54 protein-coding genes, 1 tRNA gene and 1 riboswitch (1 of these 56 only partly in view) are annotated in these 56130 nt (G+C 64.6%); of the genes, 26 read left to right on the forward strand and 29 right to left on the reverse strand.

The features are described 5' to 3' along the window. Positions 1-223: 223 nt before the first annotated feature. Together AC3WS4_RS16435 and sciP are read left to right on the forward strand one after the other, a co-directional pair. A complete protein-coding gene (locus tag AC3WS4_RS16435; protein WP_492736650.1) occupies positions 224-1783 on the forward strand; it encodes a sensor domain-containing phosphodiesterase in 1560 nt (519 codons plus the stop codon). Between the two features lie 853 nt (positions 1784-2636). Beyond that, positions 2637-2939, forward strand: coding sequence for a CtrA inhibitor SciP (gene sciP / locus AC3WS4_RS16440; protein ID WP_492736652.1), 303 nt, complete (start codon positions 2637-2639; stop codon positions 2937-2939). Between the two features lie 1632 nt (positions 2940-4571). Here the strand turns inward: sciP and AC3WS4_RS16445 are convergent. Further along, a complete protein-coding gene (locus AC3WS4_RS16445; RefSeq protein WP_492736654.1) occupies positions 4572-4826 on the reverse strand; it encodes a hypothetical protein in 255 nt (84 codons plus the stop codon). A gap of 73 nt (positions 4827-4899) precedes the next feature. Further along, positions 4900-5340, reverse strand: coding sequence for a hypothetical protein (locus tag AC3WS4_RS16450; protein WP_492736655.1), 441 nt, complete (start codon positions 5338-5340; stop codon positions 4900-4902). A 431-nt stretch (positions 5341-5771) separates the two neighbouring features. Here AC3WS4_RS16450 and AC3WS4_RS16455 point away from each other — a divergent pair, with 431 nt between their 5' ends. Both AC3WS4_RS16455 and AC3WS4_RS16460 read left to right on the forward strand, forming a co-directional pair. Continuing rightward, entirely contained in the window at positions 5772-6686 is a 915-nt protein-coding gene (locus AC3WS4_RS16455) for an SHOCT domain-containing protein (protein ID WP_492736657.1), read from the forward strand. Between the two features lie 967 nt (positions 6687-7653). Further along, on the forward strand, positions 7654-8040 hold the full coding sequence (locus AC3WS4_RS16460; protein ID WP_492736659.1) for a hypothetical protein: 387 nt from the start codon (positions 7654-7656) through the stop codon (positions 8038-8040). A 242-nt stretch (positions 8041-8282) separates the two neighbouring features. Here AC3WS4_RS16460 and AC3WS4_RS16465 read toward each other — a convergent pair. Next, positions 8283-8357: transfer RNA gene (locus tag AC3WS4_RS16465), tRNA-Gln, on the reverse strand. A gap of 55 nt (positions 8358-8412) precedes the next feature. Continuing rightward, a complete protein-coding gene (locus AC3WS4_RS16470) occupies positions 8413-9498 on the reverse strand; it encodes a branched-chain amino acid aminotransferase (protein ID WP_492736661.1) in 1086 nt (361 codons plus the stop codon). A 77-nt stretch (positions 9499-9575) separates the two neighbouring features. Here AC3WS4_RS16470 and AC3WS4_RS16475 point away from each other — a divergent pair, with 77 nt between their 5' ends. Beyond that, complete coding sequence (locus AC3WS4_RS16475; RefSeq protein ID WP_187140871.1) at positions 9576-10085, forward strand: MarR family winged helix-turn-helix transcriptional regulator; 510 nt, start codon at positions 9576-9578, stop codon at positions 10083-10085. A 92-nt stretch (positions 10086-10177) separates the two neighbouring features. On the opposite strand, the gene proC is transcribed toward AC3WS4_RS16475, so the two are convergent. Both proC and AC3WS4_RS16485 read right to left on the reverse strand, forming a co-directional pair. Continuing rightward, complete coding sequence (gene proC / locus AC3WS4_RS16480; protein ID WP_492736663.1) at positions 10178-11008, reverse strand: pyrroline-5-carboxylate reductase; 831 nt, start codon at positions 11006-11008, stop codon at positions 10178-10180. Positions 11009-11026: 18 nt separating this feature from the next. Then, positions 11027-12694, reverse strand: coding sequence for an alkaline phosphatase family protein (locus AC3WS4_RS16485; RefSeq protein WP_492738045.1), 1668 nt, complete (start codon positions 12692-12694; stop codon positions 11027-11029). Between the two features lie 106 nt (positions 12695-12800). On the opposite strand from AC3WS4_RS16485, the gene AC3WS4_RS16490 reads away from it, so the two are divergent. From AC3WS4_RS16490 to AC3WS4_RS16510, 5 genes are all read left to right on the forward strand, one after another. Continuing rightward, positions 12801-14870, forward strand: coding sequence for a protein-disulfide reductase DsbD family protein (locus AC3WS4_RS16490; RefSeq protein WP_492736665.1), 2070 nt, complete (start codon positions 12801-12803; stop codon positions 14868-14870). Further along, a complete protein-coding gene (locus AC3WS4_RS16495; RefSeq protein ID WP_492736667.1) occupies positions 14870-15610 on the forward strand; it encodes a TlyA family RNA methyltransferase in 741 nt (246 codons plus the stop codon). Before AC3WS4_RS16490 ends, AC3WS4_RS16495 begins: the two co-directional genes overlap by 1 nt. A 61-nt stretch (positions 15611-15671) precedes the next feature. Further along, complete coding sequence (locus tag AC3WS4_RS16500; protein ID WP_492736669.1) at positions 15672-16220, forward strand: TspO/MBR family protein; 549 nt, start codon at positions 15672-15674, stop codon at positions 16218-16220. 39 nt (positions 16221-16259) lie between these two features. Further along, complete coding sequence (locus AC3WS4_RS16505; RefSeq protein WP_187140876.1) at positions 16260-16574, forward strand: accessory factor UbiK family protein; 315 nt, start codon at positions 16260-16262, stop codon at positions 16572-16574. Positions 16575-16619: 45 nt separating this feature from the next. Further along, positions 16620-17126 carry a type III secretion system chaperone family protein gene (locus AC3WS4_RS16510; protein ID WP_056346382.1) on the forward strand — a complete coding sequence of 169 codons (507 nt, stop codon included), beginning with the start codon at positions 16620-16622 and terminating at the stop codon, positions 17124-17126. Positions 17127-17233: 107 nt separating this feature from the next. Here AC3WS4_RS16510 and AC3WS4_RS16515 read toward each other — a convergent pair whose 3' ends face one another. From AC3WS4_RS16515 to AC3WS4_RS16545, 7 genes are all read right to left on the reverse strand, one after another. Continuing rightward, the gene (locus AC3WS4_RS16515) at positions 17234-18184 is read right to left on the reverse strand and encodes a right-handed parallel beta-helix repeat-containing protein (protein ID WP_187140877.1); all 951 of its coding nucleotides are present in this window, start codon (positions 18182-18184) and stop codon (positions 17234-17236) included. A gap of 114 nt (positions 18185-18298) precedes the next feature. Further along, positions 18299-18742: a hypothetical protein gene (locus tag AC3WS4_RS16520; protein ID WP_492736671.1), complete on the reverse strand. Its 444-nt coding sequence runs from the start codon at positions 18740-18742 to the stop codon at positions 18299-18301. Between the two features lie 54 nt (positions 18743-18796). Beyond that, the gene (locus AC3WS4_RS16525) at positions 18797-19765 is read right to left on the reverse strand and encodes a phytanoyl-CoA dioxygenase family protein (protein ID WP_492736673.1); all 969 of its coding nucleotides are present in this window, start codon (positions 19763-19765) and stop codon (positions 18797-18799) included. Positions 19766-19777: 12 nt separating this feature from the next. Then, positions 19778-22405, reverse strand: coding sequence for a methionine synthase (gene metH / locus AC3WS4_RS16530; protein WP_492738047.1), 2628 nt, complete (start codon positions 22403-22405; stop codon positions 19778-19780). Positions 22406-22526: 121 nt separating this feature from the next. Continuing rightward, the gene (locus AC3WS4_RS16535) at positions 22527-23576 is read right to left on the reverse strand and encodes a homocysteine S-methyltransferase family protein (protein WP_492736675.1); all 1050 of its coding nucleotides are present in this window, start codon (positions 23574-23576) and stop codon (positions 22527-22529) included. Further along, positions 23573-24514: a methylenetetrahydrofolate reductase [NAD(P)H] gene (gene metF, locus AC3WS4_RS16540; protein WP_492736677.1), complete on the reverse strand. Its 942-nt coding sequence runs from the start codon at positions 24512-24514 to the stop codon at positions 23573-23575. The genes AC3WS4_RS16535 and metF overlap by 4 nt, the downstream gene beginning before the upstream one ends. After that, the gene (locus tag AC3WS4_RS16545) at positions 24511-25497 is read right to left on the reverse strand and encodes an ArsR/SmtB family transcription factor (RefSeq protein WP_056347243.1); all 987 of its coding nucleotides are present in this window, start codon (positions 25495-25497) and stop codon (positions 24511-24513) included. Before AC3WS4_RS16545 ends, metF begins: the two co-directional genes overlap by 4 nt. Before the next feature lie 236 nt (positions 25498-25733). Here AC3WS4_RS16545 and AC3WS4_RS16550 point away from each other — a divergent pair, with 236 nt between their 5' ends. The 4 genes from AC3WS4_RS16550 to AC3WS4_RS16565 all read left to right on the forward strand — a co-directional run bounded on the left by AC3WS4_RS16550 (position 25734) and on the right by AC3WS4_RS16565 (position 27658). Continuing rightward, a complete protein-coding gene (locus tag AC3WS4_RS16550) occupies positions 25734-26051 on the forward strand; it encodes a hypothetical protein (protein WP_056346370.1) in 318 nt (105 codons plus the stop codon). A 187-nt stretch (positions 26052-26238) separates the two neighbouring features. Next, complete coding sequence (locus AC3WS4_RS16555; protein WP_056346368.1) at positions 26239-26535, forward strand: hypothetical protein; 297 nt, start codon at positions 26239-26241, stop codon at positions 26533-26535. Between the two features lie 81 nt (positions 26536-26616). Then, positions 26617-26829 carry a hypothetical protein gene (locus tag AC3WS4_RS16560; RefSeq protein WP_187140883.1) on the forward strand — a complete coding sequence of 71 codons (213 nt, stop codon included), beginning with the start codon at positions 26617-26619 and terminating at the stop codon, positions 26827-26829. A 35-nt stretch (positions 26830-26864) separates the two neighbouring features. Further along, positions 26865-26956: riboswitch (ZMP/ZTP riboswitch) on the forward strand. Positions 26957-26977: 21 nt separating this feature from the next. After that, positions 26978-27658 (forward strand): DJ-1/PfpI family protein, encoded by a 681-nt coding sequence (locus AC3WS4_RS16565; protein ID WP_492736680.1) that lies wholly within the window; start codon positions 26978-26980, stop codon positions 27656-27658. Here the strand turns inward: AC3WS4_RS16565 and AC3WS4_RS16570 are convergent. From AC3WS4_RS16570 to AC3WS4_RS16600, 7 genes are all read right to left on the reverse strand, one after another. After that, positions 27655-28467 carry a glutaminyl-peptide cyclotransferase gene (locus AC3WS4_RS16570; protein WP_492736682.1) on the reverse strand — a complete coding sequence of 271 codons (813 nt, stop codon included), beginning with the start codon at positions 28465-28467 and terminating at the stop codon, positions 27655-27657. The two genes, AC3WS4_RS16565 and AC3WS4_RS16570, sit on opposite strands and share 4 nt — an antisense overlap. Continuing rightward, positions 28464-29648, reverse strand: coding sequence for a hypothetical protein (locus AC3WS4_RS16575; RefSeq protein WP_492736684.1), 1185 nt, complete (start codon positions 29646-29648; stop codon positions 28464-28466). The genes AC3WS4_RS16570 and AC3WS4_RS16575 overlap by 4 nt, the downstream gene beginning before the upstream one ends. A 122-nt stretch (positions 29649-29770) precedes the next feature. Continuing rightward, complete coding sequence (gene groL / locus AC3WS4_RS16580) at positions 29771-31414, reverse strand: chaperonin GroEL (protein WP_056346359.1); 1644 nt, start codon at positions 31412-31414, stop codon at positions 29771-29773. Between the two features lie 78 nt (positions 31415-31492). Next, the gene (gene groES, locus AC3WS4_RS16585) at positions 31493-31783 is read right to left on the reverse strand and encodes a co-chaperone GroES (protein ID WP_056346358.1); all 291 of its coding nucleotides are present in this window, start codon (positions 31781-31783) and stop codon (positions 31493-31495) included. 133 nt (positions 31784-31916) lie between these two features. Further along, on the reverse strand, positions 31917-33314 hold the full coding sequence (locus tag AC3WS4_RS16590) for an MATE family efflux transporter (RefSeq protein ID WP_492736686.1): 1398 nt from the start codon (positions 33312-33314) through the stop codon (positions 31917-31919). A gap of 99 nt (positions 33315-33413) precedes the next feature. Continuing rightward, a complete protein-coding gene (locus AC3WS4_RS16595) occupies positions 33414-34607 on the reverse strand; it encodes a TIR domain-containing protein (RefSeq protein ID WP_492736688.1) in 1194 nt (397 codons plus the stop codon). 23 nt (positions 34608-34630) lie between these two features. Then, entirely contained in the window at positions 34631-35221 is a 591-nt protein-coding gene (locus AC3WS4_RS16600; protein ID WP_056346354.1) for a Pycsar system effector family protein, read from the reverse strand. A gap of 163 nt (positions 35222-35384) precedes the next feature. Between AC3WS4_RS16600 and AC3WS4_RS16605 the strand changes: the two genes are divergently transcribed. The 3 genes from AC3WS4_RS16605 (at position 35385) to AC3WS4_RS16615 (ending at position 38993) form a co-directional block, all read left to right on the forward strand. Beyond that, a complete protein-coding gene (locus tag AC3WS4_RS16605; RefSeq protein ID WP_492736690.1) occupies positions 35385-35621 on the forward strand; it encodes an acyl carrier protein in 237 nt (78 codons plus the stop codon). Between the two features lie 94 nt (positions 35622-35715). Further along, complete coding sequence (gene spt, locus AC3WS4_RS16610) at positions 35716-36918, forward strand: serine palmitoyltransferase (protein WP_187140890.1); 1203 nt, start codon at positions 35716-35718, stop codon at positions 36916-36918. Positions 36919-37031: 113 nt separating this feature from the next. After that, the gene (locus AC3WS4_RS16615; protein WP_492736692.1) at positions 37032-38993 is read left to right on the forward strand and encodes a response regulator; all 1962 of its coding nucleotides are present in this window, start codon (positions 37032-37034) and stop codon (positions 38991-38993) included. Positions 38994-39200: 207 nt separating this feature from the next. Here AC3WS4_RS16615 and AC3WS4_RS16620 read toward each other — a convergent pair whose 3' ends face one another. From AC3WS4_RS16620 to AC3WS4_RS16630, 3 genes are read right to left on the reverse strand one after another with little or no spacing between them, the layout of a single operon-like run. Beyond that, positions 39201-40064, reverse strand: a complete 864-nt coding sequence (locus AC3WS4_RS16620; protein WP_492736694.1) for a hypothetical protein — start codon at positions 40062-40064, stop codon at positions 39201-39203. An 8-nt stretch (positions 40065-40072) separates the two neighbouring features. After that, the gene (locus AC3WS4_RS16625; protein ID WP_056346343.1) at positions 40073-41047 is read right to left on the reverse strand and encodes a diacylglycerol/lipid kinase family protein; all 975 of its coding nucleotides are present in this window, start codon (positions 41045-41047) and stop codon (positions 40073-40075) included. A gap of 6 nt (positions 41048-41053) precedes the next feature. After that, complete coding sequence (locus tag AC3WS4_RS16630; RefSeq protein ID WP_056346341.1) at positions 41054-41527, reverse strand: DUF2141 domain-containing protein; 474 nt, start codon at positions 41525-41527, stop codon at positions 41054-41056. A gap of 121 nt (positions 41528-41648) precedes the next feature. Between AC3WS4_RS16630 and lptF the strand changes: the two genes are divergently transcribed. The 3 genes from lptF to AC3WS4_RS16645 are packed head-to-tail and all read left to right on the forward strand — an operon-like array spanning position 41649 to position 44270. Next, a complete protein-coding gene (gene lptF / locus AC3WS4_RS16635; protein WP_082544936.1) occupies positions 41649-42869 on the forward strand; it encodes an LPS export ABC transporter permease LptF in 1221 nt (406 codons plus the stop codon). Continuing rightward, the gene (gene lptG / locus AC3WS4_RS16640) at positions 42869-43966 is read left to right on the forward strand and encodes an LPS export ABC transporter permease LptG (RefSeq protein ID WP_056346338.1); all 1098 of its coding nucleotides are present in this window, start codon (positions 42869-42871) and stop codon (positions 43964-43966) included. The genes lptF and lptG overlap by 1 nt, the downstream gene beginning before the upstream one ends. A gap of 1 nt (position 43967) precedes the next feature. Further along, complete coding sequence (locus AC3WS4_RS16645; RefSeq protein ID WP_492736697.1) at positions 43968-44270, forward strand: hypothetical protein; 303 nt, start codon at positions 43968-43970, stop codon at positions 44268-44270. 10 nt (positions 44271-44280) lie between these two features. Here the strand turns inward: AC3WS4_RS16645 and AC3WS4_RS16650 are convergent, their stop codons facing one another. Further along, positions 44281-45390: a fatty acid desaturase family protein gene (locus tag AC3WS4_RS16650; protein WP_492736699.1), complete on the reverse strand. Its 1110-nt coding sequence runs from the start codon at positions 45388-45390 to the stop codon at positions 44281-44283. Between the two features lie 118 nt (positions 45391-45508). On the opposite strand from AC3WS4_RS16650, the gene AC3WS4_RS16655 reads away from it, so the two are divergent. From AC3WS4_RS16655 to AC3WS4_RS16675, 5 genes are all read left to right on the forward strand, one after another. Next, entirely contained in the window at positions 45509-46678 is a 1170-nt protein-coding gene (locus tag AC3WS4_RS16655) for an N-acetyltransferase (RefSeq protein ID WP_492736701.1), read from the forward strand. A gap of 93 nt (positions 46679-46771) precedes the next feature. Then, positions 46772-48202, forward strand: a complete 1431-nt coding sequence (locus AC3WS4_RS16660; RefSeq protein ID WP_492736703.1) for a DUF1800 domain-containing protein — start codon at positions 46772-46774, stop codon at positions 48200-48202. Between the two features lie 3 nt (positions 48203-48205). Continuing rightward, positions 48206-49324, forward strand: a complete 1119-nt coding sequence (locus AC3WS4_RS16665; protein WP_492736705.1) for a DUF1501 domain-containing protein — start codon at positions 48206-48208, stop codon at positions 49322-49324. A 68-nt stretch (positions 49325-49392) separates the two neighbouring features. Beyond that, positions 49393-50319: a class II glutamine amidotransferase gene (locus tag AC3WS4_RS16670; RefSeq protein ID WP_492736707.1), complete on the forward strand. Its 927-nt coding sequence runs from the start codon at positions 49393-49395 to the stop codon at positions 50317-50319. Positions 50320-50405: 86 nt separating this feature from the next. Continuing rightward, entirely contained in the window at positions 50406-51044 is a 639-nt protein-coding gene (locus AC3WS4_RS16675) for an immunity protein Imm33 domain-containing protein (protein ID WP_492736709.1), read from the forward strand. Positions 51045-51094: 50 nt separating this feature from the next. On the opposite strand, the gene AC3WS4_RS16680 is transcribed toward AC3WS4_RS16675, so the two are convergent. The 5 genes from AC3WS4_RS16680 to AC3WS4_RS16700 all read right to left on the reverse strand — a co-directional run bounded on the left by AC3WS4_RS16680 (position 51095) and on the right by AC3WS4_RS16700 (position 55923). After that, entirely contained in the window at positions 51095-51826 is a 732-nt protein-coding gene (locus tag AC3WS4_RS16680) for a proteasome-type protease (RefSeq protein WP_056346325.1), read from the reverse strand. Between the two features lie 37 nt (positions 51827-51863). Further along, positions 51864-52667, reverse strand: coding sequence for a transglutaminase family protein (locus AC3WS4_RS16685; RefSeq protein WP_492736711.1), 804 nt, complete (start codon positions 52665-52667; stop codon positions 51864-51866). Positions 52668-52675: 8 nt separating this feature from the next. Then, positions 52676-53617, reverse strand: coding sequence for an alpha-E domain-containing protein (locus AC3WS4_RS16690; protein ID WP_492736713.1), 942 nt, complete (start codon positions 53615-53617; stop codon positions 52676-52678). Continuing rightward, positions 53617-55014: a circularly permuted type 2 ATP-grasp protein gene (locus AC3WS4_RS16695; RefSeq protein ID WP_187140957.1), complete on the reverse strand. Its 1398-nt coding sequence runs from the start codon at positions 55012-55014 to the stop codon at positions 53617-53619. The genes AC3WS4_RS16690 and AC3WS4_RS16695 overlap by 1 nt, the downstream gene beginning before the upstream one ends. A 174-nt stretch (positions 55015-55188) precedes the next feature. Beyond that, positions 55189-55923 (reverse strand): sulfite exporter TauE/SafE family protein, encoded by a 735-nt coding sequence (locus AC3WS4_RS16700; protein WP_492736717.1) that lies wholly within the window; start codon positions 55921-55923, stop codon positions 55189-55191. 75 nt (positions 55924-55998) lie between these two features. Between AC3WS4_RS16700 and AC3WS4_RS16705 the strand changes: the two genes are divergently transcribed. Beyond that, on the forward strand, positions 55999-56130 hold the 5' portion of the coding sequence (locus AC3WS4_RS16705; RefSeq protein ID WP_492736719.1) for a hypothetical protein. It continues 297 nt past the right edge of the window; only the first 132 of its 429 coding nucleotides appear in the window; the start codon lies at positions 55999-56001; its stop codon lies beyond the right edge, outside the window.

A 56130-nucleotide genomic window follows, 5' to 3' on the forward strand; every position in this document is an offset into this window, starting at 1 on the left:
AAACCAGCATCATATTATCCGAAAAGGGGGTCCCTCTTCGACGCCGATCGGGGGTCCCTTTTGAACGCCGTTTGACATCCACATCGTCTCAATCCGACTGTGGATGCGCCAATTTGTTAACGCCTCCTAGGCATCAGCGGATGGTAGGTCTAGCGTCGATCCCGCCGCTTTCAGAAACAGTGCATGCGGAAAGGCAGGCCGTTACGGCCATGCGGAGGGTGCGGTGTCGATTGAGCAAGAAGAAATCGTCCGAGCTTTCATCGATGGAGAGTTCCAGCCGCACTTTCAGCCGCTGGTCGATCTTCGAACGGGCAACCTTCAGGGTTTTGAGCTTCTAGCCAGATGGAAACACCCTGACCGAGGATGGATTTCACCAAGCGAGTTCATTCCTTTGGCCGAGAAGGACGAATGGATCGATCGATTATTCAGAGAATTATTCCATCGGTCTCTCTCTGTCATGGCGAAACTACCAAGCCCTATAACTCTCTCTGTCAATATATCTCCAGTCCAGCTGAGAGACCTCAGTATATCAAATAATATCCAGAAGATTGCTGAAGAAACTGCCTTCGACCTGAATCGTTTGACAATCGAAATTACCGAAAGCGCTCTGCCGGAGGACCTAGGCCAGGCGCGAGCAATTCTAGAGGCTTTGAAGCTTAACGGTTGTAAACTGGCACTCGATGATTTTGGAACAGGATACTCGAGTTTAACGCATCTCCGATCCCTCCCGTTCGATGAAATCAAAGTTGACTGTAGTTTTGTGAGTTCCATGGCGGAAAGCCGCGACAGTCGCAAAATTGTCGCTGCGGTCGTGGGCTTAGGTCAAAGCTTAGGGCTGATAACGGTGGCTGAAGGGGTCGAAACACTCGAACAGGTCCAGATGCTTCAGTGGCTCGGTTGCGATCTGGCACAAGGCTGGTTCTATGGAAAGGCGCTGCCTGCCAAAGATCTCCCATATGCGGTGTCGAATTTTCCGCAGAACGAATCGTCAGCCATGTCGATTGGCGCTGTGGGGCGCGTTTCCCGCGGCAGCTTCGACCTACTTCCCTCAGTAAGGCTGGCGCAACTGCAGGCCATATATGACGGCGCGCCGGTCGGACTGGCCTTTGTGGATAGAGACCTTCGCTACAAGATGCTAAATCGCAAGCTGGCGCAGATGAACGGACGGCCGATGGAGGACCATATCGGCAGGACCGTCTCGCAAATGATCCCCGAACTCTTCCCGGTAGTCGAGGGGTATATCCGCCGGGCGCTCAACGGTGAAGCTATTCAAGGGGTCGAAGTCACGAAACCTCCTTCCGACGTGAACGCCGGCCAGACGGTTCTCTTGTCATATGAACCGGCGCGCGACGAAGCGGGAGAAGTGGTGGGCGTGTCGGTCGCGGTTATGGATTTATCGCCCACCAGGCGCGCCGAGGAAGCGCTGCGCGAGACCGAAGAACATTTTCGGCACATGATTGAATTGTTGCCACAAGTTCCTTGGATCATCGATTCGGAAGGACGAGCTTTTGATGTCAGCCAACGATGGCTGGAAATGACCGGAATGCAAGGGGATCAATGGCGAGGTTTTGGCTGGCTCGACGCATTGCACCCGGATGACCTCCAGCCAACGCGGGACACAATGAACAAATCATTCGAAAGCGGAAACCCGATCGACGTAGTATATCGCGTCCGTTGTTCGCAAACAGATCCTTGGAGAAGGCTGCGCTCCAGAGGGTCAGCTCGTGTCGGAGCGGACGGAGAAATCATCTGCTGGTATGGCTGCCTAGAGGACGCTGGATAAAATTCTCCAAGTTTCCGATGCCGCCCCTCGGCGATTTGCTCGCGCCGCCACTATGGAGCCACTATTGTCACACTGCACGTTGACAGGCTGACACGCCATCAACGCAGGATGAGGCAGCCAAGGTTGTAAGAGCGGACGATGTGGGACTGTGGCGCGTGCGCAATATGTCGGGTCGCGGCATGCTCCTCGAAACCGACGCAGCGATCGATCCGAACGAGAAGCTCGAGATCGCACTTTCCGATGGCATAATTTGTGCGGTCGCTTCGTGTGGTCGGGCGACGGGCGGTGCAGCGTCGCATTCAACCAGCCCATATGTGTTGGCGAGGGTTTGCGGCAGCTTGTCGCAGCGCGGGAATCGGAGAGCTATCGGCCGCTTCGGCTGCGGGTCCGCTGCCCTGCCCGACTGATGATCGAAGAGAAACAAATCGATATTATGGTGACCTCCATATCCCAATTCGGGATTGGCTTCGAACACTAAAGCGAGCTTCCTGAGGCAGCGACGGTTGACCTGGTTCTGGCCGACGGCGTGTGGCGCGCTGGGAATATTCGCTGGCTCCGCGACGACACAGCGGGGCTGCGCCTCATATTGCCGATTGCCCTGTCGGAACTCAAAAGCGTTCGCCGGCTTTCTTGCGTCTTTCGCGCGTAAGCGCTCCGCCCATGTCGCCGCGAGCGACGGTTTTCCGGGGTCGTCCGCAGTGCGCGCAAAACGCCGATTCGAGAGACGGCGTCTAACCGCTCGCCGCAATTAACCATGTGCGACGTGGTTCTGTTAACTCAACTTCGCCCATGTTGGTTCGTTGCAAGAGTGGGGGGGCACAATGCGGAGAAAACCGCGAGCGGGAGTAACGAAATGCTCGAAAATCAGAATATTCGGCCAGCATCGATCATAGGCCCAATGGGCGAAGAGCTGACGATGGACAGCCTGCCACCGCCGAATACGACGCGGTGGGTCAGCCGGCGTAAGGCGCAAGTGGTAGCGGCCATCGAAGGCGGGCTGATCACACCCGAGGAAGCGTGCATGCGCTACCGCATGAGCCTGGAGGAACTGGCGAACTGGCAACGCCTGATCGATCGGGCGGGAGTTCCCGGACTACGGACGACGCGTATCCAGCATTATCGCGAGAGGTTCCCTAATCGACTTTTTTCTTCATAGCGAAGGACGCCGGGAACCGGCGCCCCTTCGACGCGTTGCCTCCAGCGATCACATCTCCGGTTGTCCATGTGGTCCCTTGCCAAGCCGCACACGCGCCATTGACAGGGTGCCACATGGAGCGTTGAAAACCGCTCGAGATGACCTCGCCCCAATCCCCCCCGCGGGCGAGGTCGAAGGGCCCCGTAGAGGGGGCGGGGCCCTTCATTTCTCACGGCAATCAAGCAAACCGGGCGGCACGAATAAGGGACCAGCTATATCGCGCCACCCGTCGCGATGCCGCCTTGTGGGGAAAAAGGCGAGGCGCATTGCCCCCCAACGCTGCCCTCGTATCAGGCTCGCATCACAATATCAGCTATCGGAAGCTAGGCGATCATGCCCTAGGGAGCAAGCAGGCCGAAACGATATATTGGAGCAATTACGACCGCATAGCTACTCGTCGACACTCTCGATTTTTTGGGTGAAAAAGCCAAACTTGGCACGCGATTTTAACGTAATCGTCACGGCTACAGAGCCGCTAATTCCCCTGTGTGCGGGCGGACCGGCGATGTTCTTGGGGGAAAACAACCGGCCCGCCCGCCGCCCGCCCATGCTTGGGACGCAAACGGGCCAGCGGAGGTGAGTCCACCGCGACCGAGTATATTCTATTCTTCTTGTGCGAGGGACGATTCGCAGGCGGAGGGACTTCTCGATCTTCCCCACCATCGCATTCGCGCTTGACCAGAAATCAAGGCGATCTACACACCCTAACAACTTCCACCTGTTTCAGCGACCCGGGGCGGGTGTAGGGGCCAGCATGAGAATGCCGCTAAGGTCACGCTCCGGGGGGAACGTGGCCTTATTGCCTTGGTGCCCGACGCATCGCCGGGCGATCGCGCTCTCAAGCTATTGTGACGGATTGTGCCAGAGCAGCTGTGGATGCGGACCGCGGTGCCGAACATTGGGTTGGGCGCAGCGCCGACATATGGGTGAGTTTGCATATATACCGATAGAAGAAGTCCTAGATCTGATCCGATCTACTTACCCGGATAGTGCCGATTAGCCGGTTGAACGAACGATCGCGCCATCCACAGCCGCCTGGCCGGAGCTTGAGAAAATGAGCACCTAGAGTGTGTGGCTGGGCGCGGAAGGTTCGCGATCGTGCGGCTCAGGAGCAAAATTACTGGCGTCGCTGTAATTATGCTCGCGCGGATGCCACTGCGCCGCCACATCAAGGAGAGGCCGGTTACTTGAGTCAGAAACCTTCACGGGGTAGCAGGCCAGTGGGTATCAGAAGATTCAACCGGGGTATGCGACGGGCGGCCGGCTCGCCGATCATGTCGCGGCAGCACCCGGCGCAGACCCGTTGCGTCATCCCGATGCGACGCGACGCTTCCGCACGGTAGACGGCGTCGAAGAACTGCGCGCCGCGCTGGCCAATGGCATAGGATCTAGCGCCATCGCCGCTGAGTCGGGCATTGGTCGCGCCAGGGTCTATCGCGCATTGCAAAGCTAGCGTCAAAAACTTCTCAAGGTCCCGAAAAAGCGCGTCGTTCCTGACGCGCTAGCATAGCAGGTCAGCTGCATGACCTCAATCTGAGCCAAAGGTTCGACGCGGCCCCCTCCGCCTCGGAATTGGTCTGCGCTCCACCAAGATCAGGCAATGATCGTCTGATCGCCAGCCCTATCAACGATGCCCACTACAGCGGGCGGCTCCAAATCGCTGTAGTGCACCGGCACCTCTCGATAGCTCGCCGCACCAATCGCAGAAGGGTCCGGCACGTCACCGTCCCGAAAGCGCCTGCCGATTTCAAGCCAGTCTGATTGACGAATTAACCAGTGCTGCGGCTCGCGCCCGGCTTCCTCAACCGAAACGAGGAGGTCATCCATCGTTGCCAAAATGTCCCGCATGCTTGACCCTCTTTCCTCACAAGTCAAACATTCTCGCGGCGATCCATAGGTGCATAAGCGACCTGAGCGCAATTCAGTCTGACGATTTGCTACCTGTCTTGAGCCACGTTCCATATCGACGGGCGATATTCGTTATCAGCCCACCGAAGCCCACCAAAATCACGACAAGGCCAGCAGGAAGCACACCGTTTTCCACGAACTGTTCGATCGCTAGCATTTCGACGAAATGACGATCGGACCAAGATCTCTCGGCGTCGTATGAAATGGCGTCCTGATGACACTGTCTTTCTTCATCGAAAGTTGGCAACCGCCATCCGGCTTCGATGTTATCTACGTCGGCGAGAACCGCTCGTGAGCAGTCCTCGGCACGAGATTCCGCCACATATGCTGCTCTGGCTTGCTCAGCTTCTTTGTAGTCGGCGAACGCCTTATAGCCAGCATAGAGCAGCCACACAGCAGCGAAGCTGAGCGCGAGGCGAAACCAGATCGTGTCGGTGTGCCAGTGCTGTTTCATAGGGCAGCGATATAGGCGCATAAAACGGGTGCCTGTCAAACGACGCGCAAGGCAGTCTCTGCAAATTCAGCGCTAGGCATGCGAATCTTCGCGGACTTGCGTCGGGGAAAATTAGTCTCGCGATCAAAGACAAATTCAATCCCGAGCGTCAGCCTTATCTCGCTATCGGCGACGAGCAGCTTTTTGGGCAACGGCGCTACGCTCTTCTGCGGATAGTTTCGGGCCCGATCTGCTCGAATCCCGCGAGCCAGCTGGATGAGGTGTCGAGAAGACCTGACGGGGTGAGTGACTACCATGTTGAACGGTCCAGGGGCGAAACCTCGCTACCCGTTGCGATCCTGTCTGCGGACCGTTCTCCACGCACTCTGGGGCTAACAACTTATTGAAACTTCCGAGCGAATGTGCTCGTTAAAAGGGGGGGAGATTCAGTGATGATTCAGAGACTTCTTGCGCTGGCCGTATTACTTAATGTTGCAACGCCAGCTTTCGCTGACGAGTTTTTCGCAGTCACCCCATCTGGCGCCGCGGAAATGTTGTTTCCCAGCCGCGCGCAGGAGGTTGTGGGGATGCTCTCCAATAAATGCATCGACGCTCGCTGGACTGTTATCTCATCATCTTCGACAGATCTAGTTTGCGAGGCACCTCTGAACATGGGGCAGTCGGTGCTTGGGCAGATGCTAATGGGCAACAGCTATTCCACTCCGCCCCGCCGTTTTTTCCGTTTCAACGTAGCTGAGATAGCAGGTGTTGCTCGCGTCCAAGCATCTGGCTGGATGGAACTTCAAATGGCGTTCGGCCAGATGAAACGAACGGATTTTTCGGGCCCAGAGTTCCACAACAGTATTTTGTCCTTCATGGGCTCGGCAGGTGGCAAGTTTCCCGTCGGCACGCGATTTCCGAACCATGTCCTGATGGGCTTCAAGTCCGACGATCAGCGGCTCGGCAAAAACGCAGCGCTTCGCGTGACTGAGGTGGATTCTGGGAGTCCCGCCGACGCGGCCGGTATTAGGCCGAACGATGTCGTTTTCGCTGTTGCTGGCAAGAAGTTCAAGCAGTTCGACGACTATCTGGACGCGACCGCAAAGGCGGCAGCGACTCCAACATATTCGGTGGAATTCATGCGCGACGGGAAGCCGATGAAAGTCACCGTGACGCGCGCGTTTCGACCTGATTGGTCGGAGCTGGTTGTTGCGAAGCCCTCGGAAGAAGCGCCAGACACGATAGTCGGCGGCTCGGGGGCACTATCGGTGGCTGACGAACTTGCAAAGCTGGCGAAGCTTCGTGACGACGGTGTGATTACAAACGACGAGTTCGACGCGCAGAAGAAGAAGCTTCTCGGTATGTGAGAGAACGCCCCTCTCGGCCGCAATACTCTTTTGAGCGCACGCAAAACATTAAGCGACGGAGGACTAGCCAGTCAGATGTCCCCACGCACGCCCCATCGCGGGAATTATCGAAGTCGAGCCCGTCGATCGCTGACGCTAAATCTGCTCGGTGAGGGCTTCGTCATCTTCTGGGTGAAGTTGACGTTGTCGCAAAGTCGCAACAACGGGATCATCCTACGCTTGCCCTAATAAATTCGCAATAAGGGCCGACGCGCAGTCAGGCGTATCTGCCACCCAAGGAGCAGAGATGCCGGCTGTTCCTTGGAATGGGCGGTCTAAAGGGGAATCTTGAAAAGCGCCCACGGCGAACTGATCGTTCTTGCACACACCGGAGCGTAGTCGTTTCCTGTGCGTTAGAGTTCAAACATTGTCGCGACCCAATGGACGCCCATCCCAATGAGGCCAGGCGCCGGTCTCCTCAAGCACGGCAATGTTTCGCATTGCGACATAAACCATAGGTCGAACAGAAGCCGTTCGATAATCGCCGATTTGATCTCTCGCGATCAGATAGTTCGCAATCTTCGTGGGACTATTCCCCGATGGTCCCAACTGTGCCGTCAAGATTTGGCGGGCAGCCCAAACCGACGCAGCGAAACGGGTTGGCCAACCTGAAATTGCCCGCACCCTATCATCCCGAAAGCACCACAAGCGATGGGCATTGGCCGCTCGCGTTTCACGCTCAAGCTCGACGGCGGCGGCGAACTCCTCATTGATGGGCAGCCGGTGTTTCAGACGCTTACTGCGCCACGAAGCCTTAGCGGCCCGCCATCGTTCCCGTTGGGCAGATCTCGATAATTCATCCATCTGATAGCGTCGTGCCACGAAATTAGGACAAAAACTGTAAAAATTTGCCATTGGACTTTGAACCGAATTGCCCACAATTGGGCCTCCTTCAACACCCATTCCGGGAAGTGAGAAGGAGAATATTGTGATTGATTTGAATCTTGATAAAATAGTTATGAAAATTGAGAAGAGAGATTCTGAATTGAGAGCCGATTTCGATCTTGCATTAGATGGGTCTCTAGGATGCATGGGCGGAGTTCTATTTAGAGGAATTGAAAGCGCTTTTGAATTTTCATATGGGCGCGGAGGTCCCAATCTATTTGAATGGCTATCGCAACTCTCTGATGCAGACGCTCGGCTCAACGCATTGGACGCAATAATGCAATACCGCGAGGAACTAGATGACGACTTTGAGCCTGATGACCGCGCGCGACACAAGGTCACGCTGGAAATCATTGCGGCCGTCACCAGCCTTTGCCGCCGGCCTAAAGATTCGCTAAAAGTTAGAATTGACGAGTTTGCGCCAGCTTAAGGCATAGCTCAACCATGCCGACAAGAGATCGGCGTTGGCCGATGGTATCCTACAAGCGGTGCCATCGGCCATTTTACAACTTAGTCAGCAGCTCGATCCTAGCGGCAGCCGTCCATGACACCTGCGCCATTTTAGGTCCGAGGGCCGCATACCGGAATGAAGCGGCACAACTGTCAATTCGACTGTCAATCGCCATCTCAAGAAAATTCTTATATATTTGAATTACAAGAAAAAAAACCGGCTGGCTGGGGCGGCAGGATTCGAACCTGCGAATGGCGGCATCAAAAGCCGCTGCCTTACCACTTGGCGACGCCCCAACGGGCCGGTGCGAGGGCGCTCTATAGCGCCGGGTGCATGAATGGCAAGGCGGGCTTAGAGCCGCGTCACCCAGCCATGCGGGTCGGCCGAACGGCCGCGCTGGATGTCGACGAGCTTGTCCTTGAGCATCGCGGTCACCTGTCCGGGGCCGCCGGCGCCGATCGTGAAGGCGGTGTCGCCGCGCGTGACCTTGCCGACCGGGGTGACCACCGCGGCGGTGCCGCAGGCAAAGCTTTCGGTCAGCTTGCCGCTTTCCGCATCGGCCTGCCACTGGTCGATCGCATAGGGCTCCTCGCGCACCGTCAGCCCGGCGTCGCGGGCGAGCGTGATGATCGCGTCGCGGGTGATGCCGGGCAGGATCGTGCCGGTCAGTGGCGGGGTGACGATGCTACCGTCGTCGAAAACGAAGAACATGTTCATGCCGCCCAGTTCCTCGATCCAGCGATGCTCGGCGGCGTCGAGGAAGACGACCTGGTCGTGACCCTTGGCGATCGCCTCGCGCTGCGCGACAAGGCTCGATGCATAATTGCCGCCGCATTTGGCGGCGCCGGTACCGCCGGGGGCAGCGCGGGTGTAATCTTCCGACACCCAGAGCGAGATCGCGGGAGCGCCCGAGCGGAAATAATTGCCGACCGGCGAGATGATGACGAGGAATTGATATTCGGCGGCCGGCTTGACGCCGAGGAACACCTCGCTCGCGAACATGAAGGGGCGCAGGTACAGCGCGCCGCCGTCGACCGGCGGAAACCAGTGGGCGTCGGCGGCCACGGCTTCCTTGACCGCGGCGATGAACAGTTCCTCGGGCAGTTCGGCCATCGCCATGCGCCGCGCACTGGCATTGAAGCGCGCGGCATTGGCCTCGACGCGGAACAGCGCCATCGACCCGTCGTCGAGCCGATAGGCTTTCAGCCCCTCGAAGATTTCCTGCGCATAATGGAGCACCGCGGTCGCGGGGTCGAGCGTCAGCGGGCCGCGCGGCATCACCTGCGCGTCGTGCCAGCCCTGCCCCTCGGTATAACGAATCGACACCATATGATCGGTGAAGACACGCCCGAACACCGGATCGGCGATCGCCGCCGCGCGATCGTCGTCCGCGACGGGATTGGGGTGCGGCAGACGGGCGAAGGCGGGAGCGGACATGGATCAACCTTGAAGCTAGGGGGTCAATGGAGCGCGCCTCTTGCCAAAGCGCGGCCCTTCGCGCAACGCTAGTGACTATGCCCGACGACAATTTTCTTTCACAAGTACCCAGCGCTTCGGCTCTTTTCTTGCGCGAGGAAGAGGTTCGCCGCGGCATCGAGTTTCTGTTTTTCGCCCATGCGTCGCTGTGGCGCACGATCGACGCGCGGCTGGCCGAGCAGGAATTGGGCCGCGCCCATTACCGCGCGCTCTATTTTATCGCGCGCCAGCCCGGCCTCGCGATTTCGGACCTGCTCGCCCTGCTCGGCATCACCAAACAGTCGCTGGGACGTGTGGTGAAGGACCTCGAGGCGCGCGAACTGCTGACGACGCGTCCCGGCGGCCGCGACCGGCGGCAAAAGGAGCTGCGGCTGACCGACGAAGGCCGCGCGATCGAGGCGGCGATCTTCGCACTTCTGCGCGACGCGATGAGCCGCGCCTATACCCATGCGGGACAACAGGCGGTGACGGGGTTCTGGCAGGTCAGCGAGGCGTTGCTTCCGGCCCGCGAGCGCGAACGGGTCGGCAAATTGGGGAGCGAAAACTGAGCGTCGTCCCCGCGTAGGCGGGGGGCGCTAGAAGTTCGACACGGCGAGGCTGAGATATGCCGACAACGGCCCCGCCTTCGCGGAGGGCGTCGTCAGCCTTCCCCGCGCGCCAGATCCGCGAGTTCGCGGCCACGATCGCGCGCGGCGCGCAGCACATTGGTCATCAGCGCGACGAGCTGGCCACCCTCGTCGAGGATGTCGAGCCCCGCCTGCGTCGTGCCGCCCTTGCTCGCGACCTGTGCGACGAGCACCCCCGGCTTTTCCCCGCTGTCGGCGAGCAGCGCGGTCGAGCCGCCGAAGGTCGCCAGCGCCAGCGCCAGCGCGTCCTCGCTCGACAGGCCAAGCCGTTCGCCGGCCGCAGCATAGGCTTCGATCAGGCGAAAGACGAAAGCCGGGCCGCTGCCGGTGAAGGCGGTGACCAGATCCATCGTCGAATCGTCGGCGAGCGGCACGACCTGGCCGAGGGGTTTCAGCAGCGCGGTGACTGCCTTGTCGTCGGTCCGGCCAAGGCTGGCGACCGCCGACACCCCGGCGCCGATCCGCGCGGCGAGGTTCGGCAGGATGCGCACCTGTGCGCGGGCATTTGGAAAACGCGCGACAAGATCGGTCAACGACACCCCGGCGAGGATCGAGAGCAGATGGACGTCGTCGGTCACCTGCGGCGCGAGTTCGCCCGCGACTTCGCCGAGTTGCTGCGGCTTCATGCCGAGCATGATCCAGTCGGCATCGCCGCCCGCCGCCTGCCATTCGGCGAGTGCGGCATATTGGACGATGCCTTCGCGCGGGGCCGCCGCCGGATCGACGATCGCGACCTGCGCGGGATCGAGCCCCGCAGCCAGCCAGCGGTCGAGCATCGCACCAGCCATGTTGCCGCAGCCGACCAGCAACAGCTGGCCGGAAAAAGTCCGCAATGTCTTGGTCATGGTCTTTTCTTTTCGTTGTTACCGACAGCTGCTGTCCGGACCCGAAAGCAGGTCGAGGCAGCGGCCGTCGATCTTGGTGGCGTCCACCGGCAGGTCGATCAGGCCGGCCAGCGTGGGGAGAATATCGACCGTCATCACCGCATTGGGCTGTTCAAAACCGGCCAGCCCCTTGCGCCAGAACAGCATCGGTACGCGCCGGTCATAATCCCACACCGATCCGTGCGTCGCGACATAGCCAAGGCCGGATTCGGGGATCGGGGTCACGCGCGGTTTGAGCACGACGATGAAATCGCCCGAACGCTGCGGATTGTAGGACGCCCGCAGCTTGTCCATCATCGACCAGACGTCGGGCGCGCGTTTCGAGATCGGATATTTCGCCAGCTCCTCGCCGGTCACCACCGCCTCGACCTGCGGATGCGCGCGCCAGCGGGCGAGCAGTTCGGCCGACGCCGCCTTGCGCTGCGCCGGGGTCAGCGTCTTCGACAGATACATGTCGCCGAACGGGCCGTCGCTGTAGAGCAGAGGCTGCGGCAGGCCGAGCTTTTCGGCGACCGCCTTGCCCAACTGGTCGGCGTCGAGACCGCGGTCGACGCGCTCGGCGGCGGGCCAGGCGTTCTGGCGGTTGCGTTCGGGCAGGTCATGGCCGCCATGGTCGGCGGTCAGGGCGACCGCATAGTCGATGCCGCTTGCATCGAGCCGCGCGAAGAAATCGCCGAGTTCGCGGTCGAGCCCCGCCATCTGCAGGCACATTTCGCTGCCTTCGGTGCCATAGGTGTGGCCGACATAGTCGGTCGCCGACAGCCCGACGATGAGGAGGTCGGTGGTATCGCCCTCACCCATCTTGCGCGTCTGGCGCAGCGCCGCAGCGGTGGCGAGGACCGCGCCATCGGCCTCGGGCGAGGCCATGAAGCCGCGGAAATTGCCGGCATCGCGCGCGAGGCGGCCGGTGCCGACGGTGCCGCCCTTGTCGATCGGGATCGCGATATTCTTGGCGGCGCAATCGGCGGGCAGGACCATCGGCGGGCGCGGCTGCGCCATCGCGGCGGCGATCGCGGCGCTGGCCTGCGTCGCGACGGGCGACAGCGCGGTGCCGCGATAGCTGGTGAGGCCGGTGGGGACGAGCCACATCAGTTCGTCGGCCTGGTGCCCGCCCATCATGATCGCGGCGCGGTCCTTGCCCGCAACCGACACGACCTGTGTCCGGGGATCGCGCGCCTTCATCAGGTCGCCGAGCGTCGGGACGAGCAGATGCTTGACCGAGGCGGCATATTTTCCGCTGCCCGACGTCGTCCCGGCGACGCTCTCATCCTCGGCGCAATAGACGCGCTTGTCGTCGCGCGGCGTCGACAGGTCGAAATAATTGTTCGCGATGATCCCGGTGTGCGCGGGGTGGTTGCCGGTCAGGATCGTCGAATGGCCCGGGCAGGTTTCGGTCGCGCCATGCGACTGATAGCCCGCGGGGAAGACGACGCCCGAGGCAAGCCGCGCGAGGCCCCCAGTGAATTTACCACGATATTCGGCGAAGATGTCGGCCGAAAACTGATCGACCGCGACCACGACGATCAGCTTGGGCGGCGGCGTCTGCGCGGTGACCTTCTGTACGGGCGCGGCCGCATCCTGCGCGAAGCTGGCACCGGTTCCGGCGACACAAAGCGCGGCGGCGAGGGCGGTGTTGAGATATTTCATCTTCACGGGCGGCTTCTCCGATACAGGGGGTGTCAGCGCGGGCTGTCCTCTCGACGAAAGCCGCCTATATGGCAAGCCTCGAACGATGGATGGACATAGGACGGGCATGGATCGCAGCAGGGACGCTTTTGTGACAGGGGCTTGGCGCACGCTGCTCGCCATGCTGGCGCTGGCGACGCTCGCCCTCGCCCCCGCCCGCGCGCAGCCGGTGAACATCACGCCCGAACTGATCGCCGAGTCGCCGACGCCCGCGCCGGGCACGACATCGACGCTGGCGCTGAGCATGACGCCCGCCAAGGGCTGGCACGGCTATTGGCTCAACGGCGGCGATGCCGGGTTCGGCATGTCGGTCGACTGGAACCTGCCCGAAGGCGTGACCGTCGCCCCCTTCCGCTACCCGGTGCCCGAGGCGCTGATGCTCTTCGGCATGATGAACCATGTCTATGAGCATCCCTATGCGCTGCTCGCCGACGTCCGCATCGACAAGAGCGTCGCGCCGCGGACCGACCTGACGCTGTCGGGTATCGCCAACTGGCTCGCGTGCACCGACAAGATCTGCGTGCCCGAAAAAGCGGTGGTGTCGGTCAAGCTGACCGCGGGCGACGGCGCGATCCCGGCGGCATCGCGCGCGCGTTTCGACGCGTGGCGCGCGCGGCTGCCGCAGCCGCTCGACCGGCCGGGGACGTGGGAGCGCCGCGGCCAGACCTTGCGCTTCGGCATCCCCCTGCCCGAGGGTACCGCGATCGATGCACCGCACCTGTTCCTCGAAACACAGAATCTGATCGATTATCCCGCCCCGCAAAATTTCAGCCGCAACGGCGACTGGATCATCGTCGAAACCCGCGCCAACGGCGACGCCACCGGGCGGGTGCAGGGGCTGGTCAAGCTCGCCGACGGGCGCGGGCTGACGGTGACGTTCGAACCGGCCGCCGTGCGTGCGGCCGGCGAACCGATCGCGGTCGCCAAGCCGGGTATCGACATGGGGCTGTTCTGGACGGCCCTCGGCGGCGCGATCCTCGGCGGGCTAATCCTCAACCTGATGCCGTGCGTTTTTCCGATCTTGAGCCTCAAGGCGCTCAGCCTCGCGCGCTCGGGCGGCGACGCGCGCGAAGCGAAGGTCGAGGCGCTCGCCTACACCGCGGGCGCGGTGCTGGTCAGCCTCGCGCTCGGCGGCCTACTGCTCGCGCTGCGCGCGGCAGGCGAGCAGGTCGGCTGGGCGTTCCAATTGCAGCATCCGCTGAGCGTGTTCATCCTGCTGCTGCTCGCGATCGCGATCACGCTCAACCTGCTCGGCACCTACGAACTGCCGTCCTTCGGCGGCGGGCAAAAGCTCGCGGACCGGGGCGGCGCGGCGGGCGGCTTCTGGACCGGCGCGCTCGCGGCTTTCGTTGCGACCCCGTGCAGCGGGCCGCTGCTCGGTGCCGCGCTCGGCGCGACGCTGGTGCTCCCGGCATGGGCCGCGCTGCCGATCTTCGGCGGGCTGGGGCTGGGGCTCGCCCTGCCCTTCCTCGCCATCGGCTTCCTTCCCGCGCTGCGTCGCCGCCTGCCCAAGCCGGGACCGTGGATGGCGACCTTTCGCAAATGGATGGCGCTGCCGATGGGGCTGACGGCACTGGCGCTCGCGTGGCTGCTGTGGCGACAGGCCGGTAACGCAGGATGGCAGTCGGCGCTCGCCGCCATCATCTGGTCCATCGTGTTCTTTAACGCGCTCGGACGGCAACAGCGCGGACAGGCGGGCTGGCGGGCTGTTCTCTTTTTCCTCTTCGTCGCGGTCGCCATCACGGCGATCAGCGGAAGAGGGCTGGTCCATGCCGCTCGGAACGATGCCGAATCGACCATCGCTGGCGACCGTTTTTCCCCCGAAGCCCTCACCACTGCCCGCGCCTCGGGTAAGCCCGTCTTCGTCTATTTCACCGCCGACTGGTGCCTGTCGTGCAAGGCGAACGAGGCGGGCGCGATCAACCGCGCGGCGGTGCAAGAGGTCTTCAAGGCGAAGGGCGTCGTCACCCTCGTCGGCGACTGGACCAATGGCGACCCCGTCATCACGCGGACCCTCGCCGAACATGGCCGCAACAGCGTGCCGCTCTACCTCTGGTACGCCCCCGGCGCCGACAAGCCCGAGATCCTGCCGCAGATCCTGACCCCCGGCACGCTCACCGATCTGGCCAGTCGCTGATGGCTAAAATCCGCGCTGACCAGTTGCTTGTCGACTTAGGCCTCGCCGAAAGCCGGACGCGGGCGCAGGCGCTGATCCTCGCCGGGCTCGCCTTCATCGGCGATCGCAAGGTCGACAAGGCAGGGCAACAGGTCGCCGCCGATGCCGCGATCAGCGTCAAGGGCCGCGACCACCCGTGGGTCTCGCGCGGCGGGATCAAGCTCGACCATGCGCTGGCGCATCTCGGCTGGGATGTGGGCGGCGTGGTCGCGATCGACGTCGGGTCGTCGACCGGCGGCTTCACCGACGTGCTGCTGAGCCGCGGCGCCGCCCGCGTCTATGCGGTCGATTCGGGCACCAACCAGCTCGCCTGGAAGCTGCGGCAGGACGACCGCGTCATCGTCCACGAACAGACGAGCGCGCGCATCCTGACCGCGACGCATATCCCCGAACCCATCGACATGATCGTCTGCGACGCGAGCTTCATCGCGCTGTCGAAGGTGCTGCCGGTGCCGATGTCCTTCGCGAAGGACGGCGCGCGCTTGGTCGCGCTCATCAAGCCGCAGTTCGAGGCCGAACGCGGCGAGGTCGGCAAGAAGGGCGTCGTGCGTGATGCGGCGGTGCACGCGCGTATATGCACCGAGGTGCGGACCTGGCTGGAGGGCGAAGGCTGGGCGGTCGTCGATCTGGTCGAAAGCCCGATCACCGGACCCGAGGGCAATGTCGAATTCCTGATCGCCGCCGTCAAAGGTCCCGCTTGACGCTGCGCCGCGCAATCGCGACACCGCTGCAACGGAATCGCAAGCGAGGGGTATTGCGGGGATGACGGAAATCGCCACGCCGGGTCAGCTACGCATGTCTTATCTGCGCTGGGCGCTGGTGACGGTTCCAGCGGTTGTCCTGCTCGGCAGCCTCTCGGGCCTGCTGTCCAACAGCGGCTACGCCAATCGCTGGTTCGCCGCGCTCGACCTGCCCGCGATCACCCCGCCGGGGTGGGTTTTCGCCACCGTCTGGCCCGCGCTCTACATCTGCCTCGGCCTCTCGCTCGCGATGGTTCTGCATGCGCGCGGGGCGAAGGGACGCGGCATGGCGCTGCTGCTCTTCTTCGTTCAGCTGATCGCCAATTTCGCCTGGTCGCCGCTGTTTTTCGGCGCGCACGAGGTGACCAAGGCCTTTTACCTGATCGTGTTCATCCTGCTGATGACGATCGCCACCGCCTTCGCCTTCGCCCCGATCCGCAAGGCGGCGGCGTGGCTGCTCGTCCCCTATATGATCTGGCTGAGCTTTGCCGCGATCCTCAATTTCCAGATCGATCAGCGCAATCCCGACGCCGAAGCCCTTGTCCCGCACGCGGCAAGCACCCAGATATAGCCCGGCAAGGGGTTTCTCCCCCGACGAAGGAAGTAAGACATGCAGAGCGAAAACCGCTTTTTCGACGATCTGGCCAAGATGGTGAATGGCGTTGCCGGAACCGTCGCCGGCGCCGGCCGCGAGGCCGAATCCGCGATGCGCGAGCGCGCCAAGGAATGGATCGGCCGCATGGATTTCGTCAGCCGCGAGGAATTCGAGGCGGTGAAACAAATGGCCGCCACCGCGCGCGCCGAGGCCGAAGCGCTGAAGGCGCGGCTCGACAAGCTGGAAGGCGTGAGCAAGGCCGATACCGTCAGGACGCCCCCGGGCAAACCGGCGGCCAAGCCCGCCGCGGCGCGCAAGCCCAAGGCCTGACGCAGCGACTCGCCACCTTGCGCGTTTGTCGCTAAAGGCGCGCGCATGAGTGACGATATCTACGACGAAGACGACGGCCATGACGCGGCGCCGATGGAAATGCTGGCGTCCTATTTCGCCGCGCACGACTGGCCGCACGAAATGGTCGGCGAGGACGAGATCGTCGCGACCGCGCAGGGCAGCTGGACGACCTATGAGCTGCGCGCCGTTTGGCGCGCCGACGACGGCGTCATCCAGCTGCTCGCCTTTCCCGACATCCGCGTCGTCGAGGACAAGCGCGCTGTCGCGCACGAAGCGCTGGCGCTGATCAACGAACAGCTCTGGCTCGGCCATTTCGAGCTGTGGTCGAACAGCGGCACGATCCTGTTCCGCCACGGCCTGTTGCTCGGCAGCGAGGCCTCGCTGCCGCTCGACCTCACCGAAACGCTGATCGAAAGCGCGATCGACGAATGCGAGCGCTTTTACCCGGTGTTCCAGTTCGTGCTGTGGGGCGGCAAAAGCCCGGCGGAAGCGCTGGCGGCATCGCTGATCGAAACGCGCGGCGAGGCCTGACGCCCACCCCTATTCCGTTTGTGTCGCGCGAAGTCGAGACAGGTGAAAGCGCGCACGATATCGGCGTGTCTCGACTTCGCTCGACACAAAAGGGTTGAGAGATTCGTTTAGCGCTTCTCGAACCGCGTCAGCCCCGCACCCAGCTCATTCTGCCCGATCGCCAGCGCCTCGCCGCTCCAGTCGGCGACGAACACCGATTTGCGGTCCATGCCGGCGGGCAGGGTCGCGCGATTGCCCTCGATCACCAGCCCGCGCGACGGGTTCTTGCGCTCTTCGGCGGCAATCGCGATCAGAGCGGAGTAATTTTCCTTGTCGCGGCCCTGGATCAGCATGTTGTTCGCGATCCGGCCGACCGATCCCGACGGCAGGTCGATCATATAATTGGTCGCGGTGCCCTGCGTATCGTCGAAGCTGTTGTCGCGCACATCGACCTGAATACCGCGCGACTTGAAATAATGGCCGCCGCTGCCCTTTTCGAAACGCGTGCGGGTGACGACGACACGGCCGTAAATGCCGGTGTAGACGCTGTGCGCGCAGCTCAGCCCGCGGTCGCAGCGGCCGAGGCGCGAGAAGGTCGACCGGTCGATGGTCAGCGTCGCCTCGGGATCGTCAGCGGTAAGGATGCCTTCCTCGCTGTTGCGGAACAGGCTGTTGGCGATTTCGAGGTCGCTTTTCTCGAGCCGGATGCCCGCGCCATTGCCGTCGGGCACGCGCATATTCTGGAACACGATCCCGTCGACCTTCGCGCCCGCGCCGCGCAGTACCAGCGCCGCCTTGCCCTCGCAGGTCACACCGTCGAAGATCGCACGGCCCGGTTCGGCGGCGACGAAGGCGATGCGCCCTGCAGTCTGGATCGCGCAGTCGCGATGATAGCCCGGCGCGATGGTGATCGTCCCCTGCCCCTCACCGATCGCGTCGACCGCATCCTGCAGGCGCGAGAAGCCCCGGCCGTCGATGCTGTAGGGGGCACCGCCACCGGTTTGCGCGGGCGCGGGGGCGGCAATAACCGCAGCGGCGATGAGCAGCGCGGTGACGAGGCTGGGACGAATGCGGATCATCGCGCACCTATAGGCGACGGGGGCGGGACAGTCGTTTGCAAGGCTGGTTAATATCGGCGCCGTCCCGAAAGCGGACGGTTGACGTGCCATGGGTTAAGGGCAGGTTTGGGACAGTTAGCTGCCATTCGCTGCAGCTCGGTTTGCTGCCATTCCACCGCATGGCGCAGACTCGTTTTTCATACCGTCCTCAACTGCGATGCGAATCCGTTTGCCAGCAACTGTAACCGATGCGGGGACGTCCATCTTCTTCGCACTATCAAATCGGAGAACCAGCGTGTTGGCGTCATTCCAGTGAAGGTCGATGCCATATGCACAATCACTTCGAACGGCGCCGTATAAACTGCCAGCATTGACGGGCTTTTCACCTTGATGGTCCGCCGGGTGAAGCTCAATCAGGTAACCGAAGGAGGTCGTGGCGCCGCCGTTTGTTTCCAGCAAGATCGCATGAACGCGCCCATCAGGCGATTTAGCCCAAGCCACCTCGTCCCGAGAAGAGCCGCCGAGCGCATCGGTGCAAGACACGAGCAAGAACAGCAAAATCGCGATTTGGGTGCGCATCTTTGATTAGTTGCCACCTTAGCAGCATGACCGCAACCGTTCGAAACCCACCCCTTACCGCCAGGGTCGGATCGTCATATTGGGCGAATAATAGGTCAGATATTGCGCCAGCCGCGGCTTGTCCGAGCGGTTCGGGCTTGCCGCATGGGGCAGGTCCTGGCGCCAGATGATCAGGTCGCCGGCCTTGCCCGCGATGTGCTTCACGTCAGCCGAGAGGTCGGCCTCGCGCGGGTTGGCGCCGTCGAGGCCCGCCAGCCAGCCGTCGATGCGTTTGTGAAAACCGGGCACGCAGCGGAATGCCCCCTGATCCTCGGCGGTGTCGCTGAGATAGAGCACCGCCTGCGTTCCGAACGGGATCGGCTGGACCAGGCTGGCATCCCAATGCACGTCCGATCCCGCGAACGGCCGGTCGGCGCGCTCGGGAGGGTTGAAACCCATGCGGTCGATCGTCACCCACAGATTTTCGCTGCCCCATAATTGGGCGAAGGCCTTATGGACGCGCGGGCTGCGCCGCGCGGCCTCAAGCGCGGGATGTTGGAAATGCGGCACCATGATGCCGTTGGTCTTCGCGGTGAACCAGCTTTCGACATCGTCGGGCGACGCGTCGATCACTCCCCAGAGCAGCGCCTTGACCGCCGCAATCTCGTCCGCACCGATCGCGTCGGACAGGGTGACATAGCCATACGCGTCCCAATGGGCGAGCGCGGCAGCATCGAGCACGTCGGGCATCGCCGCGATCGCATCGAGTTGCGCTTGCGCGTCCTCGCCCGGCGGCATTTCATAGAGCCAGGCGTGATAGCGATCGACGAGGCGCGGGTCGGGCGGCCCCGCGGTGTCGAGGATCCACGCCTGGAAACCCGCATAGTCGGGTTTCACCTGATAAAGCTGTTCGAACACCTGCTGGTTGCCCAGCCCCAGCGTGTCGAGCAGCAGCTTTCCCACCATCTCGTCGAGCGGCGGTCCCTTGCCGCTGTGCGACGCCCAAAATTCCTCGAGACAGGCGATTTCAAGCACTTCGGACATGGACAGCCTTCGTCAGTCGAGGTTGGGGCGCAGCCAGCGCGTCGCGGTCTCGATATCGACCCCGCGCCGCTCTGCATAGTCCGCAAGCTGGTCGCTGCCGATCCGCGCCACCCCGAAATACTGGCTCTCGGGATGGCCGAAATAGAAACCGCTGACCGCCGCGGTGGGCAGCATCGCATAGCTTTCGGTGAGCACCAGCCCGGCCGTGTCGCCCGCCTGCAACAGGTCGAACAGGATCGGTTTCAGGCTGTGGTCGGGGCACGCCGGATAGCCGGGCGCCGGACGGATGCCGCGATATTCCTCCTTGATCAGCGCCTCGTTGGTCAGTTGCTCGCCGGGCGCATAACCCCACAAGGTCGTGCGGACATGCTGGTGCAGCCGCTCGGCAAAGGCCTCGGCGAAGCGGTCGGCGAGCGCCTTCAGCAAGATGTCCGAATAATCGTCCTTGTCGGCGCGAAAGCGCTCCGAATGCGGCTCGATGCCGTGGATGCCGACCGCGAAACCGCCCATCCAGTCGCCCGCCGGGTCGATGAAGTCGGCAAGGCACATATTGGCGCGGTCGCGGCTCTTCTTGATCTGCTGGCGCAGGAAGGGGAGCGTCACATGGCGCTCTTCTTCGGCGAGGTGGATAGTGACGCTGTCGCCGTCGCGCGCGCAGGGCCAGAAGGCGCAGACGCCGCGTGCGGTCAGCCATTTCTCCGCGATCAACTGGTCGAGCATCGCATCGGCGTCGGCCTTGAGCGCCCGCGCGGTTTCGCCGACGATCTCGTCGTTCATGATCGACGGCCAGGTGCCGTGCAATTCCCACGCCCGAAAGAAGGGCGTCCAGTCGATGCAATCGCGCAGATCCTCGAGCGACCAGTCGTCGAAGCGGTGCAGCCCGGGCTGGAGCGGCGGCGGCGGTTTGTCGCTGAGATAGGCGTCGTAATAATTGGCGCGCGCCTCTTCGAGCGTATGCAGCACGCTCTGTCCCTTGCCCGCGCGCACGTCGCGAACATGGGCGTAGTCGTCCTTGAAGCCCTGCACATAAGCGTCGCGCCCGGTGTCGCTGACCAGCGCGGTCGCAACGCCGACCGCGCGGCTCGCGTCGAGCACATGGAGCACCGGCCCCTTGTACGCGACGTCGATGCGCAGCGCGGTGTGGACCTTCGACGTCGTCGCGCCGCCGATCAGCAGCGGCATCGTCATGCCGGCGCGCTGCATCTCCTCGGCCACCGTCACCATTTCGTCGAGCGAGGGGGTGATCAGCCCCGACAGGCCGATGATGTCGGCGTCATTCTCGTTCGCCGCCTCGAGGATCTTCGACCAGGGTACCATGACGCCGAGATCGACGATCTCGAAGCCGTTGCACTGGAGCACGACGCCGACGATATTCTTGCCGATGTCGTGGACGTCGCCCTTGACGGTCGCCATCACGACCTTGCCCTTGCCCTTCGCGCCCGGCTCCTTCGACGCCTCGATGAAGGGCAGCAGATGCGCGACCGCCTTCTTCATCACGCGCGCCGATTTCACCACCTGCGGCAGGAACATCTTGCCCGATCCGAACAGGTCGCCGACGACGTTCATGCCGTCCATCAGCGGCCCCTCGATCACCTCGATCGGCCGCGGCAGCAGCAGGCGCATTTCCTCGGTGTCCTCGACGACATGGGCGTCGATGCCCTTGACCAGCGCATGTTCGAGCCGCTTGGCGACCGGCCAGCCGCGCCATTCCTCGGCCGCCTTTTCCTGCGCCGGATTGCTGCCCTTGTAACGTTCGGCGAGCGCGATCAGCCGCTCGGTCGGCGATTCCACCTCTCCTTCAACCTTGCGGTTGAGCACAACATCCTCGCACGCCTGCCGCAGCTCGGGATCGATCGTGTCATAGACGTCGAGCTGTCCCGCGTTGACGATCGCCATGTCGAGCCCGGCGGGGATCGCATAATAGAGGAAAACGCTGTGCATCGCGCGGCGCACCGTCTCGTTGCCGCGGAAGCCGAACGACAGGTTGGAAAGCCCGCCCGAAAAATGGACGTGCGGGCAACGGACGCGGATCACCTTGACCGCCTCGATGAAATCGACGGCATAATTGTCATGCTCTTCGAGCCCCGTCGCGACCGCGAAGACATTGGGATCGAAGATGATATCCTCGGGCGGGAAACCGATTGTCATCAGCAGCTTGTAGGCGCGCTCGCAGATTTCGATCTTGCGTTCCATCGTGTCGGCCTGCCCGACCTCGTCGAACGCCATGACGACGACCGCGGCGCCATAGGCCATGCATTTGCGCGCATGTTCCAGGAAGGGTTCTTCGCCCTCCTTCATGCTGATCGAATTGACGATCGGCTTGCCGGGGACGCACTTCAGCCCCGCCTCGATCACGCTCCATTTCGAGCTGTCGATCATCACCGGGACCCGCGCGATATCGGGTTCGGCGGCGATCAGCTTCAAAAAGGTCGTCATCGCATATTCGGCGTCGAGCAGGCCTTCGTCCATGTTGACGTCGATGATCTGCGCGCCATTTTCGACCTGCTGCCGCGCGACCTCGACCGCCGCGGTATAGTCGTCGGCGAGGATCAGCTTCTTGAACGCCGCCGAGCCGGTGACGTTGGTGCGCTCGCCGATATTGACGAAATTGGTGGCGGAGGAGGAAGCGGTTTCGGTCATCTGATCCATCTTCTCCCCTCCCGCTTGCGGGAGGAGTCGGGGGAGGGCTTGTTCAATCATCGTCGGTCGGTGCGGGGTGAGACAGGCCCTCCCCTAGCCCCTCCCGCAGGCGGGAGGGGGACTATGCCGCCATCGTGAAGGGTTCGAGGCCGGCGAGGCGCGTGCGCACCGGCACCTGCGGCAATGCGCGCGGCGCGAGTCCGGTCACCGCCTTCGCCATCGCCGCGATATGCGCCGGGGTCGAACCGCAGCAGCCGCCGAGAATATTGACCTGGCCGTGCTCGGCCCATTCGCCGACAAGGCCCGCGGTGGTATCGGGCATCTCGTCATATTCGCCGAGTTCGTTGGGCAGGCCGGCGTTGGGATAGACCATCACCAGCGCGTCGGCGATTTCCGATAGCACTTTCACATGCGGCCGCAGCTGCGCCGCGCCGAACGAGCAGTTGAGCCCGATCGTCAGCGGCTTGGCGTGGCGCACCGCGTACCAGAAGGCCTCGACCGTATGCCCCGACAGGTTGCGCCCCGACAGGTCGGTGAGCGTCATCGAGATCATCAGCGGCAGCTCGCGCCCGACCTTCGCTTCGGCCTCGATCACCGCGGCGATGCCCGCCTTGGCATTGAGCGTATCGAAGATCGTTTCGATCAGGATGAAGTCGGCGCCGCCCTCGGCCAGCGCGATCGTTTGCTCAAGATAGACGGTCTTGAGATGGTCGAAGTCGATCTCGCGAAACCCGGGATCGTTGACGTCAGGCGACAGGGACAAGGTCTTGTTGGTCGGCCCGATCGCTCCGGCGACAAAGCGCGGGCGCCCGTCCCTCGCGGCATATTCGTCGGCGAGCCGCCGCGCGATCTTTGCACTCTCGACATTGATATCGCGGACCAGATGCTCGGCGCCGTAATCCGCCTGGCTGATCATATTGGCCGAGAAGGTGTTGGTCGAGACGATGTCCGATCCGGCGTCCAGATAGGCGCGGGTGATCGTCTCCGGCACCTCGGGTTTGGTGATCGCGAGGATGTCGTTGTTGCCCTTCTGGTCGTGGCTCAGCCCGAGCGACCCGGCATAATCCGCCTCGGCCAGCTTCCAGTTCTGAATCTCGGTCCCGAACGCGCCGTCGGTGAGCAGGATGCGTTCCTTGGCCGCCGAAATGAGAGCTTCTCTCGCGCTGGTCATGCGGCTTTCTCCGTCGCGGGCGCCGCCGGACGAACCCCCAGCATATGGCAGATCGCATAGCTGAGTTCGGCGCGGTTGAGCGTGTAGAAATGGAAATCGCGAACCCCGCCCGCATAAAGCCGGCGGCACAATTCGGCGGCGGTCGTCGCGGCGACGAGCTGGCGCGCCGCCGGGAGGTCGTCGAGTCCCTCGAACAACGAAGCCAGCCAGCGCGGCACGTCGGTGCCGCACATCGCCGACATGCGCTGGATCGCGGCGAAATTGCTGACCGGCATGATGCCGGGCAGGATCGGCGCGGTGATCCCCGCCGCCGCCGCGGCATCGCGGAAGCGGAAGAAAGTGTCGGGTTCGAAGAAGAATTGCGTCATCGCGCGGGTCGCCCCGGCGTCGAGCTTGCGCTTGAGATTGTCGAGATCGGCCTGCGGACTCAGCGCCTCGGGGTGCATCTCGGGATTGGCGGCGACCGAGATTTCGAACGGCGCAATCTCGAGCAGGCCCGACACCAGATCGGCGGCGCAGCCATAACCATCGGGGTGGGCGCGGAAGCTCTCGCCCTTCACCGGCGGGTCGCCGCGCAGCGCGACGATGTGGCGGATGCCGGCATCCCAATAGGCCTGCGCGACCTCGGCGATCTCGTCGCGGCTGGCATCGACGCAGGTCAGGTGCGCGGCGGCGGGGATGCCCGTTTCCTGAACGATGCGCGCGACGGTCGCGTGGGTGCGCTCGCGCGTCGACCCGCCCGCGCCATAGGTCACCGATACGAAGCGCGGACCGAGCGGTTCGAGCGTGCGGATCGAGTCCCACAAAGTCTCGCCCATCTTATCGGTCTTGGGCGGGAAAAATTCGAAGCTGATGCCGATGTCGCCGGCAAGTCCGGCAAACAGGGGCGACGCGGCGGCGCGATGCGCCTCCGCCAGCGAGTTGAGATTGGTCGTCATGCCGCAAGCCTTTTGCGCTGCCCGTCCTCGCGAACGGGGGATTGATCTTCGTCCGAGCGGCGGCGGCCGAGCCAGAGCTTGACCGCCAGATCGCCGCCTTCGAGCGTTTGCGAATTTTCGAGCACCATGCCCGCCGAGGCGAACCAGCCGCGCATCTGCGCGTCCGAAAAGCCGAGGCGCGCGTGCGCGGCGACGTTGCGCATTTCCTCATCCTCGTGCGGCGCGAAATCGACGATCAACAGATGCCCGCCGCCCCGCAGCACCCGGCTGGCCTCGGCGATCACGCGGTCGGGTTCGTGCGCGAAGTGCAGCGCCTGATGGATCACGATGCTGTCGATCGTCGCGTCGTCGAGCGGCAGGTTCAGGAAATCGCCCTGCACCAGGTCGATCGGCACCGGCTGGTCGGCGAGCTTGGCGCGTGCGATGCGCAGCATTTCGGGGCTGCGGTCGAGCGCGGTGATACGGCGCACGCTCGGCGCAAAAATCTCCGCCATCCGACCCGTCCCGGTGCCGATATCGAGCAGATGGCCGAGCCGGCGGCCCGCCACCAGCGCGAGCATCGCCGCCTCGACTTCGCTTTCGGGAATATGGCGCGAACGGATCGCGTCCCATTCGGCGGCATGATCGGCGAAATAGCGTTCGGCAACCGCGGCGCGTTCGGTGCGCACCGCAGCAAGCCGCTGCGCGTCATAGCCGATGATCAGCGCCTCGCGCGGCGAGAAGGGCCAGAGTTCGGCGCGCGCCAGGATTTCGCCGACCGGACCACCCTCGGCGATACGCAGGAACACCCAGCTCCCCTCGCGGCGGCGCTCGATGATCCCGGCGTCGGCAAGGATACGGACGTGGCGCGATACGCGTGGCTGGCTTTGTTCGAGGACGACCGCAAGCTCGCCGATCGCCAGTTCCATCTCGCGCAGCAAGGCGACGACTCGCAGGCGGGTCGGGTCGGCCAAGGCACGGAAAATGTCGATAAGCTCGGTCACATACGCACATATAAAGATTTCTTTATATCCAGTCAACCGAGCGCGGCGCCGCATTTCCGGCGCCTTTCCCAAAGATGAACGACCGCCTCGTCTCATTTGCGCCAGACCACGCAAAAAGCCCGTTGCACCGGATTCTGCGAAATTGTAGCGGTAAGGGCGGTTGGCAACTCGCCGGGTTCGGAATGGACCGTCTCCGGAATGCTACCGATCAGTTCAATCGAGAGGGGTATTCCCATATGAAAAAGTCGATCACTCTGTCGCTCGTCCTCGCCGCCTCGCTGGGCCTCGCCGCTTGCGGCGAAAAGAAGGCTGACGAAGCCGCAACCCCCGAAGCGACGACCGAAGCCACCACCGAAGGTGCTGCCGACGGTGCGATGGACGCCGCTGCCGGTGCCGCCGACGCGACCGCCGCTGCCGCTGGCGAAGCTGCCGACGCCGCGACCGGCGCCGCCGACAAGGCTGGTGAAGCTGCCGACAAGGCCGGTGAAGCTGCCAAGGCCGCTACCGAAGCGACCGACGCTGCCAAGGCTGCTGTCGACGCTGCCAAGAAGTAAGCGTTCCGCCAGTCTTTCGACTGAAGGAATAAGGGGTCGCCGGCGCAAGCCGGCGGCCCTTTTCCGTTTTGGAACAAGGACCAGCGCCCCGCACCGCTGCTCTACGGTTGCCAAGCGCGCGACGGGGGGTTAGTCCTTGCCGTCAGGGACCGGATGCCGGTCACCTTGGCATTCGAAAGGAATTACCATGCGTAAACTCATCATCGCGTCGATCGCCGCTGCGGCTTTCAGCCTGACCGCCTGCTCGGAAAAGGCGAAGGAAGAAACCTCGGAAGCCGGTGCCGCCGTGGCCGATGACGCCGCCGCTGCCGGCGATGCCGTTGCCGCCGGTGCAGCCGATGCCGCCGACGCGACCGCCGCTGCCGCCGACAAGGCCGGCAACGCCGTCGAAGGCACCGTGAACGCCGCCGGCGACGCCGCTGCCGCCGCTGGCGACAAGATCAAGGACGAAACCGCCAAGGCAGAAGCCAACGACAAGAAGTAAGTCGTTGGCGCGCTGACGCGTGCATCAAAAAGAGGGCTCCATTCCAAAGCGGATGGAGCCCTTTTTTGCGGGAGAGAGACGATGCCGAACCGCAGGACCGCCACGCTGGCCCCCGTTGCCGCGGCGCTGATGCTGATGACCGGGTGCGGCGGCACCGACAATGAACCCGGCCCGGGCGGCGTGACCGTCGGCGAAGCCAAGGCGCTCGACGATGCCGCCGAGATGCTCGAAAGCCGCGATGGCACGGCGCCCCCCGACGCGACCGCCGCCGATCAGGATCAGGCGAAGAAATAACCGCCTTCCGTCCGCGCCACCGCGGCGCTAGAATGGAGGCGTCCCGCGACTGGCGCTGAAGATGGAGTCCCATCGGGAAGCGGGACGGACCGGTTGGTCCTGCGAGCCGCGCGCCTGGGTGATCCATCGCCAGCGCAAGGACACGCCCATGACCGATATCCGGCCGACCACCATCGTCTTCCTGCTGTTCCCCGGCATCACCCAACTCGATTTCACCGCGCCCGCTCAGGCCTTGAGCCGCATGCCCGGGGCCACACTCGTCGGTGCGGCGGCGAACCTCGATCCGATCGTCACCGACAGTGGCTTTTCAATCCTGCCGACGCATGATTTCGCCTCGGCGCCGCAAGCCGACATTCTCTGCGTTCCCGGCGGCCACGGCGTGGTCGACGCTTTGGGCGATCAGGCAACGATCGCTTTCATCGCGCGGCAGGCGGCGGGCGCGGCATGGGTGACGAGCGTGTGCACCGGCGCCTTCCTGCTCGGCCGCGCCGGGCTGCTCGCGGGCAAGCGCGCGACGACGCATTGGGGCTACACCCATCTTTTGCCGCGCGTCGGCGCCGAACCGGTGAAGGCACGCGTCGTCGAACATGGCAATATCGTCACCTGCGGCGGCGTGACCTCGGGCCTCGATTTCGCGCTCACCCTGATCGCGCGGCTGAAGGGCGAGGCGGTCGCACAGGCGATCCAGCTCGCGATCGAATATGACCCCGCACCGCCCTTCGCCGGCGGCCATCCCGACCGGACGCCCGCCGCGATTACCGCCGACCTGAAGACGCGGGTCTATGATGCCGCAGCGGCAAAGATGGAGGAAGCGCTGACGCCGCCCTAGCGGCAGTCGGTCAGCGCAATCTCGAACAGCTTCGACCAATATTTGCCCGTGACGAACAAGCGCTTCTTGTTCGCGTCCCACGCGATGCCGTTGAGCACCGCGTCGGGATCGCCAGCGCCTGCGGTCGCGCTCAATCCCGTCAGGTCGACATATGATTTGACGGTTCCCGTTGCGGGGTCGATGCGCACGATCGCGTCGGTCATCCAGACATTGGCCCAGATTTCGCCCTTGATCGTTTCGAGTTCGTTGAGCATCGCCAGCGGCCGGCCGGCGAAGCGCACCGTAACCTTGCCCTTTTCGGTCATTGTCGCGGGATCGAAAAAGCGCAGGTCGGGCGTGCCATCGCTGAGAACGAGATCGTCGCCGACCATCGTGACCCCCCAGCCCTCGCCCTTGTAGCGGAAATCGCCGATCGGTTTCAGGTCCTGAAGCCGCCAGCGATGGCCAACGCCGCCCTGCCAGGTGACGCCGATGATCTGGTCGCGCCAGCGCGTGATGCCCTCACCGAACTCGTCGACGGGCAGCTTCGTTTCGGCGAGCGCCTTGCCCGTCGCAAGGTCGAGCCGCGCGAGGCGCGAGCGGCCATATTGGCCGGTACTTTCGTAAAGATAGCCATCGTGCCAGAAGAGCCCCTGGGTGAAGCTGTCCTTGTCGTGCGGATAGGTCTCGACGATGCGATAGCCGCAGCGCGGCACCGTCGGCAGTGCGGGCTCGGCCACGGCGGGCGCGGGGGCCGGCGCGGGCGGGGCGGCGACGGCGGGCAGCGCGAGCGCCGCCGCAGCGATCAGGAGCACGCGCGACGCGATCATGACACCGGCTCCGCCGGCGTCTTGGCCGCGAGCCGCAGTTCCTCGAGCCGCGCATAGGTCGCGAGCAGCGGCGCTGCGGCGGCGCGCAGCGCGGGCGAAGCTTCGCGCTGCTTGGCCTCGGAATCGCCGGTGAAGGCCTCACCTGGCGCCTTCGAATAGCGCCCGCCCGCCGCGACGATCTTGTCGAGCGAGGCCGCATCGGGGGCGACCCTGAAATGCGGCAGGAGCGCGTCGGTCAAGGCGGCGGGAAGCTGGTCATAGTTGAGCAGCAGGCAATCGCCGTCGACCGCATCCGCCGCGGCCGAGCAGATGCGTCCGAGGATCCACGCGGGATAATCCTCCGCCGCCGCGCCTTCCGCCGGATCGACACCATAGGCCTCGAGCGGCAGCACGCCGGGCCGGCAATGCATCCCCGGTCGGCGCTGCTGCGATACCAGCACCTCGACGGGATCGCGGTAGAGAAAGGTCCAGGGCGTGTCGGGCCATATACCGCGCAGTAGCGGCAGCACGAGAGCGTGCCAGGCGTCGAGCTTGATGAAGCGATGCCGGGCGTCGCCGCCGCGATCGCGGGTCAGCGCGCCGGCCATCGCGCGGATCGCGGCGGGCGACACCTGCCCCAGTCCGACAAGCTGGATCACCGTGTCGAGGACCGGCGGTTCGGCGACGACGATATGGTCGGGCGCCGCGCCGAGCATCTGGCCGACGAGCGTCGAACCGCAGCGCGACATATGGAAGACGAGCCCGTCAGGCGGCGGCGCCTCGACGAAAGGCTCGATCGCCGACAGCGGCGTCGCGGCACGCATCAGCCGGTTGAACGGCCGCAGCCGGACCTTGCGCCATGTTTCCTCGAAAAAGGGATCGGTCAGCGGCAGGTCGGCGAAATGCAGCCATTCGATGACGATCGCGCCCTGATAGGGTTTGAGTTCAACCGGCAACCAATGGCGCGGCGGCGCTTCGGCGAGCCGGAGCGCGGGCAGTTCCTGCTCCATCTGCGGCGTCGCGGCGCGGGCAAGGCCGGCGGCAAAGGCATCGCGGGTGATCGGCAGGCCGAGCTCGGCGGCATAAGCCGTGATCGCGTCGAGAAAGGTCGCCGTATCGGCAAGCGGAGCAAGCCGGAGCTGCGCCGCCTCATCGGCCAGCAGCGCGGCGCGGAGGCGGTCGATGGGCGTGGCGGGAGTCATGCCGTCTCCATGCCCTTCCCTCGCTTGTCCCGCAAGCGCGAGGGACAAAAGGCAAGGGCCGGAGAGTTTCCTCCCCGGCCCTTCCTGTCAGCTTGCGCCGAGCGATGGGTGCAACAAGGACTTTAGAAGTCCATGCCGCCCATGCCGCCCATGCCGCCGCCGCCCATGGGCATGGCGGGCTTGTCGTCGGGCGTTTCGGCGATACCGGCTTCGGTGGTGATCAGCAGACCGGCAACCGAGGCAGCGTCCTGAAGCGCGATGCGGACGACCTTGGTCGGGTCGATGACACCGGCCTTGACCAGGTCTTCATAGACGTCGGTCGAGGCGTTGAAGCCGAAGCTCGTGTCCTTCTGGTCGAACAGCTTGCCCGCGACGACACCGCCGTCGAAGCCCGCGTTTTCGGCGATCTGGCGAACCGGAGCCTGCAACGCGCGACGGATGATGTCGATGCCGCGGGTCTGGTCTTCGTTGATGCCCGACAGGCCTTCGAGGGCCTTGGTCGCGTACAGCAGCGCCGTACCGCCGCCGGGGACGATGCCTTCTTCGACCGCAGCGCGGGTCGCATGCAGCGCGTCGTCGACGCGATCCTTGCGTTCCTTCACTTCGACTTCCGAAGCGCCGCCGACCTTGATCACCGCAACACCGCCGGCGAGCTTCGCCAGACGTTCCTGCAGCTTTTCCTTGTCGTAGTCGCTGGTCGTCGTTTCGATCTGGGCGCGAATCTGTTCGACGCGGCCCTTGATCGTCGCGGCTTCACCGGCACCGTCGACGATGGTGGTGTTGTCCTTGTCGATGGTGACGCGCTTGGCCTGGCCGAGCATGGCGAGCGTGACGGTTTCGAGCTTGATGCCCAGGTCTTCGCTGATCATTTCACCGGCGGTGAGGATCGCGATGTCCTGCAGCATCGCCTTGCGACGATCGCCGAAGCCCGGTGCCTTGACGGCCGCGACCTTCAGGCCGCCGCGCAGGCGGTTGACCACCAGCGTCGCGAGCGCTTCGCCTTCGATGTCTTCGGCGATGATCAGCAGCGGGCGACCCGACTGAACCACGGCTTCGAGGATCGGCAGCATCGCCTGCAGGTTCGAAAGCTTCTTTTCGAAGATCAGGATGTACGGATCGGCCAGCTCGACGAGCATCTTTTCCGGGTTGGTGATGAAGTAGGGCGACAGGTAACCGCGGTCGAACTGCATGCCTTCGACGACGTCGAGTTCGAAATCGAGGCCCTTGGCTTCCTCAACGGTGATCACGCCTTCCTTGCCGACCTTTTCCATCGCTTCGGCGATCTTCTCGCCGACTTCGGTGTCGCCATTGGCCGAGATGATGCCGACCTGGGCGATTTCAGCGGTGCCCGAAACGGGCTTCGACTGTGCCTTGATCGTTTCGACAACCTTGGTGACCGCGAGGTCGATGCCGCGCTTCAGGTCCATCGGGTTCATGCCGGCGGCAACCGACTTCATGCCTTCGCGCACGATCGCCTGGGCGAGAACGGTCGCGGTGGTGGTGCCGTCGCCGGCCTTGTCGTTCGCCTTCGATGCGACTTCGCGCAGCATCTGGGCGCCCATGTTTTCGAACTTGTCCTTGAGTTCGATTTCCTTGGCGACGGTGACGCCGTCCTTGGTGATGCGGGGCGCGCCGAAGCTCTTGTCGATCACGACGTTGCGGCCCTTGGGACCGAGGGTGACCTTCACCGCGTCGGCGAGGGTGTCGACACCGCGCAGGATGCGTTCGCGCGCGTCGCGCGAGAATTTGACGTCTTTAGCAGCCATGGGCTTGTTCCTTTGAAATGCACGGAAAACCGCGCAACTTTACACTGAAATCGCGTCCGCGAGGGACGCGGGGACGGATCAGGCGATGACGCCGAGGATGTCCGATTCCTTCATGATCAGCAGCTCTTCGCCGTCGACCTTGACTTCGGTGCCCGACCATTTGCCGAACAGGATGCGGTCGCCGGCCTTGACGTCGAGCGGGGTCACCTTGCCATCATCGGCGCGGGTACCGGTGCCGACCGAGACGACTTCGCCTTCCTGCGGCTTTTCCTTGGCGGTGTCGGGGATGATGATGCCGCCGGCCGTCTTTTCTTCGGCTTCGATACGGCGGACAAGCACGCGGTCGTGCAGCGGACGAAATTGAGCCATGGGACTCCCTCCAAATGATACGAACTATAGTCCTTTAGCACTCGCCACGGGGGAGTGCTAACAGGCGGGCATATGGGTGGGAGTCAGATAGGCGTCAAGGCGACTCCCACAAGATTCTTGTGAAGTTTTTGCGTCAGGCCGGTAACAGGCCGAGCCGGGCGCGCATCCGCCACCGCAGCAGCAGCAGCCCGGCAACGAGCACCAGTCCGACCGCGAGGCCGATCCACACCCCGACCCCGGCCCATGGCGTCCAGAAGCCAAGATAGATCGCGGTGCCATAACCGCCGATCCAGTAACCGCAGATCGCGATGATCATCGGGGTGCGCGTGTCCTGCAGCCCGCGCAGCGCCCCCGCCGCGACCGCCTGCGCACCATCGAACAGCTGGAAGGCGGCGGCGACGACCAGGAACTGCATCGCGAAGCCGACGAGCGCGGCGTTCTTCGCGGCGTCGACGTCGACATAGATCGAGAGGACGAGCGACGGGAACAGCCACATCGTCAGCGCGGTGACCCCCATGAAGCCGATGCCGAGTATCATCGCAGCGGTCCCGGCATAGGAAATGCCGCGATGGTCGCCCGCGCCATAAGCCAGGCCGACACGGATCGTCGCCGCCTGCGCGACGCCGAAGGGGATCTGGAAAGCCAGCGCCGCGACCTGCAGCGCGATCGTGTGGCCCGCGAGCTGCGCCTCGCCGATGCGGCCCATCAGGAAAGCGGCGCCGGTGAACAGCCCCGCCTCCGCCAAAATGGTCAGCGCTATCGGCGCGCCGATGCGCAACATTTCGAAAAAGCGCGTCCATTCGCTGCGCCACCAGTTGCCGAACAGGTGATAGCGCCGCAACCGCCGGTCGGACTGGATGATGAAGACATAAGCGAGCAGCATCAGCGTGCTGGTGATCACGCTGGAGATCGCCGAGCCATGAAGGCCGAGCGCGGGCATGCCGAGATTGCCGAACACCAGCATCCAGTTGCCGAGCGCGTTGACCCCGAGCGCACCAAAGGTGATCGCGGTCGCGATCGTCGGCCGGCCGAGCGCCGACACGAAGATCCGAAGCACGCTCGCCGCGATCATCGGGAACATGCCCCACATCAAGATGAGCAGGAACCCGGCGGCGCGCGTCGACATGTCGGCGCCCTGCCCTGTCGCGATCATGATCGGCCCGCCCGCCGCACATATCCCCATGAAGACCGTGGCAACGAGCGCGCTGAGCCACAGCGCCATGCGCACCGTGCGCCGCACCTCGCGCACCGCATGTTTGCGGCGACCGAGTTCGGCGGCGATCAGCGGCGCGGACGCCCCGACCAGCCCCGAGCCGGTCCACAACAGCAACCCGAAGATCGAAACGCCGAGCGACGAGGCGGCGAGCGCCGCGTCGCCGAGCCGCGCCACGAAGATCACGTCGATCGCATGGACGAGCATCTGCAACAGGTTCGCCGCCGCCAGCGGCCAGGCGAGCGCCAGCGTCGCCCGAAATTCGGTGCGAAGACCCGACGGAACATCCGCGGTCAGGGGGGTGGCGGTCTGCAACACAGCCGGCCCGAATAGGCGCGGCCGCAGGGGGTTTCAATCGAGCGTTGGTGCCGGGCCCAAGATTGTCGGCGATGGTGGCATATTGGCCACATTCAGCGATCAGCGCAGGCCGGGGTGATAGGGCTCCATCAGATAGATTTCGACACGCCGGTTCGCCGCATCGCCTGGGTCGCGGCCTGGCAGCGGTGTCTCCGCGCCTTTGCCGGTCCAGGTCAATGTTCCTTCCGGAATCCCCTTCAGCGCGAGTTGTTCCGCCATTTTAATGGCCATGTTCGATGCGTCGCGGCTGTTACCGCCCTTTTCCACATGACCCTCGACAACGACCAGACCCGGACAATTCCGCCATGCGAGCCAGACGCTGTCGGCCGTCTGCTTCCATTGCGGTTGCAGATCGGTACGCCCGGGCAAGGCGGCGATGCGAAAGGGATTGGTTCCGGGGCACCGCGCGGGTTTGTCCTTTCCCGCCACCCCGGTCGCGGCCGGGGCGGCGGCGGGATTGTTCGGCACAGGCACGCCTTGCGACGGACGTTCGGACAGCGGGCCGTCGATTGCCGCATTCTGTGCCTTGTCGCTGGTCGTGAAACGATCGAAAAGCGCGATCGTACCGAACAACAGCAGCACGGCGATTGCGACGGTCCAGCCGTGACGACCTATCCATGATAGCGGGGATACGGCGGCGGATTCGGCTGGTGCCGGTGTCGGGATGGAGGTCGCCGGCGGCGCGATATCGGCTGCGGGCGCCGTGGCTTGCGCCAGGGATAAGGCGGGCTCGGGCCGGATCAGCAGCGCCAGCCGCTGCCTCGCCTTGTCGACCAGCGGATCGCCGGGGTTGTCCGCAATCCATGCGCGCCAGCGATCTGCGTCGGTCTCCTGTTCGCAACCGACATAATCACCGAGCCCCAGCCGTCCAACGAGGCGTCCGATCCGCGATACGATCTGGCGCCAGCCCTCGCTCGCCTGAAAATCGCGATGGTTGAACAGGTCGATCGCCTGCACCGACGCGAATTCGAGCGGCGGCAGGCAATCGTCGAGCCGGATCGCGACCAGCCGGTTCGTCTGCCGCCCGCTACGCGCCTCGGCGCGGATCCAGTCGCTGTCGGCGGCGCGTTCGGACCAGAGCACGAGCACCGCGCTGGCGCCGCGCACCTCGCGCTCGATCTCGCGGTCAAAATCGGTGCCGGGTTCGATATGCGCGTCGAACCACACCGATAGTTTCAGGTCGACGAGCGCGTTGTAGATCGCGACGCAGCGCGCCCGCTCCTCGCGCTTGTAGCTGATGAAGACGTCGGTCATCTCTGGCCTAATGCTTCACGCCGTCATTTGCTCCACAGCATCGCCATTTCGACCGCAAAGGCGATGAAGGTCGCGGTCAGCCCGACAACGAACAGCCGATAGGCATAGGCCAGATAGCGATATTTGCGCCGCGCCAGCACGATGCCGTTCTGATAGGTGTCGCGCAGCATCGTTTCGTAAATATCTTCCTCGGTGCGCAGCCGCGTCTTCACCGCGTCGATAAACTCATCCTCCTCCATCTGCGAAAAGCGCCCGAAGAACAGGATATTGCTGTGGTCCTTGCCGTCCTTGTAGACGATCGGCGGCGCCCTGCCGACGCGCGGCAGGACGGCGGAGATCGCGAGCAGCGCCGACAGGAAGGAAAAGGTCGCGAGGATCGCCAGCGGTATGGCGAGCGCCCCCGCCCCGGCGCGCGCCTGGCCGATCGCGAGGGTGAAGACGACGAAGGTCGCCCCCATCAGGATCGACGCCTTTTGGTCGGCCATCTGGGACAGCGTCAGCGTGATCTGCTGGTTGGTGCGCACCAGATGGACCGCGTTCGGCGGAAAGCTGATCGCGGGCGGCGGCGCTGCCGCCCCGGTCGGGTTCCTGGTCTCGCTGGCCTTGTCGTCCATCGGCTTGCCCCTGCCATGCCTGTGTGGTGCGACCCGCAGCAGCGATGGCACGTCCGTCCGGCGCGGGCAAGATGCTGCCCGAATACCGCCGCATTCGCTTGCCAAGCAGGGGACAGCGCGGCATGCCCGCGCGCAACATTCTTTCTTTAAGGGACGCACCCCTATGAGCACCGCCCTCACCGACCAGATCCACGGCCTGATCGCACCGTTCAACAAAAAGGGCGTCGAGCTGAGCGACGCCACCACCTTTGCCGGCGATCTCGAATGGGACAGCCTGACGGTGATGGATTTCGTCGCCGAGGTCGAGGACACCTTCGACATCATCATCAGCATGAACATGCAGGCCGAGATCGAAACCGTCGGCCAGTTGATCGCCGCCGTCGAAAAGCTGCAGGGCTGATAGCTTTGTGTTCCCCGGCGAACGCCGGGGCCCATGCGATATCGCGCCACTCATCTGGACCCCGGCTTTCGCCGGGGAACACGGAAGACCAAAAATGACCGACCTTTTTTCGAAATTCGATCCGCTGATCCAGCAGCGCGAGGATCTGCTCGCGACAGGCGTCACCGATCCGTATAATCTGGTGATGGAGAAAGTCGTCTCGCCGACCGTCGCGATCTGCAACGGGCGCGAGACGATCCTGCTCGGCACCTATAATTATATGGGCATGACCTTCGACGAGGACGTCATCGCCGCGGGCAAGGATGCGCTCGACAAGTTCGGCAGCGGTACCACCGGCAGCCGCGTCCTCAACGGCACCTATCAGGGCCACAAGGAGTGCGAAGAGGCGCTCAAGGAATTTTACGCCATGGATCATGCCATGGTGTTCTCGACCGGGTACCAGGCGAATCTCGGCATCATTTCGACGATCGCCGGCAAGGGCGACTATGTCATCCTCGACATCGACAGCCATGCGTCGATCTATGACGGCTGCGCGATGGGCAATGCCGAAATCGTCGCGTTCCGCCACAATGACGTCGAAGCGCTTGAAAAGCGCCTGAAGCGCCTGCCGCCCGAGGCAGGTAAGCTGGTCGTGCTCGAGGGCGTCTATTCGATGCTCGGCGACATCGCGCCGCTCAAGGAGATGATCCGCGTCTCGAAGGAGGCCGGCGCGATGGTGCTCGTCGACGAGGCGCATTCGATGGGCTTCATCGGCGAACATGGCCGCGGCGTCGCCGAGGCGCAGGGCGTGCTCGACGACGTCGACTTCGTCATCGGCACGTTCAGCAAGAGCGTCGGCACCGTCGGCGGCTTCTGCGTTTCGAACCACCCGAAGTTCGAAATCCTGCGGCTCGTCTGCCGTCCTTATGTGTTCACCGCCTCGCTGCCGCCGAGCGTCGTCGCGACCGCAGCGACGAGCATCCGCAAGCTGATGCACGGGTCGAACAAACGCGCCCATCTGTGGGAAAATTCGAAGCTGCTGCACAAGGGGCTGCGCGATCTCGGCTTCACGCTCGGCACCGAAGAGCCGCAGTCGGCGATCATCGCGGTCATCATGCCCGACCTCGAACAGGGCGCGATGATGTGGGAAGCGCTGCTCGAAGAGGGGCTCTACGTCAATCTCGCGCGTCCGCCCGCAACCCCGGCGGGCATGACCTTGCTGCGCTGTTCGCTCTGCGCCGAGCATAGCAGCGAACAGGTCGGCGAAATCCTCGGCCGCTTCGAACGTGCGGGCAAACGCGTCGGCATTATCAGCTGAATCGAGTGGGCTGGCCGACCAGCGGACTCATTTTCGGGGCGAGTTGACGGGGCCAACGCCCAGCGACTCGTTCGCGGCTTTTCCACGCGGCGCTTGTCCGGTACAAGCGCCGGGTGTTCGAGCGGGATTATGACAGCGAAAACGATGGCCGGCGGGAGCGTCTCCGCTTCTGGCTGACGATCGGCGTCGGCGCGATCCTCGTCGGGGTCGTCGTCGCGCTCGTCCTGCTCGTGACCCGCGCTAACGACAATTACGACCGCTCGCTCGGCTGGCAGGCCCACAGCCTCGAAGTCATATCGCAAACGCGCAGCCTCGACGCCGCGCTCGCGCGGTCGGAGGCGGCGCTCGGGCGCTTCGCGGTCGGGCTGCAAAAAGAGGATGGCCGCGTCTATCAGCAGCAATGGGGCCTCGCGCGCCAATATCTGGCCATGCTGCGACGCAACGTCCGCGACAGTCCCAAGGCGGCGGAGCTGGTCAGGCAGCTGACGACCGAACTCGACCGCCGCGGCGCGCAACTCGGCGACGCGGCGCTCAGCGCCAATTACCGGCAGACGATCGCGGCGATCTCCAAATATAATGCCGCGGGCCACGACGTCGCACTGGTCCGTATCGACCGCCTGCTGACCCAGTTGATCCAGAACGAACGCACCCTGCTCGCCGAGCGCAACCGCGTCGCGGCCGCCGACCGCGACAGCCTCTACCAGGCGATCCTGCTCTTTTCGCTGCTCGGTGCCGCCGCCGCGATCATCGCCATCGCCGCAACCTTCTCGCTGATCCGCGCCGAAGGCGATCGGCGACTGGCGCGGCGCGAACAGCTTGAGGAGGCCGACCGCGCGACCCAGCTCGAAACCGCGGTCGCCGACCGCACCGCCGAACTGGCACAGGCGAACCGCGCACTGCGCAACGAGATGGCCGAGCGCGCGGTGGCCGAGGACCAGCTGCGGCAGGCGCAGAAGATGGAAGCGGTCGGCCAGCTGACCGGCGGCATCGCGCACGACTTCAACAATATGCTCGCGGTCGTCGTTGGCGGACTCGAACTCGCGCAGCGCTGGCTCGCCGACGCGCCCGACAAGGCACAGCGGCACATCCACAACGCGCTCGACGGCGCCAACCGCGCCGCCGACCTGACCCGCCGCCTGCTCGCCTTCGCGCGATCGGAACCGGCGCGACCCGAAATGATGGTGGTCGACGACAGCATCGCCGCCTTTGCCGAACTGATCGAACGCACGATCGGCGACCGCATCGCGCTGACGCTCGACCTGCAGGCGCCGGGGCTTGCGGCGTGGCTCGACCGCCAGCAGTTCGAAAACGCCCTGCTCAACCTCGCGGTCAATGCGCGCGACGCGATGGAGGGCCATGGGGCGCTGACGATCCGGACGCTCGGCGACGGCGAGGACGAACCCGCAGCGCTCGCGGTGCAGGTGATCGACACCGGCTGCGGCATGTCACCCGACGTGCTCGAACGCGTCTTCGACCCCTTCTACACCACCAAGCCCGCGGGACAGGGTACCGGCCTCGGCATGAGCCAGGTCTTCGCTTTCTGCCGCCAGTCCGACGGCGAGGTGCAGATCCAGTCGACCGAGGGCGAAGGCACCAGCGTCGCGATGCTGCTGCCGGTGATCAAGCGGCCCGAAGCCATGCCGACCGAAATCGTCGCATCGCCGGTGGCCGCGACCGAGACCGCAAGCGAAGCGCTGCATATATTGGTCGTCGAGGACGATCCGCGCGTGCTCACCGCGACGGTCGAGGCGGTCGAGGAACTGGGGCACCGCGCGGTCGCGTGCAACGATCCGCGCGACGCCGCGGCGCTGGTCGAAAAACACGGCTTCGACCTGATCTTGTCCGACGTACTGATGCCCGACCTCACCGGCCCCGAGCTGGTCGCCGAGCTGAAACAGCGCTGGCCCGGCCTCGCGGTGCTGTTCGTGACCGGCTTCGCCGGCGACGCGAGCGAGGTCGCCGCGTTCGGCGACCATGACGTGCTGCGCAAGCCCTTCACCCTGACCCAGCTCGATCAGGCGATCCGGCGGAGCAGCGAACCGCGGCCGACGGAAAAGATCGCGGCATTCGGCTGAGGTTGGGTCGCTGGTCGGGGGTGGGAAGCGGACCTTGGCCGATCCTCCCTGTCGCGGAGCGATGGGGAGGTGGCAGCCCGTAGGGCTGACGGAGGGGCCGACGCCGTCAGGCGTCGGTGCGGCGCCGCGGCCCCTCCACCACCGCTTCGCGGCGGTCCCCCTCCCCACGGCTTCGCCGCAGGGAGGATCTACGCCCGCTAGCGGCCGTTACCGTATCGCCCCGCTCTTCATCAGCCGCGGCACCAGCGTCAGCGCCGCGACCAGCGGCCATCGCCGCTGCCAGGGCTTGATCTCGATCTTGGTTCCCGCGTGGCGGTTGATCTTCCACGCCAGATAATCGATCCCGCCGGCATAGGTCAGGCTCGCCTTGGCGAGGCGGACGATGCTGAGGGCCTTGCCTTCGGCGCGGCGGCGCATCCAGCCGCCGGCGCGTGCATTCGCCGGGATCGCGGCCATCGCCGCGGTGCTGAAGCGCGCATAGCGTTCGGGGGTCGCGTCGACCACCGACTGCGCCCGGCTGGTGCGTTCGGCGCGCAGCTCGGCCGAGTAAGTGAGAGCGAAGGCGCGGCGCCACCAGTCGAGCGGTTGCTCGCCATCGACCGCGCCGGCGGCGGCAAGCAACGTCGGCGCGGCGCGCGCAACCGCGGCGATCGCGCGATCGCGCGCGGTGTCGTCGACCGCCCACACCAGCCGCGACGGCTGGGCAAAGCGCGCCCAAACCGACACGTTGCGCGTCTCGGACCCGTTCAGGCGGTGGAAGTCGGCTTCGCTCAGCACCGCATATTTGGCGATCAGCCCGTCGTGCTGGAACGGAAAGACGTTCGGCGGGATCAGCCGGTTCGCCGCCGCCATCCAGCGCCGGCCATAAGCGTCGCCATAGTCGGACACGATCAGGTAGAAATCGAGCATCAGCCCGTCGAGCTGGGTTTCGCGCAGGCAGCTGCCGTAAAACAGCACCGCGCGCGCCGAGCCGGGATATTGCGCCGCGATCGCCGCGGCCATCACGCGCGCGCGCGGATCGACGGGGGTGGCGAGTTCGGCGCGGACCAGATCGGTCAGGCTGTCGTGCATGACGAGGCTCAGGCGGCGAGCCGCAGGAAGGGAACCGGCTGGGTCGAGGTCAGGACGATCGGGCGCCCCGATTTGGCGATAAAAATCTCACCGTCAAGGATGACGTTCGACCGCTCGCCCTCGATCCGGATTTCGTCGCCCTGCTGGAAATGCACGCCTTCGAGCGGGTTTTGCCCGAGCGTTCCGCGCAAGGTCGCGCCGAGCATGCGGAACAGCGCGCCGGCGCCGCGCTCGACCGCGAGCAGCTTCATCTGGCCGCGCGGGCCGGGACTGTCGTTGGTGCGGATGCTGAGCAGCAGCTTTTCGAGCGTGGTGACGATCAACAGCGAGAATTTGCCGTGCAGTTCGCCCTGGCGGATCAACGACACGATCATCGGCTGCGGCTTGGGCGGCAACCGCCCGCCGCCGATTCCCAGCAGCATCGCGAACAGGCCGAGGACCGCCGCCAGAACGTGCGACAGGCCGTTGGGCAGGCCAAGCGGATAGATGCGGTTGCGGCAATAGAGCATCACATCGGCGAGATAGGCGCCGCCGAGGAACATGCCGAGCACCGGCCGCGCTTCGCCGCCGCTGTCGAGCGAGATCAGCTGGCGCTGGATCACATGATCCTCGATCCGGCCGGTCTCGACCAGTTCGATCACGCGTTCGAGCGCCTTCAGCGGATCGCCCTCGGCGCCCAGATCGAGCGCGATCAAATTGGTCTTGCCGTTGGGCAGCACCGCGACCGGCGGCGGCGAACCGCCGAAATAATCGCCCGAATAGAGTTCGGTCAGCGCCGCCTGGACCGTGCCGTCGCCGCCGTTGACGACGATGATGCGCGGGGACACCATCGCGATGGTGCGGATCGCCTCGCCGATCTGGTCGACGTCCTCGACCTCATAATGGAATATGTCGGGATGCGCCGCGCAGATTTCCCGCACCCGCGGCAACAGGGCACGGTTGCCGGTCGAGCGTGGATTGGAAAGGAGCGCGACGCTGGCCATAGTTCCTTACATATATTTCATGGTGATCGAGATCGTCTTTGGCGCATCGCCCACCGCGAACGCCGTCTTCTTGTAGCTCGGCTTGCCGAGGTTGAAGATGTTGATGCTCGGGTTGTTCGACATGCCGCCGCCATCCGATGACAGGTCGGTCTTGCCGTTGCCATTGACGTCGTGGCGCACCGCGATGCCATAGCTGCCGGCGGCCGGCAGCGGCACGCACACGGTCATCGACGCGGCGCGCACGGGCACCTCGATCCGGTTGATCCAGCGGCCCTTGGCCAGCCAGTCGGCCGATGTGGCGCGATAGGCCTGGACGCGCACCCGGCCCGTTCCGGCCTTGAGGCCGCTGATCTGGACAAGGGTGGACGGACCGCTCCGGCATTTCGACAGGTCGTTCGACAGGACCTGCCCCTCTGCATGTGCCGGTCCCGTGACCGCCAGCAGAATGATGCAGAGTGACGTCGATACAAATTTCGACATGACGCATTAGCTCCCAGTGGCTATAGCCATGCCAGCCAAAGCCGGCACGGGTCCCTGTCGCCCTTGAATCGGCATATCGGAATCATTTGCGGCCAAATCATGGTGATGGGGCGACGAAAGCTTGAATAGATTGCCCGCCATCGACCGCTACATCGCGCGGCTCATCTTCTTCCCCATGCTCGGCACGCTGGTTTTGTCCGCGATGCTGCTCGTGCTGGAAAAGATGCTGCGGCTGTTCGACTTCGTCGCGAACGAAGGCGGCCCGGTCAGCGTCGTCTGGCGCATGCTCGCCAATCTGATCCCCGAATATCTGTCGCTCGGCATCCCGATCGGGCTGATGCTCGGCATTTTGCTGGCTTTTCGCCGCCTCGCGACGTCGAGCGAACTCGATGTGCTGAAGGGCGTCGGCATGAGTTTCGGGCGGCTGATGCGCGTGCCCTATGCCTTTGCGCTGGCGCTGGCGCTGCTCAACCTCGCGATCGTCGGCTTCATCCAGCCGCTCGCCCGCTACGCCTATGAAGGGCTGCAGTTCGAATTGCGTTCGGGAGCGCTCGGCGCGTCGATCAAGGTCGGCGAGTTCAATAAGCTGGGCGAACGCATGACGCTGCGGATCGAGGAAAGCTCGAACGAAGGCCGCAGCTTGCGCGGCATCTTCGTGCGCGGCGAGCAGAAAGACGGGCAAAGCGTGTCGGCGACCGCGGCGCAGGGCCAGTTCCTCGCCACCGACGATCCCGACACCATCATCCTGCGGCTGACCCGGGGCGTGCTGATCCATGAATCGCCCAAATTCGCAGTGCCGCGCGTCCTGACCTTCGACAATCATGACCTGCCGATCCCGCTGCCCAAGATCGACGCCTTCCGTACCCGCGGCGGCGCCGACCGCGAAAAGACGATCCCCGAACTGTTCGTCGCCGGCAAGGACCAGCGTGAACCGTTGAAGACCCGCCTCGAATCGCGCGCGAATTTCCATTTTCGCATCGTCGAGGTGGTGTCGATGTTCCTGATTCCTCTGATCGCGATCGCGCTCGCCATCCCGCCGAAACGATCGACTTCGTCGCTCGGAATCTTCCTGTCGATCGTGCTGCTGGTGACCCAGCACAAGATCAACGAATATGCCGAGGATATGGGCGCGCGCGGCACCGTCGATCCGCTGATCGCGCTATGGGTGCCCTTCCTGCTCTTCGCGGGCCTCGCGATCTGGATGTATTATACCGTCGCGCATGTGCCTGGCGGCCAGCCGATCGGCGCGCTCGAACGCGTCGCCGCCAAGGCCGGCCAGCGCATCCGCGGGCTGATCACGCTGTTCCAGCGCAAGCCGCGCGCGGTTCAGGCGGCCGACTGATGCACCAGCTCTCCTTCTTCCCCTCGCGCACCATGGCGCTTTACGTCGGGCGCCTGTTCCTCGTCCGCACCTTCGCGATCCTGTTCGCGCTCGTGCTGATCCTGCAGACGCTCGACCTGCTCGGCGAAAGCGGCAAGATCCTGGCGGTCGCGGGCAATGGCGATGCCGAGGTCTGGCGCTATGTCGGCATGCGTATTCCGCAGATCATCGAGACCTTCCTGCCCTTTTCGGTGCTGCTCGGCACGATCCTGACCCTCGCGACGCTGAACCAAAACAGCGAGGTCATCGCGATGAAGGGTGCCGGCATGTCGGCGCATCAGGTTCTCGCGCCGCTGTTCCTCGCCGCCTTCCTCGTCGCCGGGATCAGCTTCGCCTTCAACGAACGCATCGTCGCACGCTCGACCGGGGCGCTCGCCGCCTGGCAAAAGGTTCAATATGCAAAGGTGCCGATCGACAATGGCGTGCGCAGCAACATCTGGGTGCGCGCCGGCAACGACCTGATCAACGCGGGCACGGTGCAGACCGGCGGTCCGGTGGTCATATTGAACAAGGTCACCATCTATGAACGCACCGGCGGGGTGCTGTCGTCGATCCTGTCGGCGGACAGCGCGCGCGCGGTCGATGGCGGCTGGGAACTCACCAATGCCAAGCGCTTCGTGCGCCGCTCGGGAACGATCCAGCCGCTCGGCACGATCGTCGCGGCCAAGGGTGTCGCCCCCGACCAGTTCACGCTGGCGCAGGTCAAGGGCGACCAGATGCCCTTCCTCCAGCTCAAGAGCGCGATCGCCGACCTTGAGGCCGCGGGCCGCCCGGTCGATGCGCTGAAGGGCGTGCTGTGGCACAAGATTTCGGGGCCGCTGTCGGCGATCCTGATGCCGCTGCTCGGCGCCGTCGCGGCGTTCGGCCTCGCGCGCTCGGGCAAGCTTTTCGTGCGCGCCATCCTCGGCATGGCATTGGGCTTCGCCTATTTCGTCGCCGACAATTTCGCCCTCGCGATGGGCGACCTCGGCGCCTACACGCCCTTTCTGGCCGCGTGGGGACCGTTCATATTGTTCGCCCTGATCGGCGAGATGATCCTGATACGCACCGAAGAATAGCATGGACGACGATTTCCGCTGCGACGACTGCGGGTCGTCGAAGTTCGAGACGATCGTTCATTACGGCAGCTATATTAGCGCCTGCGCGACTTGCCGGCAGGGGCCGACAACAAGTTTCATGGCCGTCGCACCGGCGCTCACCGGAATCTATCGCGCCACATTGATCGACGACGACTGGCGCCATCTCGAACAAATATATGAAGGCCAAGGCGTCGGCTTCGTCGAAGCGGTTCGTATCGCGGCGCAGTCCGGAAGTCGCGTGCTAATACGCCCGATTGCGGACGGCGACCGCCGCCACGATTAGCCGCAGGGATTCAGACCGCAGCCCCGCCCCGCGCCGACCCCTGCACCAGCCGCGCCACCAACCCCGGCAGGCCGTCGTAATTGGCGCCATGATATTGCGAATCCGCGGGCAGCGCGTCCTTCAGGCGGCGGTGCGCCTCGGCCAGCGCATGATAGGGCACGCCCGGCAGCAGATGGTGCAGCGCGTGATAGCGCAGCCCGACCGGCGCCCAGAGTTCGGGCAGCAGCCCCGGCGGCGGCACATTGACGCTGTCGAGGAACTGCGCGGTGACGGTCAGCTCGCCGCCGTCATTTTCCCACAGATGCGCGACGAGCGTGCGGATCTGGTTGAACACCAGGGTCGTCGAGGCGATCGCGCCGAAGATCAGCAGCGCGCGCAGCGGGATCCAGCCGAGCACCCCCGCGACGATCAGCAAGGTCGACCAGGCCCAGGCGCCGCCCTCCTGCCACGCCCATTGGCGGCGGAACTCGCCCTCGGGCGGGCGGCGACGGAACAGCGGGTTGATGATGAGGCCCGAATAGCGTTCCATCACCAGCTTGCGCAGCGGCGGGATCAGGAAGGACAGCGGAGTCAGCACCGCGAAACGGAACAGCAGGGCGATCGGCGCGAACGCCGCGACGATCACGAACAAGGGCACCGTCCACGGCTTCATCAGCGCGAGCGGCAGATATTCGGGGTCCTCGACCGTGCCATATTTGGTGCGGTTGTGGTGCAGGCTGTGGATGCCTTCATACAGGAAGGACGGGATCAGCATCGGCACGCCGACAAGCGCATTCCATGCGAGGCGAAAGCCCGGCAGCGCATTCTTGCGGATATGCGTGAGTTCGTGAATGAAACTGCCCGCGCGATAGAGCGCGATCACCGCGATCACCGCCGACACGATCGCCCAGCCGATCGACGGCGACAGGATCGCCCCCGCAACGCCGGCATAGCCGAGCAGGGTCGAGACGAGGAAATCGGTCCAATAGATGCGTGCGCCGGGGTTCACCAAATCGCGCGTCAGTTCGGACGCCGCGCGCAGCATCGCCTTGTCGTCGGCAATGGCGGACTTGGGGATCTTTGCCGCACCGGACACGAAGGGAGTCGCGAGCCGATCGGCGGGGGGATTGATCGTCGTCATAAGCGTTCACAAACCAGAATTTCGTGGCAGCAAAATGGCCGAATGCGGGTCGCCAGCGCCACAGCTATGCCCTAATGCCTCGCCACAGATATAGGACACATCGTTCAGGAAACCAGCCATGGCCGCACATCATCAGGGCCCCGTCACCATCCACCCCGTCAAGACCAAGGCCGACACGCGCGAATTCGTCGAGCTCGCCTATCGGCTCAATCGCGGCGATCCGGCGTGGGTGCCGCCGCTGAAGGGCGAGGTTTTCGACCTGCTGACCCCGGGCAAGAACCCCTGGTACGAACATGGCAAGGCGCAATTCTTCACCGCGCGCCGCGACGGCCGGACGGTCGGGCGCATCTCCGCCCATATCGACACGCTCGCGCTCGAACAGCCGGCCGAACAGGGCATGGGTCCGGGCACCGGCAACTGGGGCCTGCTCGAGGCCGAAGATGAAGAGGTGGCGCGCGCGCTGCTCGTCACCGCCGAGGACTGGCTGCGCGGCCAGGGCATGACACGATCGCTCGGCCCGCTGTCGATTTCGATCTGGGACGAACCCGGACTGCTGATCGAGGGCTTCGACGACATCCCCACTATCATGATGGGCCACAACAGCCCGCTCTATCGCGGCTGGATCGAGGGCGCGGGCTACAACCCGGTCAAGCAATTGCTCAACTATGGCGTGCGCGTCGACGACGGCTTCCCGCCGCTGGTCAACCGCATCGTCGCGGCGGGCGAAAAGAACGAACGCATCCGCATCCGCAAGGTGAACAAGAAAAGGTTCGACGCCGAGGCGAAGCTCATCATGGGGCTGCTCAACGACGCCTGGTCGGACAATTGGGGTTTCGTCCCGCTCACCGACAGCGAGATCGCCTTCATTGGCAAAAAGCTCAAAGACATCGTCTTCGAGGATCTGATCCGCGTCGCCGAACTCGACGGCGAACCCGTCGCCTTCATGATCGTGCTGCCCAATATCAACGAGTTGCTGATCGACATGGAGGGTTCGCTATGGCCCTTCAACTGGGCGCGGCTGCTCTGGTGGCTGCGCAAGCCCAAGAGCCGCACGCTGCGCGTGCCGCTGATGGGCGTCGCCACGAAATTGCAGAACAGCCGCATGGCGAGCACGCTCGCCTTCATGATGATCGAATTCATCCGCCGCGACGCGGTGCGCGACTATGGCACGCAGTTCGGCGACATCGGCTGGGTGCTCGACGACAATCAGGGCATGAATGCGGTCGCCGGGGCGATCGAGGCCAAGGTCAACCGCGTGTACCAGATCTACGACAAGCCCCTAGGCTGAGACGAACCGTGCCGCACGCCGCTCGGCCGGTACAGCTTTGCGACATCTTGCCGCGATTATAGACGGTGGCGAGAGGGGCTGGAAAGGTGCCGCATGGCGATCGACTATCTTGCCGCCAACCGCTTCGGGCTCGGCCACCATCCCGATGATGCGGTGTCGACCTCGGCGCGCGCGGCACAGGCGGCGCTGGAGCGGCAACTGGGCGTCTTCGAGCCGTCGCCGCAAGCCATCGCGGCACTCCCCGGCCCCCGCGAGATCGCCGAGACCTACATCCTCTTTCGCGAGCAGGGCGACGCGATGGCGGGCAAGACCGGCGCGGCGACCACCGCCGACGAGCGTGGCAGGGAGCCCGCCGCCCGGCGCGAGGCGCGCGAGGCGATCCGCCTCTTCTACATCGACGCCGCAGCCGCGCGCTTCGCCGCCGCGGTCGCCTCACCGACCCCCTTCGCCGAACGCCTCGTCCATTTCTGGGCCAATCATTTCGCCGTCTCGACCGAAAAGCAGTTCGTGTCAGGCCTGGCGGGCAACTATGAGTTCAGCGCGATCCGCCCGCACATCATGGGCCGCTTTTCGGACCTGCTGATCGCCGCGATCCGCCATCCCGCGATGCAGCTCTACCTGGACCAGGTGCTCAGCGTCGGGCCCGACAGCCCCTTCGCCGTCCGCCAGAGCCGTCCGCGCGGCCGGCCGGGGCTCAACGAAAATCTCGCACGCGAAATCCTCGAACTCCACACGCTCGGCGTCCGCAGCGGCTATACGCAGGCCGACGTCACCGCTTTCGCCCGCGCGCTCACCGGCCTGTCGGTCGCCGGCCTCGGTCGCGGTGCGCTGCGCCAGCTGGTCCCCGACGGCTCGCAGCCGGGCGACAGTATCTATATCGCCGAGCGTCACCAGTCCGGCGAGCAGGTGATCCTCGGCAGGCGCTACCCCGACACCGGCCCGCAACAGGCCGAAGCGGTGCTGCGCGACCTCGCGGCGCATCCCGCAACCGCGCGCCACATCGCGACCAGGCTCGCGCGCCATTTCACCGCCGACGACCCGCCACCGCCTTTGGTCGACCGCCTCGCCGCCGACTTCCTGCGCAGCGGCGGCGATCTCCCGTCGCTCTACCGCACCCTCATCGCTTCGCCCGAACCCTGGCAGGGCGGCCCTGCGATGTTCAAGTCGCCGTGGGACTGGGCGGTGTCGATGGCTCGCGGACTGCCCGTGCCGATGTTCGGCGAGCGCCAGAATGTCCCGGACCTCCTCGGCCAGCTCGGCCAGCAGATATGGCGGCCCGAATCGCCCGCCGGCTTTGGCGATACCGTCGCGACATGGGCCGGATCGGGCGGGCTGATGCAGCGCGTCGACCTCGCCAGCCGCATCACGGCCCGGATCGGCGATCGAGTCGACGCGCGCACGCTCGCGCCGCAAATCCTCGGCGACGCGCTCACCGCCGATCTGGCCGGGGCGATCGCAGGCGCCGACAGCCCGGCACAGGGCCTCGCGATGCTCTTCGCCAGCCCTGCCTTCTTGCGGAGATAGACGATGATCCTGACCCGCCGCACCGTCATCGCCGCCGGCATCGGCGCCGCCGTCTTCCCGGCAATGGCGTTCGCCGCCGCGCCCACCGACCGGCGGCTGATCTTCGTCATCCAGCGCGGCGCCGCCGACGGGCTGGCGATCGCGGCGCCGACCGGCGACCCGGCCTTCGCCGGGGTCCGCGCCGCGCTGGTCGAGGAAGCCGCGACCGGCGCGCGACTCGACGGCCTGTTCACGCTGCATCCCGCGCTCGAAAGCGCCGCCGCGCTGTTCGCGGCGCGCGAGGCGCATGTCGCGCATGCGGTCGCGACCGTCTATCGCGACCGGTCGCATTTCGACGGACAGAATATGCTCGAAAGCGGCGGCACGCGCCCCTATGGCCGCGCGGACGGCTGGATGAACCGGATGCTGTCGCTGCTGCCGGCGGACGGGCGCAGCGCGCTCGCGGTGGCCCCGTCGGTCCCGCTCGCCCTGCGCGGCGCCCTGCCCGTCGCCACCTACGTCCCCAGCCGCCTGCCGCAGGCCAATGCCGACCTGATCGCGCGGCTGTCGGCGCTCTACGAAAAGGACGCGCTGCTGCACCCGTTGTGGGAAAGCGCGATCCGCACGCAGGAGCTGGCGGGCGAGATCGGCGGCAACAACGGCCGCAACGGCGCCGACCTCGGCCGGCTCGCCGCCTCGCTGATGCTGCCCGCCGACGGCGCGCGGGTGATGATGGTCGAAACCGGCGCCTGGGACATGCACAGCGCCCAGCGCAGCCGCATCACGGCGCAGTTGCGCGGGCTCGATCAGCTGGTCGGCGCGCTGAAGGCGGGGCTGGGGCCGGCGTGGAAGGACACGCTGGTCATCGTCGCCACCGAATTCGGCCGCACCGTCGCGATTAACGGCAGCGGCGGCACCGACCATGGCACCGGATCGGCGGCTTTGCTCTTCGGCGGCCGGCTGGCGAAGGGCGGTACGGTCGCGGCCGACTGGCCCGGGCTGGGCACGGCGGCGCTGCTCGACGGGCGCGACCTCAAACCGACGCGCGGCCTCGAAAGCATGATCGCCGACGCCGTCGCGCATCATTATGCGCTCGACCCGGTCGAGGTGAAGGAGACGCTTTATCCGGGGGTGCTGGCCTGAACGAGGCCCTCTCGCCAGGTCCTCTGCCCTCGTGTAGCATCCCTCCCGGTAGGGCAAGGGGATAGCCGATGTGCCGGGCGATGATGTATCTGGGCGAGCGGGTCACGCTCGACGACCTGCTGTTCAAGCCCGATAGCAGCCTCGTCAATCAGGCCTATATGCCCAAGATGCTGCACATGCTGAACCTCGCGGGGTTCGGGATGATGGCGTGGGACGCAGAGTCGCACGCCCCGCACGAGCCGCACCGCTATCGCTCGCCGTCGCTGCCGGTGTTCGACGGCAACCTCAAATCGCTGGCGATCAAGACCCGCGCCGAATGCGTGATCGCGCATGTCCGCGGCGTCGCTTACTCAACGACGGTCAAGGTCAGCGAGCAGAACACCCACCCCTTCCACTTCCCCGGCGCCGCGGTCGCGATGGCGCATAATGGCGACATCTATCGCATCGGCGAGATGAAGGGGGTACTGATGTCCGACATCGCCCCCGAACTGCTCGCGCAGATATCGGGATCGACCGACAGCGAATGGGTCTATGCGCTCTTGCTCTCGCAGCTTCCCGACTGGCGCGTCGAGCCCGACGGCGACACGCTGATCGCGGCGGTTCAGGCGACCGTCGATATCCTCGAGCGCGCGCGGCGCCACCATGGCATCGCCATCTCGTCGAGCTGCAACCTGTTCCTGACCACCGGGCGCCAGATCCTCGGGCTGCGTCACTGTTTCGACTTCGGCCATTATCGCACCGGGTCGCCCGACCAGGTGCATGAGACGAACATGAACTTCCTGTCGATGTGGTTCACCACCGGCCGCGATTACGGCCTCCACGATGGCGAGTGGCAGATGGTCGGCGGCGAAGAGGAGCCGCGCGCGATCATCGTCGCGTCCGAGCCGCTGTCGTCGAACAGCGCGACATGGATGCCGGTCCCCGAATATGCGGTGGTTCATGCCGAGATGACCGGCGACCGGCCGAGGTTCCGGGTGGTGCCGTTGGCGCGGTAGGGCAACCGACATATTAAGGGTGAACATCGCGCTGCCGATCTTGAGAACCCGTTGAAAACTGGAAATCCCCCACGGTATCAGGCGACATGATCAAGCTTCAAACAAGCCTACGTGAATATGGACATCCGGACATCGTGGCGCTCGTGGACCCGGAGGCCGTTCAATTGGCCGACTGGCTGCCGGACTACTTCACCGAAGAAGTTCGCGGAGGCACACTCTTCGAGAGTGGGCAGATCATCCAGATAGGCTGGAACCTACTCAAACTCGAACCGACGGCAGAAGGCAGCTTGTCAGTGTTCGAGCCAGATTTCGACGGCATGCCCATTCGATGGGTTGAGGGGGTGAATCGCACCGTCCGCTTCCTTGTTGCCCAGCGGGCTGTGTGTGATGAATTGCGAGTCCAACCAGATTTCCCCTCTATCCGCCAAGCGCTGTCGCTGCCCGCGTCGATCGCATCGTTGGACAGATTTTCTATGACGCGCATTGAGCCTGACGGAAACCACTCCGGGTGGGTTATTCACGACCGGCGAGACGCCGCGATGCGCAACCTATCACTGTACGAAGCCGCCACATGGAGTCCGGCGATTGTCGCGTTTTTGGCGTTGCCCCCCGGCTCGGTTGTGGAACGAAACGATGAAACATTGTCCGTTGCCACTCGCGATAACCGGCTGTCATCCTTGTCGAATGGCTTGCTGGCCCGCCTTGCATTGGGAACGTCGCTATAAAACCCACTGTGACGTCGACTGAAATCTCGACCCCCTTGGCCTCGCGTTCGCTAAAAATGAAAATCCGGCAATTCCGCCAGCGCGATCCCCAATGCCTCGGCCCAGCCGTCGGCGACGCTCTGGAAATAGGCGTCGTTGCGCTCGAAGCGGCGTTCGTGGACCCCGACATAATCGTCGCGTTCGTGGATCTTGAGGTCGATCGGCAGGTCGACCCCGGCATTGGCGCGGATCGTCGAATCGAACGAGACACAGAGCAGCTTCACCGCATCCTCGAACGACATCGCGGGATCATAGGAACGCACGATGATCGGGCGGCCATATTTCGTCTCGCCGATCTGGAAGAAGGGATTGTCCTCGCCCGCCTCGATGAAATTGCCCTCGGGGTAGATCAGGAACAGCCGCGGTTCGGACCCCTTGATCTGGCCGCCGACGATGAGCGATGCGCGAAACAGCGATTCGGCGGCGGGCCCGGCGGGATTGTGGCGGGTGACGATCTGGCGCAGCGTTTCGCCGACGATCGTCGCGACCGCGAACATCGACGGCGCGGCGAGGATCGACGGATGCCGTTCCTCGGGCGCCTTGGTGCGTTCGTCGAGCAGGCTGACCACCGCCTGCGTCGTCGCGAGATTCCCCGCCGACATCAAGGTGATGACGCGCTCGCCGGGCAGGTGCCAGCTGCGCATCTTGCGGACCTGCGCGATGTCGTCGACGCCCGCGTTCGTGCGGGTGTCCGACATGAACACCAGCCCCTTGTTCAAACGCATGCCGACGCAATAGGTCATATAATTTTCGGTCCCCCAATCCTGCTCAGGCTATCGCTTATTGCTGCACCTGCAATTGGACAACCATATTTTCTTGCGCTGCACCATAGCGCATGCCGCGAACCGGGGCGGCGTCGTGATAATCGAGACCGGTGGCGACGCGGATATAGCGCTGATCGGGCGAATGGCCGTTCGACACGTCGAAGCCGACCCAGCCGATCGCGTCGAAATGCGCCTCGGCCCATCCGTGGGTCGCATCCTGGTGCGTGCGGTCGTTCATCATCAGATAGCCCGACACGTAACGCGCCGGATGCCCGAGGTGGCGCATCGCCGCGATGAAGATATGGGCATGGTCCTGGCACACCCCGCCCGCCCCGCCGAGCGCCTGTTCGGCGGTGGTGTCGGCGCCGGTGACCCCGATGCTGTACGGCAATTTCGCAAGGATCAGCGCCGACAAGGCGTGCGCGCGCTCGATGTCCGATCCGAAATCGCGCCGCAGTTCGGCCGTCAGCGCGCGGACATGGCGCCCGGCGCGGGTCAGCGGGGTCGGACGCAGGAAGGTCCACAGCGGCATCGCACCGCGATGGACCCCGATCACCCCGTCCCAGGTGATCAGCTCGACCTCGCCGACGCAGTGGATGACAAGCTCGCGCGCGCCGGCATCGACCGCGACCAGATCGACGCCGTTGCCGTGATGGTCGGTGTAATGAAGCTGGTTGGTGCCGCCCGCGATCTCGATCGCCCAATGGTGGATCAACTGCTGCCCCGGCCGCTCCTTCGGCGTCAGTTTCAGCTGCTGCAAGGCATAGCTGACGGGGCCATCATATTCATAACGGGTGGTGTGTTCGACGCGCAGGCGCATAAAAAACCCTAAACCACAAAGCGATAGTCGCGCTCGATCTGCTGCGCGAGCGCGGCATTGGCGCGGAGGAAGTCGGTGATATATTCGTGCAGGCCGCCGTCGAAGATCGCCTGGATCGGACCCGCGAGTTTTTTGTGGAGCAGCGCGTCGGCCATCCGTCCCGCCTCGGTCTCCTCGCCATAGCCGCGTTGCAACCAGCCGATATTGTCCTGCATCTTCTGCGCACAGAAGGCGAGGCTGCGCGGCATCTGTTTATAGAGGATCAGGAATTCGGCGATCTTGAGCGCGCTGATCTCCGCCCCATAGAGCCAGTGATAGGCGCGGTGCGCCGACACCGAGCGCAGGATCGTTTCCCACTGCACATTGTCGATCGAGCTGCCGATGTGCGCGACCGAGGGCAGCAGGAGGTAATATTTGACGTCGAGGATGCGCGCGGTGTTGTCGGCGCGTTCGAGGAAGGTGCCGAGGCGCGCGAAATTATAGCCGTCGTTGCGCAGCATCGTGCCGGTCCAGGCGCCGCGCACCTGCGCGCTCTGCTGGCGGATCGCCGACAGCACGTCGGGCAAATCGTCGTCGCGCACCTGCCGCTTGAGCAGCGCGCCCAGCGTCATCCAGCTGGTGTTGACCGCCTCCCACACCTCGCGGGTGAGATAGGTACGCGCGGTACGCGCATTGTCGCGCGCCTGCTTGACGACCGAAATGATGCTCGACGGATTGTGCGGATCGCGGAGCATGAAGTCGACGACCTTCGCCGAGCTATATTCATGCCCCGTCGCGGCATAGGCCTGGTTCGACCCCGCAGTGATCAGGATCGATTTCCACTCGGCCTTGGCGGTGCTCGACCGGGTCAGCGCGATGCGGAACCCCGCGTCGATCAGCCGCGCATTATTCTCGCTGCGTTCGAGGTAGCGTGCCATCCAGAAGAGGCTGCCTGCGGTTTTTCCCAGCATCAGTCTTCCAGCACCCAGGTGTCCTTGGTCCCGCCGCCCTGGCTCGAATTCACCACCAGCGATCCCTTGGTCATCGCGACGCGGGTCAGCCCGCCGGGGGTGATGGTGATGCCTTGCGGCGACATCAGGACGAAGGGGCGCAGGTCGACGTGGCGCGGCGCGAGCCCGCTCTTGGTGAAGATCGGGACCGTCGACAGCGACAGCGTCGGCTGCGCGATATAGTTGCGCGGGTTCGCCTCCAGCTTGGCACGAAAGGCGGCGATCTCTTTCTTGCTCGCGGCGGGGCCGACGAGCATGCCGTAACCGCCCGATCCATGGACTTCCTTGACCACCAGCTCGGGCAATTTGTCGAGCACCTCGCGCAGATGCTCGGGCTCGCTGCAGCGCCAGGTCGGCACATTGGGCAGCAGCGCGCGCTCGCCGGTGTAGAATTCGATGATGTCGGGCATGTAGCTGTACAGCGCCTTATCGTCGGCGATACCGGTGCCCGGCGCATTGGCGATGGTGATGCCGCCGGCGCGATAGACGTCCCAGATCCCCGGCACCCCGAGGACCGAATCGGGCCGGAAATTCAGCGGGTCGAGGAAGTCGTCGTCGACGCGGCGATAGAGGACGTCGATCGCCTTATAGCCCTGCGTCGTCCGCATCGCGACGCGGCCGCCGACGACGCGCAGATCATGTCCCTCGACCAGCTCGGCGCCCATCTGGTCGGCGAGGAAGCTGTGCTCGAAATAGGCGCTGTTGTGGATGCCGGGGGTCAAGACCGCGACCGTCGGTGTGCCGCCGCACATCGGCGGCGCACAGGCGGCGAGCGAACGCAGCAGGTTGATCGGATAATCGCTGACCTCGCGCACCGGCACCTTCGCGAACAGCTCGGGAAACATCTGGAGCATCGTCTCGCGGTTTTCGAGCATGTAGGACACACCCGACGGGGTGCGGGCATTGTCCTCGAGCACATAGAATTCGTTCGCCCCGGTACGGACGATGTCGGTGCCGCTGATATGGGTATAGACGCCGCCCGGCGGGTCCATGCCCATCATCATCGGCAGAAAGGCCTCGTTGCGCGAGATCAGCTCGATCGGCACGCGGCCGGCGCGCAGAATCTCCTGCCGGTGATAGATGTCGTGAAGGAAGGCGTTGAGCGCGCGCACGCGCTGTTCGATGCCGCGCGACAGCCGGCGCCATTCGCTCGCCGAAATGATCCGCGGCACGACGTCGAAGGGGATGAGACGCTCGTCGGCGTCGTCTTGGCCATAGACGTTGAAGGTGATTCCGGTGGTTCGGAAAAAGGCCTCGGCCTGCTGCGCCTTGCGGTGGATGCGCGCGGGTTCCTCGGCATCGAACCACTCGCAAAATTCGCTGTAGGGCGTCCGGACGTCGCCCCCCTGGCCCTGCATCTCGTCAAAGAAATTAATGGAGCCGGCCCTTTCCACGCAACACGCCTTCGCTCACCGCAACGGGTGCGGCGCCCTCGAGTTCCAGCTGCTGCGCGCCTGTCGGCTACATGGCCGCCAAGCTTGTAGGCGCGATGCTAGCACTCCGGCGCGGGAAGGCAAGATGGGTAAAAGGCGTCAGAAACCAAAGAGCAGGCGGACCGCCACAAACCCGACCAGCAGCGCGGTCAAGCGCCGGATCAGCACCGCGGGTCCGGTCTTCACCGCGATCTGGGTGCCGATCGCGCCGCCGATCAACACCGCGACCAGCAACGGCCAATGGTCGGCGACGGCATGGACCATCTCGCCGCCCTTGCCCTTGATCAGCTGGCCGGTCAGCCCGAACAGGCTGTTGACGAGGATGAACAGGCTCGCGGTCGCGGCAACGCTGCGCGCTTCGGCCCAGCGGACGAGGTGGAGGATGGGCGCGAGGAAGATGCCGCCGCCGATGCCGACGACGCCGGCGAGATAGCCGAGCCCCGCCGCGATCGGCAACAGCAGCCTGGGCGACAGGTTCACGGGTTTGGCCGTCTGCGGCTGGACCAGCAGCGCGATCGCCGAGGCGAGCAGCGACGCCCCGAGCAGGATCACCAGCACCCCCTGCTTGATCGGGGTCAGCCCGCCAAGGAAGGCGAGCGGTGCGGCGACGGCGATCAGCGGCAGCGCCTTCGCCCACGGCATCGCCCCCGATCGCGCGAAGCGGATCGTGCCGCCGGTGACGACGATGACGTTGCACGCGAGGCTGATCGCGGGGACGAGCCCCACCGCGACCCCGCCGAGCAGGAGCAGTGCGGTATAGGTCGACCCGCCGCCAAACCCGACCGCGGCATAGAGCAGCGCGGTCACCCCGAATGCAAATGCCAGCCAGCCCATGAAATCCCCCTTGCCTGTAGCGCCAAGCCATATACATCGAAATATAGATTTGCCAGACCGAAGGACCCCGCCCTCATGTACCGCGCCGCGCTTCTCGCCCTGTTGCTATCCACCGCCGCGCCCGCGCTCGCAGCGGACCCCGCGTCCTGCGCCGCCCCCGCCGACCTCGGCGAGACGCCCTACGCCGCCTGGGCGACTGCCGACGGC

The organism is Sphingopyxis sp. EU05-FHT14B03 (genome assembly GCF_058790875.1).

Excerpts from the sequence above, each read along its gene's own strand:
- sciP (WP_492736652.1), top strand. The coding sequence starts at position 2,637 with ATGCTCGAAAATCAGAATATTCGGCCAGCATCGATCATAGGCCCAATG.
- AC3WS4_RS16445 (WP_492736654.1), bottom strand. The coding sequence starts at position 4,826 with ATGCGGGACATTTTGGCAACGATGGATGACCTCCTCGTTTCGGTTGAG.
- AC3WS4_RS16450 (WP_492736655.1), bottom strand. The coding sequence starts at position 5,340 with ATGAAACAGCACTGGCACACCGACACGATCTGGTTTCGCCTCGCGCTC.
- AC3WS4_RS16455 (WP_492736657.1), top strand. The coding sequence starts at position 5,772 with ATGATTCAGAGACTTCTTGCGCTGGCCGTATTACTTAATGTTGCAACG.
- AC3WS4_RS16470 (WP_492736661.1), bottom strand. The coding sequence starts at position 9,498 with ATGTCCGCTCCCGCCTTCGCCCGTCTGCCGCACCCCAATCCCGTCGCG.
- AC3WS4_RS16475 (WP_187140871.1), top strand. The coding sequence starts at position 9,576 with ATGCCCGACGACAATTTTCTTTCACAAGTACCCAGCGCTTCGGCTCTT.
- proC (WP_492736663.1), bottom strand. The coding sequence starts at position 11,008 with ATGACCAAGACATTGCGGACTTTTTCCGGCCAGCTGTTGCTGGTCGGC.
- AC3WS4_RS16485 (WP_492738045.1), bottom strand. The coding sequence starts at position 12,694 with ATGAAATATCTCAACACCGCCCTCGCCGCCGCGCTTTGTGTCGCCGGA.
- AC3WS4_RS16490 (WP_492736665.1), top strand. The coding sequence starts at position 12,801 with ATGGATCGCAGCAGGGACGCTTTTGTGACAGGGGCTTGGCGCACGCTG.
- AC3WS4_RS16495 (WP_492736667.1), top strand. The coding sequence starts at position 14,870 with ATGGCTAAAATCCGCGCTGACCAGTTGCTTGTCGACTTAGGCCTCGCC.
- AC3WS4_RS16500 (WP_492736669.1), top strand. The coding sequence starts at position 15,672 with ATGACGGAAATCGCCACGCCGGGTCAGCTACGCATGTCTTATCTGCGC.
- AC3WS4_RS16505 (WP_187140876.1), top strand. The coding sequence starts at position 16,260 with ATGCAGAGCGAAAACCGCTTTTTCGACGATCTGGCCAAGATGGTGAAT.
- AC3WS4_RS16510 (WP_056346382.1), top strand. The coding sequence starts at position 16,620 with ATGAGTGACGATATCTACGACGAAGACGACGGCCATGACGCGGCGCCG.
- AC3WS4_RS16515 (WP_187140877.1), bottom strand. The coding sequence starts at position 18,184 with ATGATCCGCATTCGTCCCAGCCTCGTCACCGCGCTGCTCATCGCCGCT.
- AC3WS4_RS16520 (WP_492736671.1), bottom strand. The coding sequence starts at position 18,742 with ATGCGCACCCAAATCGCGATTTTGCTGTTCTTGCTCGTGTCTTGCACC.
- AC3WS4_RS16525 (WP_492736673.1), bottom strand. The coding sequence starts at position 19,765 with ATGTCCGAAGTGCTTGAAATCGCCTGTCTCGAGGAATTTTGGGCGTCG.
- metH (WP_492738047.1), bottom strand. The coding sequence starts at position 22,405 with ATGACCGAAACCGCTTCCTCCTCCGCCACCAATTTCGTCAATATCGGC.
- AC3WS4_RS16535 (WP_492736675.1), bottom strand. The coding sequence starts at position 23,576 with ATGACCAGCGCGAGAGAAGCTCTCATTTCGGCGGCCAAGGAACGCATC.
- metF (WP_492736677.1), bottom strand. The coding sequence starts at position 24,514 with ATGACGACCAATCTCAACTCGCTGGCGGAGGCGCATCGCGCCGCCGCG.
- AC3WS4_RS16550 (WP_056346370.1), top strand. The coding sequence starts at position 25,734 with ATGAAAAAGTCGATCACTCTGTCGCTCGTCCTCGCCGCCTCGCTGGGC.
- AC3WS4_RS16555 (WP_056346368.1), top strand. The coding sequence starts at position 26,239 with ATGCGTAAACTCATCATCGCGTCGATCGCCGCTGCGGCTTTCAGCCTG.
- AC3WS4_RS16560 (WP_187140883.1), top strand. The coding sequence starts at position 26,617 with ATGCCGAACCGCAGGACCGCCACGCTGGCCCCCGTTGCCGCGGCGCTG.
- AC3WS4_RS16565 (WP_492736680.1), top strand. The coding sequence starts at position 26,978 with ATGACCGATATCCGGCCGACCACCATCGTCTTCCTGCTGTTCCCCGGC.
- AC3WS4_RS16570 (WP_492736682.1), bottom strand. The coding sequence starts at position 28,467 with ATGATCGCGTCGCGCGTGCTCCTGATCGCTGCGGCGGCGCTCGCGCTG.
- AC3WS4_RS16575 (WP_492736684.1), bottom strand. The coding sequence starts at position 29,648 with ATGACTCCCGCCACGCCCATCGACCGCCTCCGCGCCGCGCTGCTGGCC.
- groL (WP_056346359.1), bottom strand. The coding sequence starts at position 31,414 with ATGGCTGCTAAAGACGTCAAATTCTCGCGCGACGCGCGCGAACGCATC.
- groES (WP_056346358.1), bottom strand. The coding sequence starts at position 31,783 with ATGGCTCAATTTCGTCCGCTGCACGACCGCGTGCTTGTCCGCCGTATC.
- AC3WS4_RS16595 (WP_492736688.1), bottom strand. The coding sequence starts at position 34,607 with ATGACCGACGTCTTCATCAGCTACAAGCGCGAGGAGCGGGCGCGCTGC.
- AC3WS4_RS16600 (WP_056346354.1), bottom strand. The coding sequence starts at position 35,221 with ATGGACGACAAGGCCAGCGAGACCAGGAACCCGACCGGGGCGGCAGCG.
- AC3WS4_RS16605 (WP_492736690.1), top strand. The coding sequence starts at position 35,385 with ATGAGCACCGCCCTCACCGACCAGATCCACGGCCTGATCGCACCGTTC.
- spt (WP_187140890.1), top strand. The coding sequence starts at position 35,716 with ATGACCGACCTTTTTTCGAAATTCGATCCGCTGATCCAGCAGCGCGAG.
- AC3WS4_RS16620 (WP_492736694.1), bottom strand. The coding sequence starts at position 40,064 with ATGCACGACAGCCTGACCGATCTGGTCCGCGCCGAACTCGCCACCCCC.
- AC3WS4_RS16625 (WP_056346343.1), bottom strand. The coding sequence starts at position 41,047 with ATGGCCAGCGTCGCGCTCCTTTCCAATCCACGCTCGACCGGCAACCGT.
- AC3WS4_RS16630 (WP_056346341.1), bottom strand. The coding sequence starts at position 41,527 with ATGTCGAAATTTGTATCGACGTCACTCTGCATCATTCTGCTGGCGGTC.
- lptG (WP_056346338.1), top strand. The coding sequence starts at position 42,869 with ATGCACCAGCTCTCCTTCTTCCCCTCGCGCACCATGGCGCTTTACGTC.
- AC3WS4_RS16645 (WP_492736697.1), top strand. The coding sequence starts at position 43,968 with ATGGACGACGATTTCCGCTGCGACGACTGCGGGTCGTCGAAGTTCGAG.
- AC3WS4_RS16650 (WP_492736699.1), bottom strand. The coding sequence starts at position 45,390 with ATGACGACGATCAATCCCCCCGCCGATCGGCTCGCGACTCCCTTCGTG.
- AC3WS4_RS16655 (WP_492736701.1), top strand. The coding sequence starts at position 45,509 with ATGGCCGCACATCATCAGGGCCCCGTCACCATCCACCCCGTCAAGACC.
- AC3WS4_RS16660 (WP_492736703.1), top strand. The coding sequence starts at position 46,772 with ATGGCGATCGACTATCTTGCCGCCAACCGCTTCGGGCTCGGCCACCAT.
- AC3WS4_RS16665 (WP_492736705.1), top strand. The coding sequence starts at position 48,206 with ATGATCCTGACCCGCCGCACCGTCATCGCCGCCGGCATCGGCGCCGCC.
- AC3WS4_RS16670 (WP_492736707.1), top strand. The coding sequence starts at position 49,393 with ATGTGCCGGGCGATGATGTATCTGGGCGAGCGGGTCACGCTCGACGAC.
- AC3WS4_RS16675 (WP_492736709.1), top strand. The coding sequence starts at position 50,406 with ATGATCAAGCTTCAAACAAGCCTACGTGAATATGGACATCCGGACATC.
- AC3WS4_RS16680 (WP_056346325.1), bottom strand. The coding sequence starts at position 51,826 with ATGACCTATTGCGTCGGCATGCGTTTGAACAAGGGGCTGGTGTTCATG.
- AC3WS4_RS16685 (WP_492736711.1), bottom strand. The coding sequence starts at position 52,667 with ATGCGCCTGCGCGTCGAACACACCACCCGTTATGAATATGATGGCCCC.
- AC3WS4_RS16690 (WP_492736713.1), bottom strand. The coding sequence starts at position 53,617 with ATGCTGGGAAAAACCGCAGGCAGCCTCTTCTGGATGGCACGCTACCTC.
- AC3WS4_RS16695 (WP_187140957.1), bottom strand. The coding sequence starts at position 55,014 with ATGCAGGGCCAGGGGGGCGACGTCCGGACGCCCTACAGCGAATTTTGC.
- AC3WS4_RS16700 (WP_492736717.1), bottom strand. The coding sequence starts at position 55,923 with ATGGGCTGGCTGGCATTTGCATTCGGGGTGACCGCGCTGCTCTATGCC.